This window comes from Paenibacillus alba (assembly GCF_013204855.1).
Classification (GTDB): Bacteria; Bacillota; Bacilli; order Paenibacillales; family NBRC-103111; genus Paenibacillus_E; species Paenibacillus_E alba.
The window spans coordinates 288,356-346,026 of the sequence record NZ_JABMKZ010000005.1; the positions used below are offsets into that span (position 1 = coordinate 288,356).

Below are 57,671 nucleotides of genomic sequence, written 5' to 3' on the forward strand. Positions count from 1 at the left end.
GTATTGTTCTTAACGCTGGAGCAAACACGATCACTGTTTCTGCTACTGATTCCTCAGGGAATACAGATCAGCAATCTTTCACCATCACTTACAAGGCTACTACTGTAAGCAAGCCGAAAGAACTCTTAAATAAGAATCTAGCTTATATGGTTAAAACGATAGATAAACCAGCTTTTGGAACGGGTGGTGGGGAATGGTCAGTCCTATCCTTGGCAAGAGCCAATTATTCCGTACCAGAGGGTTATTACCAGTTTTATTATAATAATGTAGAAAAAGAAGTAAAACAGTTAATGACTGAAAACTCAGGAGTTTTGGATAAATCTAAAGGTACAGAGCATTCAAGAGCCATTCTTGGACTAGCTTCTATTGGAAAAAATCCAAGAAAAGTTGGGGGCTATGATCTTACGCAGGCGCTCGCGGACTATGATTATGTCATCAAACAAGGCATAAATGGCTCTATATTCGCTCTCATTGCGTTTGATACCAAAAACTTCGATATTCCAGTCGTATCGGTAGGCAAAAATCAAGTTACAAAGGAAAAGCTGATAAATCATATTTTAGAAAAAGAAGTAAATAGAGGAACCGATAATGCTGGCGGATGGACTTTAATCCCAAGAAACCCAGCAGATGTTGATATAACATCTATGGCACTGCAGGCTCTTGCACCTTATTATCATACCCGACAAGATGTAAAAAGCGCTGGAGATCGTGCAATTGCTTGGTTGGCAAAAACGCAGGGCAGTGATGGCGGATTTGGTGAAAGCAGTGAAAGTATCGCGCAAGTTATTACCGCGTTAACTGCATTAGGCATTGATCCAAGCACCGATGAGAGATTCATAAAAAATGGCATATCGGCCTTAGATGCCTTCATGTCATTTGCGGCAGCCGATGGCGGTTTTAAGCATGTTAAAACAGGAAAAGTAGACGGTATGGCTACTGATCAAGGCACTTATGCGCTTGTCGCCTATGATCGATTCGTGAATGGGAGCAACCGTCTGTATGACATGACGGATGTCATCGAAGAAGTCACTCCTCCTGTGAAAATAGAAATTCCAGTACCAACTGGGGATAAACCTAGGATTGAAATTCCTTCAGACAATCAAGACTATTTTATTCCTATTGCAAATGGGGATGCGAGTAAAGAGATTTCGATTCGTATTCCTAGTACGATTAATTCTAAGATTCAGTTGAATTTGCCCTCCGGCAGCAGCTTACCCCAAATTGAGGCTGTCAAAGGGAATGTCTCCATGGTCATTCCAAAAGGTGCACAAATTTCTAGTGGGGATGGGTCAGCATTAGACCTAATAACTTCAAATGATACGACTGATTCTGCATTAAGAGATAAATTAAATACAATCATACCGACAGGCAAGAAGCTTGATTCGGTTAATCAGGCAATTACGATTGGCGGCAATGCAAGAGTAGAATTCACCCAATTTATCACCTTAACCTTCACAGGAATGAAAGACAAAGAAGCTGCCTTTATCCAGAATGGATCGCTGAATTCGATTCAGAAGTTCGGGAATGACGAGGCAGGTAAAGCCAGCGGTAAAAATGAGTATGTGTATGACAGCGGGAACAATCTGATTGTCAAAACGAAGCATTTTACCGATTTTATCGCTTTCTCCACAAGTACGGTTGTTGTGACGCCAGGTGGTCCGGGAGGAACGAATCCACCAATAACTCCACAAGTAACCTTATCTGTAGATAAACTTACGATTAATAAAGGTTATGTAATATCTGAATCAAACGTTGAACTAAAGGCTGGGGATTCGGTTTGGAGCGTGTTCCAGAGAGAACTAAACAGCCGTGGAATTAGCTATACATCTAAATGGTTTGACAAATATAATAGTATTTATGTCGAATCCATTGATGGCGATGGTGAGTTCGACCATGGCAGTGGCAGCGGATGGATGTATAGTGTAAATGGTACTTACCCAGGTTTTGGAGCTAGTTCGTATGTCTTAAAACAGGGTGACAGGATCCAATGGCGCTATACAACAAATCTGGGTGTAGATTTAGGAGTTGCTCTTCCTAATACACCGTTACTAGGGGCGTCTGGAGGCATTATTCCGAATGACAAAAAACAAGTCATCGAAATTCCTGCTAATCTGGATAAAGATTACACCTTGAACATTACGAAAGAAATGAAAGACAAAGATCAGATCTTGGTGAACATTCCTAATGTGAAGCCAAAAGTCATTCTAAATTTAGAGGCTGTTCAAGACAACATGCCACAGATCACCGCCACTAAAGGCGATATCACCGTTTCAATTGATAAGGGTACGGCGCTGAAGTCGGGAGATCGTAACGTAGAGTTCCTAACTTCCATAAGTACCGACGATACCAACCTGATTAATCTTGTCCAGAGCAGTCTAAATGATGGAAGCACGAACCCTATTAAGCTGAACCAAGCTTTTGCCATGGGGAATGCTGATCAATCTGTAATATTTGATAAGCCGCTCACTTTTATTATTAAGGGTGCTAAAAATCAGCATGCTGGATTTATCGAAGGGAATACCTTTACACCGATTAAGATCTACGAGTCGGATGCCAAAGGATCAGAGGCGACAAAAGGGAATGAAAAAATTACTTACGCTTTTATTAAAGACAATGATCTGATTATTAAAACGAATCATTTCACGAAATATGTTTCTTATTCAGCAAGTCAGTTGGAGACGGAGAAACCGTTTGATCTGAAAAATCTGTATGCAGACACCCAATCAATTTCAAATTGGGCAATGGAAGCAATCAATGAAGCATCTCAGAAAGCATTCATTGACGGCAGCAATGGTAAATTTAATCCACAAGCAACTATTACAAGGGCAGAGTTTACGAAGATTCTAGTAGGTGTGCTTGGAATAGATGTGAAGACGGACCCTACAATTAACTTCAAGGACGTTTCTCAGAACGAATGGTTCTATCCTTATGTGAATGCAGCGTATAAAGCAGGCTTTATTACAGGCTTCACGGACGATCAATTCAATCCAGACGAGAAGCTGACTCGTGAGCAAATGGCGGTCATCATTGTCAAAGCGCTGGGCATTCAAGCTGCTGGACAGACGTCTGCTCTGGCAGATATGGATCAAGTATCGGATTGGGCTAAAGCGGATGTACAGACGGTTATTGCACGTCAGCTTATGTCCGGTTGGGATAACCGATTCCAGCCTAGTGATGAGGTAACCAGAGAAATGGCAACGGTTGTTGCTATGAGAGCTTATCACGATAAGAAGGATCATCCCAAAGAAACCAATCAGCCTGATCTACTAAAAAAGGCGCTTGTTGAGAAGCAAATTAGCCAGACGGCTGCATTCATGCAGCAAACCGTAACCGATCCAGTGGTAGCATCCATTGGTGGAGATTGGACTGTATTTGGACTGGCACGCTCCGGCGTTCCAGTTCCGGATGCCTACTACGCCAAGTATTACGCCAATGTAGAGAAGATTTTAAAAGAAAAATCAGGCAAGCTGCACGCGGTAAAATACACGGAGTATGACCGGGTTATCCTGGGCCTCACGTCGATCGGCCGCAGCATTGATCAAGTAGCTGGCTACAACTTAAGAGAGTGGTTAGCGGATTATGACACGCTGATCAAGCAAGGCATTAATGGTCCCATCTTTGCGCTTATCGCGCTGGATAGCAAATCTTTTGACATTCCAACAGTCGCTAGTGTGAAAACACAGACTACTAGAGAGCTGTTAATAGATTTTATTTTGAAAAGAGAAATAACAGGCGGAGGATGGGCGCTGGGTGACAAAGCGACGGAAGCAGATCCGGATATAACCGCAATGGCTATCCAGGGCTTGACGCCTTATTACCAAACGAACAAGAACGTGCAAGTTGCTGTAGATCGCGCAGTGGAGTGGTTATCCAAGGCACAGAAAGCAGACGGCGGTTATGCCAGTTGGGAATCCACCAATTCCGAGAGCATTGCTCAGGTTGTTGTAGCTCTGGCTGGTCTTGGCATTAATCCGCACACGGATGCAAGGTTTATCAAAAATGGCAGCTCGGCGCTTGACGCTTTGCTCAGCTTTGCCGCTCTAGATGGCGGGTTTTATCATATCAAATCAGGCGGTATCGATAATGGCGGGGCCAAGCCGGGTGAAGTTGATCTTATGGCAACAGACCAGTCGATGTATGCGCTAGTTGCTTATGACAGACTTCTAAAAGGACAAACCCGTCTATATGATATGACAGATATTAAGTAAGAATCATAAATATGAATTTATAAGCAGGGGCAGAAGCTTGCCCTTGCTTATTCATTAAAGGTGTGAATAAGACATGTCGATGAAGAAGTGGCTCGTTGTGATTGGAATTCTCGGAGCTTTGGCTGTCGCTTTCTTCTGGGGCGGCAACAGTCCGAGAAGTTCGAATAGGACAGCTGTAAGCGGTATGGAATCTCAGATGAGCGATAGACCAACTTCAACTTCAACGCAAGCGCCAGAGAAGCAAATGGAAACCAAAGAGGCTCCGGGTTCTCCTCAACCGGAAGCTGTTATCCAGAAAGATGAACCAAGTAAGACGGAAGGTCCTCAGGAAACAAAGCCAGCACCATTAATTCAAGAAGCAATCCCTACAGATAAACCAACAACACCAGTAGTTAATCCGCCAGCCGTTGAGACCAACAAGCCAGAACCTTCAACGCAGCCCCAAGTGGGCACGAAAGAACCAGAACCCAAGAAGGATAAATATTTAACCGACCCTATCCCTGAAGGAAAACCAAAGCCTGTCGAATGGCAGGATGTCACGATAAATAAGAAAAAAGCATTAACAGCTACGTTATCTGTTACCTGCAAAACCATTTTGGATAATATGAGCAGTTTCAATAAAGATAAGCTTGAGGTATTGCCAAAGGATGGCGTCATCTACAAAGCGCAAACGGTCACCTTTTATGAGGGAGAATCTGTATTTGATGTATTGCTCAGAGAGATGAAGAAAAACAAAATTCATATGGAGTTTTCCATGACGCCTATTTATAACAGTAACTATATTGAGGGTATTCATAATCTCTATGAATTTGATTGTGGAGAGCTGAGCGGATGGATGTATAAGGTAAATGGATGGTTTCCTAATTATGGTGCCAGCCGTTATATGCTCAAAGAAGGCGATGTCATCGATTGGGTGTATACCTGTGATCTAGGACGAGATGTGGGAGGCGGCAAGGCTGCGGTAGGAGGGAAAGAGTAATGAGAGATTCCTTTTCTACCTTTCACCCCTTCGTTAATTTTATTTATTTCGCAGCCGTATTCGTGTGCAGCATGGTGTTCATGCATCCGATCTTTCAAGCTATAGCGCTGATCAGTGCTGCTCTTTACTCTGTCATGCTTAAGGGGAGGAAAGCGGTCAAATTCAACCTGCTTTATATGATTCCACTCCTTGTTATTATGGCGTTCATGAACCCAATCTTTAGTCACGCAGGTGTTACTATTCTGTTTTATCTGCAAAATGGGAATCCGATTACCCTTGAATCCATTTTGTATGGCATAGCCGCCGCGTGTATGTACGTCACGGTTATTGTATGGTTCTCCTGCTACAATGCGGTAATGACAGCGGATAAAATTATTTTTATTTTCGGTAAAATAATGCCCGCTTTGTCGCTGATACTCTCTATGGTGCTTCGTTTTGTACCCCGATATTTAGCTCAGCTAAAAGTGATTTCCAATGCTCAGAAATGCATCGGTAGAGATGCGACGCAAGGCAATATCGTAATCAGGGCTCGCAACGGGATGCGAATTCTCTCCATTATGACGACTTGGGCACTGGAAAATGCCATCGAAACAGCGGATTCCATGAAGTCAAGAGGATACGGGTTGCCAGGCCGTACGAGTTTCTCAACATTCCGATTTGATAGTAGAGACAAAGTTGTGGGTCTGGTTCTGATAGGACTCATGCTTGTTGTAGGCGCGGGCGCGTGGATGGGATACAATACGATCCGCTATTTCCCATCGATTCATGTCAAAGCGATATCGCCCCTTAGTGTAGTCGTATATATCGCCTATACCTTTCTTTGCCTGATGCCGGTGATTATTCAGATTGTGGAGGAAATCAAATGGAGATTTATGACATCAAGGATCTAAGCTTTGCATTTCCGCTAAATGAAACGAACGTGCTGTCATCCATTCATCTTAAGGTACACAGCGGAGAGTTCATCACGATTTGCGGCAAATCAGGCTGTGGCAAAAGTACGCTGCTTAGACAGCTTAAGACGGTTCTGACCCCTCATGGCAAACATAGTGGGGATATTTTTTACCAAGGGAAATTAATCGATGAAGTAGATCAACGTACACAAGCATCTGAGATTGGATTTGTACTGCAAAATCCAGACAATCAAATTGTGACCGATAAAGTTTGGCATGAGCTTGCTTTTGGGCTGGAGAGCTTGGGGTACGATCAGTCGACGATCCGATTGCATGTCGCTGAGATGGCAAGTTTTTTTGGGATTCAGACATGGTTTCACAAAAGTGTGACTGAGCTTTCCGGCGGGCAGAAGCAGCTTCTGAATCTGGCATCCATTATGGCGATGCATCCGGCTGTGCTCATTTTGGATGAGCCTACGTCTCAACTAGATCCTATTGCGGCTGCGGATTTCTTGGAAACGGTAAGCAAGATTAATCGGGAGCTGGGAACGACGATCATCATGACGGAGCATCGCTTGGAAGAGGTTCTGCCTATTACAGATCGCCTCATTGTGCTGGATCAAGGCAAAGTGATCGCAGATGATTCACCAGTCCGTGTTGGTGAGGTATTGCGATCCTTACATCATCCGATGTTTACCGCGATGCCTTCTCCGATGCAGATTTATGCAGGTGTGCCTAGTCATTTGGAATGTCCGGTTACCGTCAAGCAAGGCAGACAATGGCTAAGTGCCTACATGGCTGACAAAACACCCGCACAGAAGTTGGAAATAGGAGCGAGAAGGTCTGGAGTATCCAGCCCTGTTGCCATTTCTTTCAAAGAGGTCTGGTTTAGGCATGAACGCAATGGACCCGATACGATCAAAGACCTTTCTTTCGAGGTCAGAGAAGGACAGTTCTATTGTATGGTCGGAGGCAATGGCACAGGCAAAACGACGACCTTATCCCTAATTAATGGTAATTTTCAACCCTATCGGGGAAAAGTACGGATCCATGGCGATAATCCAGCTAAAATGAAAACAAAAGAACTATTTGTTAACCGATTGGGAGTTCTCCCGCAAAATCCAGCAACCTTATTCGTAAAGAAGACGGTGGAATTGGATCTATACGAAATGCTTTCTGAAGCAAATCTCACGAAGGAAGAAAAGAAACAGAAAGTTGAGGCTGTTATTCAGTTTGCTGAGCTTGAGCCCTTGCTGGGTATGCATCCCTATGACCTCAGCGGCGGTGAGCAGCAGCGAGCGGCGCTAGCCAAAGTACTGTTGATGGAGCCGAGAATACTGCTGCTCGATGAACCAACGAAAGGGTTGGACGGATTTTTCAAAGAAAAGCTAGGCCTTTTCTTAAGGAAGCTGCATAACGAAGGTGTTACCATTGTAATGGTATCGCATGATATTGAGTTTTGTGCGAAGTACGGGGAGGAGTGCGCGATGTTTTTTGATGGAAGCATCATTACTTCCAATGCAGCTCATGCCTTTTTCTCCGGCAACAGCTTCTATACAACAGCAGCGAATCGAATGGCGCGTCATATTTGGAGTAATGCAGTAACGATAGAAGGTGTGATTGACTTATGTCAGAAAAGCTTGCAACTACCAAACGATTGAGCAGACGAACGTTATTCTCAGCACTGCTTATTCTCATTGTCATTCCAGTAACAATAGGAATAGGAATTTTCGTGCTCGACGATCGTAAATATTATTTTATCAGCCTTCTGATCGTCTTATATACAATGGTTCCCTTCGCTATGGTGTTCGAAAACCGTAAACCGCAAGCTAGAGAACTCATCGTTATTGCCGTACTTGCTGCTATTGCCGTAGCGGGACGCGGTGCCTTCTTCATGCTGCCTCAGTTTAAGCCGGTAGTTGCGATTGTCATTATAGCAGGGGTTTGTTTCGGGGCTGAAGCTGGTTTTCTCGTCGGTGCCACGGCTGGATTCGTTTCTAATTTCTTCTTCGGGCAAGGACCTTGGACGCCGTGGCAGATGTTTTGTTTTGGACTTATTGGCTTTGTGGCGGGCATTTTATTCCAAAAAGGATGGCTTAAGAAAAGCAAGCTTTCCTTATGTCTATTCGGTGGTTTATCGACTTTGATCATCTATGGCGGTATTATCAATTTGGGCTCGCTACTGATGGTTTCAACCACTCTCACATGGGAAGGATTGCTCGCTGTCTACATTTCAGGTTTTTGGTTTGATATGGTGCACGCAGTGGCTACCATGTTTTTTCTCTTCTTAATATCAGGTCCAATGATTGAGAAACTGGAGCGAATTAAAGTGAAATATGGACTTGTACATAAATAGTAGCAGAATGAAAGAGTATGTCGTTGATTCGATGTACTCTTTTTATATGTAAATTTCCTCTTTATTCTACGTCATAAATCATGTATGATATACGATATACAAGAAGGGGTGGTAGGAAATCCATACATTTAGAAAATTAAGGAGAAGGATCTAATGAAAATTACAAAAGTCGAGAGCTTTGTTTTGCATGTACCGATTACCCCGCCGATTACGGACGCAATTAATGTGGCTACACATTGGGGATTAGCCGGCGTTCGAATCTATACGGACGAAGGCTTTGTTGGATATGGTTACACAGGTACGTGCGCCCATGGCGATGATATGATCGTCGATACGATTGACAAATATTATGCACCTCTCTTGGTCGGAAAAGATCCGTTTATGGTAAGGGAATTATGGGATCAGATGCGTTTTGGCAAAATGCATTGGATTGGCCGATCGGGAGTCACCCATATGGCGCTTGCAGCTGTGGACATCGCGATTTGGGACATTATGGCAAAGGCTTCGAATAAACCGCTTTGGCAATACCTTGGGGGAGCTAAATCGAAACCGATTAAAGCCTATAATACCAACGGTGGCTGGTTGAATTGGTCCAAAGACCGTTTGCTTCAAGATGTAACGGAGATTGTGGAGTCAGGTTTTACTGGCGTTAAAATTAAAGTGGGCAAGCCCGATCCGCGGGAAGATTATGATCGTTGCAAGGCGGTTCGGAAAGCGATCGGCGATGATGTGATTTTCATGATCGACGTCAATCAGCAATGGAATATCAATACGGCCATGACTTGGGGGAAGAAGCTGGAAGAGTTCGATCTATTTTGGCTAGAGGAGCCGCTCAATCCAGATGACATTATGGGTCATAAAAAGCTAGCTGATGAGCTGAATGTTCCAATCGCATTAGGAGAGCATGTCTATAACAAATATGCCTTCCGAGATTATATTCACCAAGGTGCCATCGAATATTGCCAAGTTGACGTTACACGTGTTGGCGGCATTACAGAATGGCTGCAAGTCGCAGGCCTAGCGGCTGCTTATGATGTGCCGATTTGTCCGCACGTTGGGGATATGGGGCAAATTCATCAGCACCTTGTCGCATCTACGCAAAATGCCATTATGCTTGAATACATACCTTGGATCAGGCATATTTTTGAAGAGCCAGCCACGGTGAAGGAAGGACATTATGTACTGCCGCAAATGCCGGGCGCCTCAACAACGATTTTGCCCAAATATTTTGAAGAATATCGGAGCCGCTAAGAATTCCACGTATTGGTGAATGGTGGGCGTCCGTTTAGTCAGCAATAGGCGTTCACTCCTCCTTGGGGTGATCGCCTGTTATATTTGTAGTCAGACGCGTGTTTCACGAACAAGTTCCCTATACTCAGAGGGGCTTTTTCCTGTTGAATTTTTAAAAATTCTACTAAAGTAATGTTGGTCGGAATAGCCGACGATTTCTCCTATTTTTCCGATATCGTAGTTAGGGTGCTCTTGGATCAATCGCTTGGCTTCTTCTATTCGTAGTTTGATTAAGAATTTAAGGGGAGCTTCCCCATAGTATTTTTTAAATGATTTAGAAAGATAGGCAGGTGTGAAATGGTATCTTTGAGAAATGTCTTCAATATTTATGAATTCGGTAAAGTTCGATTTCATATATTCAGCGATTTGATGCATGAGTTCCTGAGTACGTATGTCTTCATCCTGCTTAACTGTAAGCATACGTTCAATAATTCCCCAAACATCTTCGAAGATACTTGGAAAGTTGGTGGAAATAGCAAGTTTCTCATATAAACGATGTTCGAGTTGATAAAGTTCTTCCTCCGATAACTTGCCTGTTTGTAGATGTATGTTTCTAATTAACTGATTTATAGCTATTTCCAATAATCGTTGTGGGTACTTCATGCGATCCCAGTTATGAAGCAGATGAAATATCTCTTGTTTCAATAGCGCTTTCTCCCCAGATTGCAGAAAAGAAGTTATCTTATTACGAAGCAGCGGATCAATGGAAATTGGCGGTTTTTTGGAGTTGCTTTCATTAGTCAGTGTAATAACACGGGAAATTCCAATCGATAATTCATAATTGAGCGTAAATCGAAGAGCTTGAGCTTTCTCCCAAATGTCACTACGTTGAATAATAGCGCCACCGTGACATAAATTCACTGGATGTAAAGGTGATTTGTCTAATAGTTTCTGTTTAATCTCTTCAGCAAGATGAATGATGTCCCTGGGCTGCCGATTGTTTGCTGAAATGAGGAGGAATTTCTGGTTCGGTGTTTTCTCATCAATGATCCACCACTGATCATTTTCTTGCAAAGAACTTCTGAGAATATCATTCAGTCGTATTTGTGACCAATTGTCATGAAAAATAGTCGTTAGCGATAGGGCTGGGATAGGAGGGCATAGGTTCCCGATACAGATTAGAAATACGATAAATTCCTCATCACGAATAGCGATTGTTTCCGAGGGGTAACCAGAAATATCAGAGGTCAAAATATTTCTGACTGTGATGGAGTCATTCATTTCCAAACTAGTTCTAATATTACTTAAGCAATCAACTAATGTTTCTAATTTCAAGGGTTTAAGTAAGTAATCCCGAACCCCGAGTTTCATCGCAGATTTCGCATAGTCAAATTCACTATATCCACTTAGAATGACGATATGGATTTCCGGGTTATCGTTTCTTAGTTGTTTTATCAAAGCTAAGCCGTCCATTTTGGGCATTCTAATGTCGGTAAATACAACATCAGGTTGAAGTGAATGAATGATAGTGAGGGCTTCTAGTCCGTTAGATGCGGTGCCGACAACTTCGAAGGGGAGCCCAGAATCTTCAATCTTTTGTACGACGTTTCTTCGGATCTTGTGTTCATCCTCCACGACAACTACGCGGTACTTTGTTAATTTCGACATCCCGAACCCCTCCTAGTGTTTGATGCAAATGGTAACAACCGCACCACCCTCTGGGTGATTGCTCAAAGTAAATATTAATGCGTCTCCAAATAATAAGGTTAATCGGGCATAGATATTGAGAAGTCCCATACCGTTAATTTTTAAATTAGGAATTCTGACTAAAGGATCTGTTTTCGCGAATTGCTCCTGCAAGTGCACAATTTCATCCGCATTGAAGCCTTTTCCATTATCCCGAATCGTCAATTCCCATCCGCCTGATACTTGGCGGCCAATGATCGTGATGATCCAAGGCGGATCGATATGAATGCCGTATTTCATGCAATTTTCCACGATGGGTTGTAGCATTAATTTGGGTACATCGAGGTCAAGAAGCGAGTCCGATACATCCATATGAACGATGATATCATCTTCGTATCTTAGCTTCATCAGGTTTAGATAACTATTTGTATGTTCCAGCTCTTCGCATAATTTCACAGGAGCTGCATGTTCAGAAGAGATATATCGCAGCATAACGGAGAGGCTTTCACACACGTCAACAATGGATTGTTGACCACTCTCTTCTGCCATAACACTAACGTTCGTGATGGTGTTGTAGAGGAAATGAGGATTCATTTGGGCTTGCAAGGCGAACATGCGAGCTTCAAGCTCATGGGAACGCGAAGAAATAGCTTCATCTAACGATTCTTGCAACCGTAATCGCATATCTTGAAAAGAGTAATTGAGCTGCTCTAATTCATTTAAGTGACTGTGGCTTTCAATCGGTGTTGAAAGTTTTGGCGATAAAGTAGTCAGACTTAAACTTCGAATGGATCTATGAATTTTTTTGATCGGCGTCGTTAATGTTTGGGAAACAATATAGGAAATAAGCAAGGTAATTAAAATCGCTATTAGGCCAAAAACAAGGATCACATTTCGAAAGGCTGTCACAGGTTTCAATAGCAGGTTTTTCGACTCCGACGCTATTACCGTCCATTCCGAAAAATCGGAATAAGTGTAAGATATCATATCCTCACTTTGGGTGTTTGCGTTCTTAATAATAAAGTTAGAGGTATTTGCATGTGTAAGAACGCTTTCCCAATATAACTGTGCGGTTTGTGTAGTTTCCATGGGGTAAATTAATTCACCATTTTTATTAAAGACGTATACGGTGATCTCTTGGCGTGTTTGCGAATCAGGTTTTACTAAGGCGGATTTAATCATATTTGAAAAAACATGATAATCTTGTTGAATCTCGAGAATGCTTGTTTCGTTCTCACCCCAACTTGGTGAAAAGGCTCTGCTTAATGAGATGACTGTTGGTGTTTTCAAATTCCAAGCATCTTGTTTGTGAAGTGAAATCAGCTTTTTCCCATTCTTCATAAAGGCTGTGTGCACCCATTGAATCTTTGCTATTTGTTCAGGTGAAATGATCGAAAAAACAGAGTTATCGCCAATACTGGCAAATTCGCCACTCGATCGGAACATATTGATTTGAGAAAATTCTTTGTTTAAGCCAATGATCGAGTACAAAATCTCGTTGAATTGGCGTTGTTGATCGATCGTAGATTTGTTTAATTGAAACATATCGGAGAAGAAGAGTCGGTTAAGAGGTTTTGAAAATAAGAGCTTTTCGGATGTGGAGTTCATCAATTGAAGCTGTGAATCAAATTCAGCCGTGATATGACTGGAGACTTGATACAGTGATTCTGAGGCTTTATTTTCTAGAATTTTGGAAATATATACGTAAAAAGAAGTTGCGAAAACAAGAATAACAACAATAATCAGCAAAGAATAACTTAGGAAGAGTTTGGATTGAATGGTTTTAGATTTAAACATATGAAAACCCTTTCAGCCGCTATTATGTGAATAATAGCTAGGAAATGAAATCATTATATATCTTGGCTAGGTTTATTTCAAACATGAAATTGAAATGGTTTAGAACAAAAATGTCCACAAAGAGTAGCTTAATTCATCCATGTATCTATGTCGATTATTGTTTTATGATAGTTACAAGGTAGGCCACCCCAATAAAGAAACATAAAAGGAGGCGTCGATTTAACATGAAACCAAAGAATAAACTTAAAACGATAAGCGGCATGTTTACGATATTCGCTTTAGTAGGGGTTTTAGCAGGATGCGGAACTTCATCCTCCACAACAACGGAGACTGCGAAACCAGTTGAAGCCACGAAAGCGGCAGATCCGACGAAAGCACCAGCGAAAGGTGTAACCATCAAAGTGGCATCATCTGCTGGCTGGACCAAAGACATTGACAAAAAACTAGCTGAACAATTCAAAACGGAAACAGGCAATACGATTGAGTTCGTTATCTCACCGGACGATCAGTATACGAATGTCTTGAAAGCCAAATTCGCAACAGGCGAAGGTCCTGATGTATACCTTACATCAAGCGGAGTAGCGATGAATGAATATTTACCGGATCAGCATGCGCTGGATCTTTCCAATGAACCATGGGTTGCCAGATACACGGATTGGGCCAAAGCGGGAACTACCCGTAATGGCAAAGTTATCGCGTTGAATACCTGGTCAGTAGATGGATGGGGTTTACTCTATAACACAGCATTATTCGAGCAAGCTGGGGTTCAAGTTCCAACGAACTATCAAGAATTCCTAAAGGTTTGTGAGATGCTGACAGCTAAAGGGATCATGCCAATCTATGAGCCAGGAAAGGCAGAGTGGCACCAAGAGATTTGGTTAAATACTTTCGGAGCGATGATTGCCAAGAAAACCCCAGGCATATATGAACAATTCAATACAAACAAAGCCAAATTTGCAGACCAAAAGGAATTAGAAATAGGTCTTACGCAAATGAAGGAAGTAGCGGATAAGGGTTATTTCGGTAAAGACTTCTTGTCGCAAACGTGGGAAAATTCGGTAGATGCAATGGGATCAGGAAAATATGCGATGATGCTTACGTATTCCACCTTTCAGAATGAAGTCATTGCGAAATTCCCTAATAGTAAAGCGGATACATGGAAAATGTTCCCTGTCCCTTTAAGTGACAATAAATCATGGGCTACTTCATCTGGTGGGATTGTTCGCTCCATCAATAAAGATTCCAAAGTCATTGATGCAGCGAAAGCATACTTCAACTTCTTAGCCAAAGCAGACAATCTTAAAGTCTATTATGCGGGAAGACCTGATTTAGGCCCTACTTCTTTCAAAGATGTCGAAGGTAAGACAACATTAGCTTATTCGACTGTCATGGCAAATGCCAAAGATGGAGCAGGTCTGGACTTTGAAGGCGGCGTTCAATTCTTCAATCAATCTACTATTGGTAAAGCTGTTCAAGACTTGTATTTAGGCGGGAAAACGCCGAAACAAGTATTAGAATCCATCGATGCTGATCGTGCAAAAATGTTTAAATAATTAAACAAAGGGAGCTTGACGATTAGTTAATCTGATAATCCATCAAGCTTCCTTTGTTTTTGAATTCAATTTGAAAGTCCGGGTGATGAGAACATGCACATGAATAAATTGTATAGTCGCTTATTTGTAATTCCTGCCATTCTATTATATACCTTTTTCTTTATTGTTCCTGTCGTAGGAGGTTTTTACTATTCGTTCACCGATTGGAATATGATGAGACCCAACATTCAATTCGTCGGATTGGATAATTATAAAGAAATATTTTCGTCCTCAGGGCCATATATGAAAAGCATTATTCATACCTTCTCGTTTACTTTTTTTACCGTTATTTTCAAAGTGCTGATTGGTCTCTTTCTGGCCATTTTATTAAATGAAGGATTGAAGACGAGAAACCTGCTGCGGATGGTATTCTTTGTGCCATACACGCTATCCCCGCTCATTATTGGCATTATATTTGTGTCTATTCTCGGACCTCACGGTCCCATTAATGTGATATTAGAGTTTATAGGTCTTGGTTATTTCACACACAGCTGGCTTACGGATAAGAGTGTTGTACTCGCCTCAACGATGGGGGTGGAAGTCTGGCGAATGGTTGGATGGAATATGGTCATTCTACTCGCTGGGTTACAGACGATCTCCAAATCTTATTATGAAGCGGCTTCTCTGGATGGCGCGAATAAATGGCAGCAATTTATCTCCATTACACTCCCGTTTCTCACACCAGCTTTAACCATTGCGATCATTTTAAATACGATTCATGGACTTCGCGTATTCGAGATTATCTATGCATTAACCAATGGCGGACCTGGCAACTTGACGGAAGTTATCAACACGCAAATATTCAAAGAATTTTCAGCGGGCAGATATGGGATGTCAAACGCACTGGGGATCATTGCTTTTCTAATTACACTAATGATTGCGTTCGTAATGAAGAAGGTAGTTGCGGATGAGGAGGCAGATGCATAATGACTAGAAACGCTATTTATCTAAATGTAAAAGAGATACTTACTTGGCTGTTAAGCCTATCTGTCCTTATCCCTATTTACCTGCTTATTATTAATTCACTCAAAACATCAAGCGAAGCGAATACAATGAATTTCAAGTTTCCACATATCTTTCAATGGTCCAATTATGCGGAAGCCATCGACAAGGGAAACCTGGTTCACTCCTTTTTCAATAGCCTGCTCATGTCCACTGTTTCGGCAGCAATAAGCATTATTGTTACTTCCATGGCAGCGTTCATACTAGTCAGAAATAAAGATAAATGGAATAAATTTATTTATAATTATTTCTTCCTAGGTCTTGTTGCTCCACTCAACTATGTTTCTACGATTAAAGTGCTTCAAATGGTTCATCTGCAGAACACGTTTACAGGAATTATCTTGATATTCGCCACTTTAGGTATCCCCTTTGCGGTGTTTCTCTATTATGGATTCATCGGTAGTGTGCCGAGAGAGCTAGATGAGGCTGCCATTATAGACGGCTGCGGGTTAGGAAGACTGTTCTTTAACGTCGTATTTCCTCTTTTAAAACCGGTAACGATTACTGGCTTTATCCTAAATTTCCTAGGGGCTTGGAATGATTTTGTAACCCCACTGTACCTATTAAATCGACAAGATAAATTGGGAATGATCAATTCGATATATAATTTTTTCGGGGTTCATTTTAATGACTGGAATATGATTTTTACCATCATTATTTTGACTGTATTACCTGTACTTATTTTATACATTCTTGGTCAGAGATATATTATTACCGGCATGACTTCCGGTTCAGTAAAAGGATAGGAAGGTGAACGAGAGATGATAAGGCACGATGCTTTAAGGAAAATTTGGGTGCTTGAGGGAGACCGTATTTCATACGCTTTGGGATTAAGTGAGCAAGGTACCCTCAATCATATTTATTTCGGAGAGAAGCTCCCACACCTTTCGGATTATCCGACAGCAGTGAAGATATCAGAGTACCCTTATACCATGGGAAGTGAACTAAGTGAAGAGGAGTATATGGGCTGGGGGAAGGCTAAATTTACGGAGCCAAGCTTAAAAGTCACGTTTCATGATCATGTAAGAGATCTCAATTTAACAGTTGTCGCCTTCCAAAATTCTGATAACGTACTTCTTTTCATCCTGCAGGATAGTTATTATTCGTTAGAGGTGAGGCTCTATTATAAGGTAATCGCAGACTGCGACCTCATTGAACGGTATTCGGAAATTATTAACCTCGGCGGGACGAATATACGCTTGGAACAAGCATTGACAGGCGCCATGTACTTGCCAAGAGAGCGGGATTATAGACTTACTTATCTGACAGGCAAATGGCCGGCTGAAACGCAATTAGATCGCGTCATGCTGCCAGATACGAAGGTCGTACTTGAAAGTAGACGAGGCACAACCAGTCATTATGCCAATCCCTTCTTCATGCTGGATCAAGGTGGGAAAGCGGATGAACATCAAGGGGAAGTCTTCTTTGGGGCATTGGCTTTTAGCGGAAACTGGAAAATGGTTTTCGAGAAAGACAGATTTAATATGTTGAAAGTAAGCGCAGGGGTTAATGATTTTGATTTCGCTTGGAATTTGAAGCCTCAAGAGAGTTTTCATACGCCGAAATATATCGTTGGTTATGTCAATAGCGGGTTTGGTGAAGCTAGCCGAAACCTCCACAAATATCAACGGAACTATGTGCTGCCAGAAGAGAACAGAGGCAAGCTGCGGAAAGTCCTTTATAATTCTTGGGAAGCAACAAGCTTTGACGTGAACGAAGAACAACAGATCAAGCTGGCAGAGATCGCGTCCAAGATGGGCGTAGAGCTGTTTGTTATGGATGATGGGTGGTTCGGAGCTCGCAACTCGGATCAAGCAGGACTTGGGGATTGGGTTGTTAATTCCGATAAGTTTCCCAACGGACTGCATGATTTAATTCGTAAAGTAAACGATTTAGGCATGGCGTTTGGTTTATGGATAGAGCCGGAAATGGTTAATCCGGACAGTGACTTATATCGTTCGCATCCAGATTGGGTCTACCATTTTCCAACAAGAGAACGAACGCCAATCCGCAATCAGCTCGTATTAAATTTAGCTAGAGCGGATGTAAGGGAGTTTATCTATAACGCGATAGATCGCCTCCTATCCGAGCATCCGATTGCTTTCATTAAGTGGGATATGAATCGAAACTTTAGTGAGCCTGGGTACCCGAGTGCACCATCAGAGGAGCAGAGGGAAATTTGGGTTCGGCATGCTCAGGGCGTTTACGAAATAGCAGAAAAGCTAAAGCGCAAGCACCCCAATGTCATCCTTCAGTCCTGTTCCGGAGGAGGAGGACGTGTCGATATGGGGATCTTGCAATACTTTGACCAAGTATGGACAAGTGATAATACCGATGCGTTTGATCGGTTACGAATTCAAGAAGGATTTTCATATGCCTATTGCGCCAAAATTATGGAGTCATGGGTAACGGATGAAGTGAATTGGGTCAATACTAGAAAGCTTTCCTTAGCTTATCGTTTTCACTGCGCCATGATGGGGAATTTGGGTATCGGGGATAACCTATTGAAATGGAGTGACGATGAGAATCAGGAGGCCAAAGAACTTATTCATGTATATAAGGAAATAAGATCAATCATCCAGCACGGGCACCAATATAGACTTCTCTCGGTGAGAGAAAGTAAATTGGCATCGGTGATGTATGTAGATGAAAGCCGAGACCAAGCAGTCGTGTTTGCGTTCTTACACTCGAACAACTTTGCGGATGAGCTGCCTCGAATTCGCCTGCAGGGACTGAATAAGCAATCCTTGTATCAAGTTGAAGGCATCGAGCGCCCGCTTAGTGGCACGGCATTAATGAAAATGGGAATAAAGGTTGATCTTAAAGGGGACTTTCAAAGTACGATTTTACGAATTAATAAAGTCGTTTAAACGTTCAGTTCTTGTGAAAGCAGACTTAGGTGGCTGCTTTTACGAGAAGAGTATATGCGCTTATAGGTTGTCGCGGCGGTAACTATTTCAACAGTGAATTGTATGAAGGAGGTGATTAGAACATGAGAAAATAAATGATCTCACTGAACACTTGGTGTGGATAGTTGGGATTACCTTAAAAAAGGAGAAGGATAAAGAATGTATAAATCAAATCGAATGGTGAAGAAGGCTTGTAAGAATATGGTTGTCAGTTTGTTAGTAACAAGCTTATTGCTATCTTTTCAAACAAATGTCGTATTTGCATCGCCCAATGAGCAATCTTTGACCAAATTACCGGGTGTTGATGCAACGTCGTCGAGCAATGGAGCGGATGCCAGTAAAACGATAGATGGTAACGTATCGGGAGAAAGCTATAGCTGGATAGCGAATAAGAAATCGGGGCCGGATTGGTTGAAGATTAAGCTTCCTTCCCAGAAAACGATATCGAAATATGTGCTTCATCACTACGGGGTATTTGGAGATAAAAAGTATGACCCAACGAGCTTCAAAGTAAGTATAAGCACCGATGATGTCAACTGGACTCAGGTGGATCAGGTGGATAATAACATCTATGATGTCACTCAGCGTACACTTTCGGCTCCCGTTACGGCTCGTTATTTTAAAATAGAATATATCGATTCGGAGCAAAACTATAACCAGTCTCAAGCTAATAAGCGTGCCCGTCTGGCTGAAATTGAGCTGTTTAGTAGTAACGATGCTGTAAGCACATTATATCAACGGGCTCCAGTAATTACTATGAGTAATAGGACGGTTGGTTATACAGGCGATCCGGTCAATTGGTATGTGGATGGCGCAATTTCTCCAATTGCATACACCGGAGGGGTAACTCAAATCCCTTTTAAGTATAAGTACAAAAGGTATGGAGTTACAGAAAATTTCACGGAAACGGCTCCAACCCAAATAGGTAAGTACGATATGAAGGCTGTATTTGAAGCGAATAATACATATAGTGCGGCTGAGAGTAATGTTGCTCTTCTAACGATAGTCAAAGCAGCCATTACCCTCTCTCTAGAGAGTCAATCCTTCAACTATACAGGAAGCCCAATTGCTATGAAGGGGGCCGTATCGTATCCGATCAAGATACCTTATTCCTACAAATATAAAGCGCTTACACCGGGTGCCGAGTGGAAAACCCAAGCTCCAACAGAAGTTGGGACCTATATGGTTAAAGCTGTATTTGGCGGAAATGATGGTGCCCTGCCTGCTGAGAGCAATGAAACGACGATGAGCATCCTTCAAGCTTCTACAAAAACCAACTGGACGGAATTGAGGGATCTTTTGTCAGGACTTACGGCCAAACAACAAACTGAAGTTAGTGATTTTTACCTTAGAGACAAGTATATGGAATCGGGTATGCTGATGGGCAACGGCACCTTTGGCGTTGTTTCTGATGCCAGAAGAAATGAGCAAAGCTATTTCCTTACTAGTGGCGATGCCTGGAAAAATCCAGCAAAAGATCAGCAGCAAGCGCTTGTCAATGCGCAATTGAAGCTTACAAATGGAGATCCCATTGTTCCAGTGCCTAATGCGGCAAGCAAGTTTTTATATACGTCTAATATAGAAGCTGACCGGGAAAACATTTTTAATGGTGAAGACGTAAATGCATTTGATTCGAATGAGAACACAGAGTGGATATCTACTTCGCAGAAAGTTTCTCAAGAGAATAAACCGCGTGATCTGGAAAAGTGGGTCAGTCTGAAAGGAAAACAGCCATTCACATTCAACAAGATCGAAATCAAGCACCATAGTGTACGTTTTCCAGACGAAGCGAAGTATAATCTCTACAATTACAATATCCAAACTTCAAATGATGGTAATAGTTGGACAACCATAAAAAGTGTAACGGGCAATACGAATTCATCCAACACGTTTAATTTTGATAATCCGATCACCAGCTCCTATTTAAGAGTAACCACAACCAAACCTGTAGACCCTCAGTATGAAACGCTGCATTTTCCTAAAGATATGACCTCAGCACGGATTACGGATATTAATTTGTATAATAATGGTGTGAATGTGATCAATCCTCCCACGACAACTGACGGAAGTTTCCTGCACGAACGCGATATTTTGAATGCAGAAATCCGCAGCAAAATGAAGTATAACAGCAACTTGGTCAGCTACCAGACATGGGTGGCAGACGACCAGAACGCCATGTTTACGAATGTTACATTGGATAGCAGCGCTGCTGGGCCTCAGAAAGTAAATATACAATTGAATGCCCCAGTGATAGACGGAATCACCAACACAACCGGAATAGACGGCAATGTGGTTTGGTTGACCAGAAATGGCGAAACCGGGTTTATTTTCCGGGGAGCAACGGCAACCAAGGTGATCAAGGGCAACTATGTCATGGGAGCGAACATGATTGTATTGACACTGAATCCTGGTGAGACGGCTAAAATCGCTACTGTATTGTATACGCACAGCGGATTGAAATCCAAAGCAGGCGAAGGTTCTATCCTTGTTACAAAAGATATGACGACCGTGAAAAATATCGCTGTACAGCGATTAAATGCGATGACGGAAGCATCGATTCAAACTTCTTATACCCATCACCAGAACTGGTGGAAAAATTATTGGCTGAAATCTTATGTAAATTTTAGCGACCCGGTCATGGAGGACTTCTATTACAATATGCTCTATATTCTGGGTTGCGCCATTCGTCAAACACCCGAATGGGCAGAGCAGCCGAATGTGGTAGGCGGCTTAAACGGCATATTCCATACAAATGATAATACAGCGGCTACGGGCAATGCCATTCTGAACTATAACTATGAAGCACCATTCTATGGTTTGTATTCCAGCAACAGAATGGATATGTCCCAGCCCTATTACGCAGATGCCGTTAATGCTTTGAGCTATTGGCAAAATGAAACAGCGAAGAACGGATATCAGGGCGTACAAATCGATCGAGGTGTTACACCATTAAGGGCATTCTACGGGGTTATGGCTCCTCAAGCGCCTGCGGTCACGAAGAATCCTGGATTGTCATCTGACCAGAAGTCAAATATTGCTTTATTCACCAGACCTTTTATATGGGATTGGCAATACACAAGAAATAAAGAGAATCTGAAAAGGTTTGTTTATCCTTGGATCAAAGAGGTGGCAAGATTCTATTGTGACTTTGTCGTATTAGAGAGTGATGGTAAATACTGGATAAAACATAGTTCAGAGCACGAAGCAGGAGTAGACGAAAATGCTGCAATCGACATGGGATATTTCCGATCAACCCTTAGGGATTATATTGAAATGGCTCAGCATTTAAATGTAGATGCAGATCTAGTTGCCCGTTCCCAGCATGTTCTTAACAATCTGGCTCCTATTCCGACAAGCAAGAACAATCCAACTACGAAGAGCGCGTTAGCCTCCTTGGGCTTTGATAACAATAAGGAGGTCATTGTATCCGGAGTAACGAGCGTAAATCGAAAGCAAATTGAGCAGTTTGATTTACCGTGGGCACAGTATATTTCCAGTACTAACCAACCTACATTGTTGGAAGGCGTCGTTCATCCGGGTGAATTTGTGAGCATGGGTTCGGACCCTGCACTTATCCAAATTGCCAAAAACACCTTCGAGTATCTTGATCCTATGACTCCACATACAGATGGCGGCGCATTAAATGGTTTCCCGAAAACATTTACCATCGCCGCTAGGTTGGGCATTGATCCCGATAAATTAATGGAACGCTTTCGTCTTACGCTAAAAACGATGCACAATAGCAAAATGTTCTATGACACTACAGCCTCTTATGAGAATACAGGCGCGCTTGAAAGTGTGAACAGCATGCTGTTGCAGAACGAGTTGAACAACTTATCTGGCGGAACGTACGAAATGCGCCTTTTCCCTTCGTGGAGCAAAAATTATGATGCCAAATTCGTCACTTTGCGCGCGAAAAACGCATTCCGCGTATCCAGCGAGCTAAAAAATGGAAAAGTATTGTCGACCGAAATTATCAGTGACGCGGGCAACCCTGTGACCTTGGTATCTCCGTGGGCAAATGGCATTGTTGTGACAGACAAAAATGGTAACCAAGTCGCTGTAACCAAAGGTAAAACGAGACATACCAATGAGGTAACCTATACCTTCAGCACAGCTGTTAATGGTGTGTATACTGTCACAGAAGCAACTGCACACTAGTTAATTCATACAAATATGATTGCCGCTGTCCAGCCTTCATGGCGAGATAGCGGCAATTTTTTCTAGAAGACTGCAAAAATATCCACAGATAAAAGGGGGTTATGTGCAAATACAAATAAAATGGAAGCGTCTATACTATAATTGTGCTTACAATTTATGGAAAGAGCGATTATTAATTTAGCTGACTAGGAGAGGGAGTGAACGATGAGGTCAATTCGTAAAGTGATAGCGGAAAGCGCACAAATGTTATGCACACTCCAAAATGAACGAATCTCACAATCTGAAGGAGGAATGAATTGATGGTAATAAGGAAAAATCATGCAGTAATAATTGCCTGCATGCTAGTACTGACGATGTTTGCTTCACTTTTGGCGGCAAAGGATATCAAAGCCCAGACCCCGGAGCAGCGTGTTGAGCAATGGTACACATCAGCCAAAGTAGGTCTTATGATACATTGGGGCATGACCACGGGCCAAACGAACGATGATATTGCAGCCTATTACAATATTACGGATTTCGAAGCGGCAGCAACTGCAGGCGGCTGGAATGCAAATAAGTGGGTAGACGAGGCGCTACGAATAAAAGCGAAATATATCACTCTCTGCTCCTTTCACAGTGTTATGGGATACATCAAACCTTGGAGATCTGCCATCCCAGGGACAATGGTGACACAGCGAGATTATCTGGGAGAGTTAGTCGCTGCAGCCCATGCGAAGGGAATCAAAGTTATTGTGTATATAACCCCTGACCCGAAGTGGCATGATCGATTCGGGTATGAATGGATGGACAATGCAGGCTATCGCAACTACAAAAATGACCAGTCGATTGATATGAATACTAAAAAGGGCTGGGCGCAATATTCGTATGACATTGTAGACGAGCTTCTTACCAACTACCCCAATATCGATGGTCTCTGGTTTGATGGCTGGAATCAATATTGGGACGATCTCGGACTTATCGAGCATATCCGATCCAGGAACGACAACCTCGTAACCATCGGGAATGGAAGAGCGCGTGATTTGCAAATAGCCGATGCAGACTCCTTGGAGAACAGGGCCTCCTCGTATACACCTAGTTACAATATTCCGAGTGGTTTCCAGGCAGTTCCTTCTAGGGCGACTGCAGAAAATTTTAAAATTGGGGGCGGTTGGTGGTACCATGGCGATGAGAATACATTTGTAGACATACCTCAAACGATACGATATATAGCCGTAGCTGCAGGTTCGAACTTCAATGTAGATATTGGCGAAGGGCCCAAAATCGGCGGTGAAATGTCAGTATCATTGACTAACGTCAATACCCAAATCAATGCGTTCCTTAACTGGGCAGGAGAATCCATATTCGGCACAGCAGGAGGAGGATTCCATAAAGGAGGGTTTCAGCCGGGGAATTGGAACCTTGGATCGTTTGGGGTAACCACACTTGTACCTGGGGGCAACACGCATTATATCCATGTACTCACTTCTCCAACAAGCGGTAACCAGATCGTCATACCGGACGTCGGCTACACCGTCTCAAAGGCGGTTTTGCTGAAAACAGGTCAGCCGCTTACTTTTTCACAAAATGGAGGTTATGTGACGATCTCGGTGCCAGCCTGGGATAGCATCGATACGATTATTAAGCTGACCGCAACCAATCCGCTGAATATCCTACCAAGAGCGAGCATTACGGCGACTGCTTCCTCTGAGGATCCAAGTCATCCTGTAGCGAGTGCGGTGGATGACGACTACACGACCTATTACTCGGCGGCCTCCGGTGCTGCACTACCGCAGAGCATAACGCTAAAACTTAATCAGAAAGCAGATATTAGCGGTTTGAGAATACAGCAGACGGAGGATCGGCCTGTCACTACTGGACAAGAAGGAGCACCACCGCCGACAAGATTAAAGGATTATGAGGTCTATGTGAGCAATGACGGGTTGAACTGGGGGACACCTGTCAAAACAGGCACGTTAATGAACCAGAGAGGTGTTCAGCAAATCCTGTTCAATACGCTTCAAACCCAAAAGCGGTATGTGAAATTCAAAGTGCTGAACAATTACAACAACGATGGTGTATTGAAGATTGCCCAGATGGATGTATTCGGCATGTCCGGTTGGAATCAAACAGATTTAGGTACCGTAACTGTGCCGGGCAGCTACAAGTCGAATTCTGACACGAATACCGTATACGGATCTGGAGCAGATGTTTATGGCACTTCCGATAATGCCCACTTTGTCTACAAAGAGCTATCCGGCGACTTTAGTATACAGACAAGGATCACAAATCCAAGCTACAGCAGTAATACTGCACAGTTCGGAATAATGGCAAGAAACAGCCTGGATAGCAACTCGAAAATGATCAACGCATATTGGACGCCAGCCAACAACTACTTTAAGTCCTTAGCAAGGCTTACAACAGGAGCAAGCACAGGGCGTGCCGTTGAGTCTACAAATAATGCCTTGCCTGTCTATGCGAAGATCACGAGGTCTGGCCATACATTTACAACCTATAAATCGACCGATGGTATCAATTTCACACAGGTGAGGCAGGAGACTGTAGCCATGAACAATACGATTTACGTAGGTATGTATGTTTGCTCTCATGCAACAACGACAGCCCTTGCCTATGCTACTTTTGATAACTTAACCATCACCCAGCCCTGATACGGTAAAGAAGGGTCCACTTAGCGGAAAGACGTTAATGAAAATAGGATTAATTACGGTTGATCTTAAAGGGGACTTTCAAAGTACGATCTTACGAATTCGTAAAGTTGATTGATAGAGACGGCAGTACGAAGTGAATTTACTGAGAGTAAAGGAGCTGATTGCTTTCACACTACCAGATGGTTAAATAGGTAGAATGGTATTCATTTCTCTATTAAAAATGAAAGCGTGTTATATTTGCGTAAAATGTGACTTTTGTCATGTTCAGTTTCGAAAGGGGGAAGGCGATGTAAATGTACTTGCCAATTTCTTCTCCATCATGATTATTCATCTTCTCAGTAATCAGGCTGGAGGCAGGCGACAGACTCGCGCAGCATCTGAAGTATTTGCTTGGTCAGATCAATCTTCGACAATCCGGGGTTGCGGTGAATAACCATGGGAGTTTTATTAAACGAGAGTTGAACATTTTTGTGTGGTCCCAGGAAAGGGGCCGGCAATCACTTAGTAGTGAGTAGGAAAAAAAATCCACACAAGAAAGGTGAATTTGTGCAAATACACTGGACTTGCAATCGCTTACAATAAAATTGCGACATGAATGACTGTTGAATGCCTTTGAAATAACGTCAAAGTAATGTTGTGTCGTGCTTAATGTATGTGACAGGGAGGAGTGAGCGAATATTTGATGCCGGAGAAGAGGTTTGCTGGGGCTAGACGCCTACACTAATTAAAGAAAAAGGAGGAATTAAATTGAAATTGAAAATGAAAAGTTTTAAAAAGTTTTTTTCAGTGTTATTAGTAGTTATTATGATAGCTTCTGTACCTGTCAGTGCAATGGCGGAAGTATTACCTAACAATACGAATTTCAATAATAGTAATGCACAGGTAACCAATCCTGCACCTATCATTGATTTGGATATGGAATCACTGACGAATGGAAAGGTTATTAATAAGGCGGACAATAAGTCTTTTGATGTAAAAGGTACTACAACAGCCCTAGAGAGTGGACCTGAAAAATTCGGGAAAGCTTTAAGGTTGGATGGAACAACGAACTATATAAACATGGGCAAAGAATATCAAGTAACAAACGAAGCCACTATAGCCGCATGGGTAAAAATGGATACAAATCCAAACGGTCTTTCAAAAATAGTATCCAGGGCTAGAACAACGGTTCAGGCGGATAGTGAAATCGCATTATATATCAGAAAACCTGGAGGTATGTTGGAAAGCGGCATAGCAACCTTGCTAAAAGCTGATGCAACAGATACCATTGCAACAGGAGTATGGAGACATGTAGCAGTAACTGCGAATAAAGATTACCAAATTATGTATATTGATGGTGTAGAGGTCAAGAGGGCAGCCGTAAGTAGTTTTGATAAAACATGGACGACCACCGATTTGTTAATTGGGACAGGCTGGAATAAAACGGCAACGGCTCCGTTTGCTGATCATTTTTTAAAAGGGCTATTAGATGAAGTAAAGGTTTATAACGTTGCACTATCAGATAAACAAATAGCAGCTCTTGCAGGCAAACCGCAAAGCAGTGATATGGGTTACTGGGTAATAAATCCTGTAACCATTCCTTCAGAAATTAAAGCAGTAGGTAACAATGTCGTTATGACAAATGGATTAGTAGAAAGAGTGTTTTCATTAAACAATAACTTTATGACAAGTCAGTATCTGAATAAGTTTACGGGTATAAGTCTGCTTGATCAACAGAAATTGCAGGCTGATGCATGGGTTACTCTTGATGGTAAGAAATTTAATATTGGTGGGATAGGTGAAACAGCTTCCACTTTTAAATATGACAGTCATATGGTTGAAAACAGTACCGAAAAGATTTTTGATTGGACATATAATCCTAAAATATCAGACCCTAGTATGAAGGATTTGCCATGGCCGGCAAAGGGAAAGGCACTCATCATTAAGTACGTTGCCAATGCCAATTTTGAAAATAAATACAAAGGCATGTCTGTCCAGGTCAGATATGAAATATATGATGGTATCCCTGTTATAAGTAAAAAAGTAACAGTAACAAATAACGGTGAAGAAGATGTTGAAGTCACTCAAATAACTGTAGAAGCATTACCGATGCTGAAGCAAAATAAAGAAATGCTCTATGTAGAATCAGAGTTTAATGCTGGGAATGAAAATCATTCAAGAAATAACGGAAGGCAGAATACGATTCAATATACCAATTTGAACGATACATCTGTTTTGATGACCAGTCAATATGGAACATCTAAATATCCTGCCTTCCAAACAAAGTATAGCTTAGCTAAAGGAAAAACTTTTAATGGGTATAAAATGTATGAGTTATTCCATAGTGTTGATTACTACGAATGGAAGACAATGGAAGTTAAAAAGATGTACAGAATTTTATTTCCGCAAATAGGGGATAACCCGACTATTTTCCACTTGATTTCAAATAAAGCAGAGGTAATAAAAAAGGAGATTGATAAAGCTTCCGCTGTAGGTTTTGATATGATATTGTCATCATTTGGTTCAGGAGTAAATATTGAGAATGTTAGTGAAACAAATATCAAATATTATAAAGATATCTATGATTATGCAAAACAAAAAGATATTATGATGGGCGCCTATGTTGTGATGTCTCCAAGAAAAGATCAACCGGAAAACGAGCAATATCAAGGTGCTTGGGGTACGATGAGAGATATGACATCACCAACGGCTGAGAGATGGTATGCTAATGTCCTAAAGTTTATTGATCAAACTGGATTAAAGGCCATCGAAATTGATGGCGTATATCCCAATGATAGTAATGGAGAGCGAACAGGTTCAATTGTAAAACAGTGGGAAAGGGCGATTAAGAAATTCAATCAAGATCTTAGGGCAAGAAACATGTATATCAATGAACCTGATTGGGGTTTCTTAACCGGCGCAAGTAAAGCAGTAATGGGATATGAAGAAATTGCCTTTAGCCAGCCAAGATTAGAGCAACTAATATATGGTAGAATGGTTGCATATAATGGAACATTTCAGAAAACACCATCGATGGGATGGACGCTTGTACCATTCTCTCAATATCATGCTGGTGGCGATGATGCTATATTTATGCCTTCTGATAAAAAGATTAAAGACTATGACTACAGTATTGCACTTAACTTCATGAGCGGTATTGCAGGATCATTTAGAGGTCTATCACTGTATGATAGTGATACGTCAAAAAATGTAATGTCCTATTGGGCAAGTTTCTTCAACAAATATAAAGAAATATTAAATGGAGACGTCGTTCATATCGCACCTCCTAGATTTAAAGAGGGAAGCAATAATCAACTGACAGAGGATATTGATGGTATTATCCATACGAGTGCACAATCGGAGCAAAAAGGTATGGTTGTGCTTTACAATCAAACAGGGAAAAAGGTAACCAAGAAGGTTAAAGTCCCATTGTATTATACAGGTCTGACTGATAGAAAAATGCCGCCAGCACCTGTGAAAGGTTCGCACGTTCAAGTGATGCCTAAATATGGAGCTTATCCGCCTGTGGATTACTACCATCCAGCAGAACCTAACATTATTTATACAGAAGGAGTACCTACTAATAGAACAGCAGTAGTAAGTCAAGGTGATATCAATGGTAAGGAATATAAGATTGACTCAAATGGAGATATAGAGATTGAAGTTGTAATGGAGCCAAATAGCTATGCATGGTACACCGTATACGATCCAAATCAAGTGCCCCAAAATATGGCTGTTGAGATTCAAGCTCCTAAAAATGTAAAGGTTGATTCTAGAGGTGAAAACCAAATTACGATTTCTTGGGATGCGGTAAGTGTTAATGGCACTAAGGTCAAAGACTACAATGTATATAAAAATGGCGTATACGTTGACAAAGTATTTGAAACCAAATTTTTAGACACAAATGTAGCTGAAGGCAGTGAATACTCATATGAAATTGTACCCGTGTACAACACTGTGTATGGGAAAAAGAGTTTACCGCTATTTGTATCAACAGAAAAAGATAGTTTTTCTCCAGAAATAGAAGCTGTTAAGGCAAATTCAGACTATACGCTGGATGTTGTTTTCAATGAAAAAGTTTTAAGAAGTACCGCGGAAATGATATCAAATTATACTATTCAGAATAATAGTATATCAGCCGCTAAGCTAAGTATTGATGGAAAATCAGTTGCTTTAACAGTATCAAACAAGATTGTACCGTTTATTGAGCATGAAATAGTAGTAAATAATATTAAGGATATTTCGGCTAACGCGAATATGATAGCAGCCAATAGTAAGAAAGTGTTTAAGTATGGATATTTGAGAAACTTTGCTTTTGACGAACAATCAGGTAAGATTGCGATCGATAATATCCATCGCACAGATGAAACAAACGGAACAATTTCGGGGGATTTCCCGGCAAGACTTAATGGCGTTAAAGATAAAGCTCTAGTCTTTGATGGCACGCAAACTTATGTAGATATTGCAAGTGTTGTTGACAAAAGGGAGACATTCTCCATTGATGGTTGGTTTAATCCGGATGATATTACAAAGGAGCAAACCATTATAGGTCAGCAGCAAGATTCTTACTCTACGTATCGTTGGAATCTATATATTGACGTAGATGGCAAGTTGAAATATTTAATAAGCGATGACTCAGGAGAAAATACTTTAGTGTTGGAAAGCGGTAGTCACAAGGTGAAATCTGACAAATGGAATCACTTTGCGCTAGTTCGGGAAGCAAACGTATTTAAGCTCTACTTGAATGGTGTACTGGTTGATAATGAAAGTAAGCCAGGCATTGTTCAAACAGATAATTACAATGCTATGTTTGTAGGAGCTTATAAAAATGCCGCGGGTGGAGAACCAACCAGACTGTTCAAAGGACTGATGGATGAGGTAACCTTTTATAATGTACCTGTTTCAAATGAATTTGTAGTTGAAAGATTTAATAGGTATTCAGGGCTACAATAAACTGTACTTGAGTCAATAAAATAATAGGCTTCTCACGAGTTCAAATCGAACTTTGTGAGAAGCCTATTTTATTAACGGATAGCTATTATTTAATGAAAGCGCTTACTAATATGGTTGACAATAGTAACGAAGCATACGGATGTATCGTTGTAATTCCTGGCAAATCATTGGCAGGGCTTGCTATGGCGAGGAACTACTTCGCAGCATGGTATGCGAGCATAAACCGCATGTGGCCATTATTGATATCGATACGCCAGGTATGAATGGCTTGCAAGATTATCAAGTTTGCAAGGATATTTCTCTGGATACACAATGGATCATATTAACCGAATTCACGGATTTTCATGAACCGACAAAGCGGCAAGGCGTTGGAGTTGCCAGGGTCCAATACAGCGGCGGGTTCGCAAATCGATCAATGGACTTATAACGACATCAACAATCATCAATTATTTAAATTGACAGTGGTTGCACCGTAAGCGAGACAGCTTCCATAATTCCGAGTACTGGATGGTGATTACCCCTTTGGAACGTTCCTATAAGCACTAGGTGAAGAACCGGTTATTTTCTTAAACAATCTAGAGAAATAATAGGGGTCAGAGATACCTAATCTCGCGGCAATTTCCTTGATCGATAAACCGGTCAGACTGAGCATTTGGGATGCCCTTTGAATTTTTAATCGCAAAAAATAGTCAATTGGCGGGAAGCCTGTTTCTTCCTTAAATAACAAAATTAAATGCTGTTTAGACAAGCCGGTGTGCTTGGCCAATTCAGGGAGCTTCATAGAATCCTCCAAACGATCATTCATGTATCGGATGGCGAGTTCTAGATATTGCTCCCTTTTTTTGTCCTTAGCTGTGCCTCCAGCACTGATGCCGATACTGCTGATCAGCTGGCGCATGGACTGAGATACGTGCGTATGGATAGGCAGCGAATAGGTTTTGTCGGATAGAAGGACAAAGCATTTATCAAAAACATCCTTGAACTCGGACATCGCACCGATGGGGAGATGAACGGGTCCTGTATCCATTCCATACATCTGTATAAAGGCATCTGCATGGTCACCCTGCAGATGAAACCAGTAAATACTCCATGGTGCATGGGCAGATGCGCCATAGCGATGCGGCGTTCTGGCAGGAATGACAGCAAGATGATTTTGGGTTAAAACGATGGATTTGTTCGGATTGATTTCGATCCAGCCTTCCCCGTCCGAGCAAAAGATGAAGATATAGGAGCTGCTGCCTTCGCTGCGTTCTCGATAATGGTGACGTGCATGTGGGAAAAATCCAATATCACTGACGAATAAATCTCGCGTCAGCTCTGAGCGGGAGAGTTCCGCCTGCATATACTCAGGAACAATAAACAATTTCTCAGCTTCAAAGCCTTCCGGCTTACTCGTTATGTCCAATTTGCATACCTCCAGTATAAATAAGAATATAATCCATTAGATTAAGCATTTTGTCAATTGGCGATCGCTATCCTCTCGAGGTAAAGTAGAGATAATCAAACAAGGGAGTGATGGTAGTGAGTCAGAAAGTTCGTATATGGGAGGAATCAGCATCAATTCCGACTTATGCAGTTGGGGAGCCGGATCGCAATCCAATGTTCCTAGAGAAGCGTGTTTATCAAGGAAGCTCAGGCAAGGTGTATCCACATCCGGTCGTAGATAAAATTGAAGATGAGAAGAAACTTCAGTCCTATCAAATGGTCATATTGGAAAACGACTATATTCGCATCGAGATCATGCCCGAGCTTGGCGGACGGATTTACCGAGCGTTGGACAAAACGAATGACTATGACTTCGTTTATTACAATCGAGTTATTAAACCAGCACTGGTTGGCTTAGCGGGTCCATGGATTTCCGGCGGCATCGAATTCAACTGGCCGCAGCATCACCGTCCGAATACGTATGGTCAAGTGGAATACAAACTAACCGAAAACGAAGATGGAAGCGCCACGGTATGGGTGAGTGAGATCGATCGCATGTATGGGACGAAAGTAACTGCAGGCTTCACCCTATATCCAGGCAAAGCCTATCTGGAAATTTCTGCACAGTTGTATAACCGGACACCGGAACCGCAAACCTTCCTATGGTGGGCGAACCCTGCTGTTGCAGTTAACGATCATACGCAATCCGTATTTCCGCCAGATGTAACGGCGGTCTTCGACCATGGGAAACGCGACGTCTCCAGATTTCCAATCGCGACAGGAACGTATTACAAGATGGATTATTCGGCTGGCGTTGATATCTCACGGTACAAAAATATTCCCGTTCCTACTTCGTATATGGCCTATAAATCCGATTATAACTTCGTAGGAGGCTATGATCACGGCGTTCAGGCAGGTTTGCTGCACGTGGCGAATCATCATGTATCGCCAGGCAAGAAACAGTGGACTTGGGGGAATGGCGAATTCGGTCAGGCATGGGATCGCAATTTGACAGATGAAGATGGACCTTACATTGAGCTCATGACCGGTGTGTACACGGACAATCAACCGGATTTCACGTGGCTGCAGCCGTATGAGGAGAAATCGTTCAAACAGTATTTCATGCCATACAAAAATATCGGCGTTGTGAAAAATGCTTCCATTGATGCTGCCGTCAACTTAGAAGTGGATGAGAAGACGCGCGAAGCGGTTGTGTTAGCGTATGCAACCTCTGTATTCGAGAACGCTGTTGTGGAGCTAACAGGCCGAAGCCGCACGTATGTGAAGGAAGTCGCTCTATTGTCGCCTACACAAACGTTCAAGTCTGTCATCACGCTTGATGATAACGATCAGCCACATGACCTGAAGCTGACTGTTCGGGATGAGAGTGGTACCTTACTCATTGCCTATCAACCTGCGAAGCCGTCCATCGAGCAAGTACCAGATGCAGCTAAGCCGCTGCTTGCCCCGACAGAGCTGAAAACGAATGAGCAGCTGTATCTGGCCGGTCTGCATTTAGAGCAGTACCGTCATGCTACGTTCGAACCTGAAGATTACTACTTAGAAGGCTTGCAACGCGACCCAAGCGATAGCCGCATGAACGTGGCATACGGTACGCTCCTGCTGCGTCGTGGGTTGTATACCCAAGCGGAAAGCCACTTCCGGACTGCTGTGAAATCACTAACATGGCGTAATCCGAACCCTTATGACAGTGAAGCGTTCTATCAATTAGGGGTTGCGCTTAAAGCTCAAGGACGTTTGGAAGAAGCGTTTGCAGCGCTCTACAAATCTACATGGTCCGCGGCTTGGCAAGATGCTGGCTTCTTCACACTGGCACAAATCGCTTGCGATAAGGAGGCTTTCCGAGAAGCATTTGAACTCGTCGAGCGCTCGCTTATTCGCAATGCTCGCAACTACAAAGCACGTCACCTGAAAGCCACGCTGCTTCGCAAGTTAGGACGTTTAGAAGAAGCATTCGTCTATTCGCAGGAGACATTGGCACTTGATATCGCTGATTTCGGTTCAGCCAACGAACGCTACCTTACATTATCACGTCAAGATGAGCAAGCGATTGCCAACGAAGTGAAAGCTGAACTGCTGCGGCTTATGCGTGGGGATGCTCATAATTATCTCCATCTAGCTTCTGATTATGCGAATTGCGGCTTGTACGAGGAAGCGATCGACGTGCTTGATCGCATCATCCAAGGTCATGACTCTACTAAAGTGTACCCGATGATTCATTACACGCTCAGCTACCTGCATGAGAGATTAGGTCAGTTGGAACTGGCTCGACTTCATCGCAAGTCAGGAAACGTGGCAGCACCCGATTACTGTTTCCCGAATAGTCTATTCGATTTACACGTATTGTCGAGTATCATTGCGGCCGACGCGAAAGATGATAAAGCACAGTATTATTTGGGTAATTGGTATTACGATAAAAGAAGACACGAAGACGCTATCACGCATTGGGAAGCTTCACGCTCTATTCGGGAAGATTTCCCGACTGTACATCGGAATCTGTCACTCGCTTATTATAATAAGCGCGGGGACGCAGCATCGGCGCTGATTGCCATGGAACAGGCTTTTGCTTATGGGCCGGATGATGCACGCATTTTCTACGAACTGGATCAATTGTATAAAAAGCTCGGTTACACGGCAGAGACACGCTGCGGCAAGCTGGGGGAACATCTAGCTTTGGTAAACAAACGCGATGATCTCTACGTGGAGTACATTACCCTATTGAATGCGCAAGGTTATCATGAGAAAGCCGTTCAAGCCCTGCACGCACGCAACTTCCACCCATGGGAGGGTGGCGAAGGCAAAGTAACGGGCCAGCATGTTTTTGCCCATGTCGAATTGGCCAAGCGAGCTTTGGCTGAAGAACACTTTGAAGAAGCCGTTAGCTTATTGCGACAAGCGCTTATCTATCCGGATAATCTAGGTGAAGGCAAGTTGTCTGGCGCGCAAGAAAACAATATCTATTACTATCTCGGACTTGCTCATGCAGGTTTACATGAGTCTGAGCTTGCACAGGAATGTTTCCTGATTGCTTCTCAGGGATTGGAGGAGCCGGCTAGCGCAATGTATTACAATGACCAACCGCCAGATATGATATTTTATCAAGGGATGGCTTGGCTTGCTCTAGGCAATGAGAAGGAAGCTAAGCGCCGCTTTAATAAGCTGATTGATTATGCGGAGAAGCATCTCTTCGATGTAGTGAAATTTGACTATTTCGCTGTTTCCTTGCCGGATTTCCTAGTGTTCGAAGATGATTTGAACGTACGTAATGAAGTTCACTGCCGCTACATGATGGGACTCGGGCATCTCGGTTTGGGGAATATGCAGCTGGCGCAAGAGCAGTTTGATGCAGCACTTCGTCAGGAAGCCAATCATACGGGTGCGCGCATTCATCGAGGCATGAGCTTGTGAAGAACGCTCCGATGGTTCGTATAACCACGGGAACCTACAAAGGTTTTGATTCTATAACCATGGAAAGCGAACATATCAGCCTAACAACGGTACCTGGTATTGGAGGGAAATTGGTTTCTATCCTTTACAAGCCTACAGGGAGGGAATGGATGCTGGACTCCGGGCATCGCGCTTTGCGACAGCCGGAATATGGCTCCAGCTTCTCAGATTGGGATATGAGCGGATGGGATGAATGTTTTCCGACAATAAATGCTTGTCCGTCTATGATAGATAAAGATATGAGTCTGCCAGATCATGGAGAAGTATGGGCGATTCCTTGGGATTATACGATGGATCAAAACACGATTTTTTGCTCTGCTCGCAGTCCGCGGCTCCCTTATCAGTTCACGAGACGCGTCTCTTTTCCTTCATCAGATCGGATAAGAATAGATTATCGTGCTGACAATTTGAGCGACCAGCCTATGCCCTTTTTGTGGGTGCCGCATCCCCAATTCGCAATCACGGAGCCAACGCGTATTCTTCTTCCAGAAAAAATGGAGAAAATGATGTGTGTGTACGAAGGTCTTACTCTTAAGCGGGAAGAATCGTATACCTGGGATGATGTATCACGGCTTGCTCCTGTAGTTACTGGAGATGGCAGAAAGTTCTATTACGAAGGCCAAGTACCTGCGGGTTGGTCTGGTTTATACGGGGAAGAGAGCGGCAACTACTTGATCGTGTCTGTTCCTCGTGATAAGGTTCCGTACCTAGGGGTCTGGATGGACGAAGGCAAGTTCAATGATCGGGTTACTTGTGCGTTGGAGCCTAGTATCGGCTATTATGACTCGCTTGACATGGCAGTGGGGAATGGGACTGCGCGGCGAATACCGGCAAACGCATTCTTTGAATGGTATCTGGAGCTTTCTATCGGTGCAGGAGATTGGTGTCATAGAATTAACAAGTTCTCGGAGTGAGTTGTATTCCTTGTGGGAGGCTGTGCGCTAGCACAGCCTTTTAATGCATCATGTACTGAAAAGAGGGAGTGCAACGATCATGTCGAATTATCTTTTACTAAGAAATTCACAATTTGCTTTAACGTACCGTTCTCCATTGGTGCCACATACAAATTCGGCATCATGAGACTGAATGATTACATGTTCGCCTATCATTTCACCTTGCATAAAGACAGAGATGGGTTGTTGAAATACTCTCATTCGTTCGAAGTCAGAAGGTTCTATGAGTTGACGTTGTTTGGGCATGGGTTATCTCCTTTATTGGGCTGAAAATAAGCAGAAAATTTCCTGGAATTGAAATGGGGTAGAATGAATTGATCTTTGTGAAATTTCAAGTTATTACGGATACGCACGTTCAAGGTTCTCCAACCGAAACCTATTCCAGAAATTTCAATTCCGCCTTACAAGATATTAGCGCAACTGTATCGGATAGCGATGGTATTATGCACATTGGCGATATCACCGACAGCGGCACACTTGCCGAGTATAACACATTTTCGTCCATATGGAATTTATACAAAGGCAGTTTACCGCCCATGCATGTTACTTTAGGCAATCATGACGTCAGGTGGGCAGATTTTAATCAGCGTCTAAGCAGTTTTACGGCTATTACAGGTATGCGTAAGCAGTATTATGATTTATGGATTAAAGGGTATCATTTTATTTTCCTGGGAACAGAAAAGGGCTTGAAGGATTCCTCTTATTTATCAGAAACACAACTTAAATGGCTGGATGAAAAGCTTTCAGAGAAGGAAGCTCGTGATAAGCCAATATTTATTTTCCATCACCAGCCTTTGAAGAATACAGTAGCCGGTGCTAATGTTGCTAATAATAAAGATTTTAACTGGTATGGGGTTAGGCAAGATAGGGAATTGAAAACCATACTCTCTAAACACCCGCAGTCCATCTTATTTAGCGGGCATACGCATTGGGAGCTAGGGTCCAAAGATACGATGTACAGTGCCAAGTATGCGACGATGTTCAACTGTGCTTCTGCAGGATACTTATGGACGGATAACGATATAGGCAAAGCCGGTTCGCAAGGCTTCTTTGTTGAAGTATACAAGGATAAGGTGCTTGTAAAAGGAAGAGATTTTCTGGCTAAATCATGGATTCCTGATGCCCAGTATGTCGTATCGCTCCCTGCGCAAATTCCAGTTGTCGATAAGGCTGTTGATCCGGATCTTGATCTAGGCAATCCGACCATGCAACTCGATAAGAATGTCTATCAAGTAGAGGAAACCATTCAGGTCACATATACAGGTTCAGTGGGCGCTGATGCTTTTGGGATATTTGCAAGCGGAACGATGCCTAGTGAGACAAGTCCCAAAACGCCGATAGCGAGTATAAATACTAATGCTGTCTGCCAGCCAGATGGCGTAATTAGGTTCAATGTACAATTAGCTCCTGGAAGTTATGAAATGATTTATTTGGGAGAAACGATGGATACGGAGCTTACGCGCGCGGCTTTTGACGTTGTTAGCACCTAATTTTTGATCATAAAACCGGAACCACGCTAATTTGCGGGTTGCGGTTTTTGTGTAATGTGATATATTTCACATGAAAATCGAAAGCGATCCCCTACACTAAGGGAAAAGAGTTTGCTGGAGGTGTAGATATGGGGATCGCCAAGCCGGAACAGATTTGGGAACGAGCGATGGAAGCGGGAGAGAAAAAGGTGCATTTACCTTTATATGCACAACTTGTATTAGGTTTTGTGGGTGGGGCTTATATCTCTCTTGGATTTCTGCTGTACATTAGAGTTAGTGCTGCGGTTCCTGCTCCGTGGAGTGATTTTGGCAATTTTATAGGGGCATGCGTATTTCCACTTGGTCTTATATTAACATTGCTCGCAGGAGGGGAACTGCTGACTGGGAATATGATGGCTGTGCCTGTGGCGTTCATTTCAAGGCGAGTCAAGTTGGTTGACATCTTTCGCAACTGGGCAGTTATCACGGTTGGCAATATGCTTGGGGCGATGTTCATTGCTTATGCGTTTGGACATCTAGCAGGGTTAACTGAGCATGGTGTTTATGTAGCTAAATTAGTGAAAATCGCCCATGCCAAGATGGATGAGCCTTTTATTATAGCACTGCTATCGGGCATAGGCTGCAACTGGTTAGTTGGACTTGCCGTGTGGTTATCATACGGGGCAGAGGATAGTGGAGGAAAGATCTGGGGGATATGGTTTCCCACCATGGCTTTTGTAGCGATTGGATTTCAGCATGTAGTGGCGAATATGTTCGTCATTCCAGCAGCTATTTTTGCAGGTCAAGCTACGTGGATGGCATATCTGTACAATTTTGTCCCCGTATATATAGGAAATTCAATCGGGGGTGCTGTGTTCGTAGCGGGAATGTATGGTTTGGTTTATCGGAATCGCTTGAACCAGTGAAGGAGTAAAATACTATAAAATAACCAGCAGCGCAGGAGGGATTTCCAGCACTACTGGTTATTTTGGCATACAGGAGTTCCGTTGTACGATCTTTTATACATGGTGCTTATCGATTATCCAACGTTTCCAGAAAGTTAGGTTAGGTTCAATAAGTGGTTTGCATAGACGGCGTACCCATCCTTGCAACAGCAGCCAAGTCATTGCGGGGGCAAGCAGTAAGACCAGAGCTGTCTGTACGGCAGTATGAACATAGGTGAAGAGCCCCATAGAAATGGCTGTTTTCGTTATGAGTGCGTGCAGCAAAAACACATATACCGTATATTTACCCCATTCAGTCAGCAGGGATGGTGTCCGTGGCACGAAACGCAAGAAGCAGCAAGAGGCGACTATTTCCAACATATAGATACCTAAACGATACCCACCGGTATACCAATGAATGGAAGCTAGCTCCATATAAGTAAAACTGCTGTATAACCATTTGGGATCAAGCAGCATGACGTTCAAAAAGCACAGAATACTCAACAGAAGAATGGCACTAACGTATTTATTCATTCGAAAGATCGTTTTAAGGATTCTGTCCCATTGAAGATAGTAACCAGCTAAGAAGAAAGGGAAGAAAACGATTGTTCTAGAGAAGCTAAGCATTGTTCCGCTAAAAGGAGCATACCCGACGAGCAGGCCAAGAATAATAGAAATCCCAAGTGGATGCTTCATTTTGTTGAAGAGCAGAAGGAGCAGTCGCCAACAAAAATGGCTGAATAAAAACCATAACAAGGAATAGGGAATAAAAAAGGAATAGCGGACACCCGGCGCATGGAAAGCCAGAGCATCCAGCAGGGAGTAGAGGCTTTGAAAGATAAGGTAATGATAGAAAATTAATTGCAAGCTCTGGATACCAGAGACGTCAAGCTTGAAATTTCGAGAGAAATATCCGGTAACCATGACAAACATAGGGATATGAAAGGTGTAAATCCCCAGATACAAGGCATGTAAAGCTGCATTTTGTTGAATAAGAGGCTCTATGCAATTGGCAATGACCACAAACAAAATGAGGAGAAACTTAGTGTTTAACATGAACGTATTCGTAGCTGTTTGGTCTTCTTTATCCACAATCATTACCTCCATGAGGGTAGTAATTCTTACTTCTTTAATGTAAACCTGGCATAATGAAGTTGCTGTGATGTAAGTCACGAAACAGAAAAGACGCAGGTTCCATGGCGCTTTTCGTATATGCTGTGATATATCTCACAGAAGTTGAATGATTTAAGTACTATAGTAGAAGCAGCTTATTAGAAAGAGAGCTGAGGATAATGATCACATGCGAGCAATGCGGCACAACAAATGGCTTTAAGAAATTAGGCAATAGTTGGATCTGTGAGGATTGCAAAATCGGTGAGGTGAAGACGACATTGAAGAGCAAAGATGGCGTAGTCACTTTGGTTAGAGAGAAGATAACGGGTTATGAAGTCCAGAACGAGGGATCGTCAAGGAAGAATGAGGGTTAATTTCTGAATACGAAAGAGATCCCGTTTCAGCAAAAAGAAGCTGCAATTATGTTCGCTATAATTGAGGCTTCTTTTTGCTGTATTCCTTCCAGTATAATAGATACAGAGGGATCGAAAATAAAGAAAGCGTGCAAACACTATATTCGTGTGATGAAGGCTGAAGGAGAGATATCACCATGGAGACACAAGTATCTGAAATGGGAAGACCCGTGACATTTAGTATAATTGGAGGGGCTGGCTTTCGGGCGCAATATTTTTTGCGCATTGCTCAGGCGTTGCCGGAACGATTCCGAATTAGCGGGATGGTTGTAAGAGACGAGTCCAAAGGCAATGAGATGGAAGCGAATTGGGGGACGGCAACATACCGTAATCTGGATCAGCTGCTAGTTCATGAAAAACCAGATTTTATCGTCCTTTGTGTAAGCGCATCCGCAAGTCTGGAGTATTTGTTGCAATTAGCCAAATTAGATATCCCGGTTCTGTTGGAAACACCGCCTGCTCCTGATCTGCAAGGGCTTGAACGGCTTCATAAGGAATTAACTTTGCAGGGTGCTCGTATTCAAGTAGCTGAGCAGTACCATCTGCATCCTGTTCAACAAGCACGTTTGGCACTTATTCAATCAGGTCGATTGGGGAGAATTACCGAAACGAGTGTGTCGATTTCTCAGTTCTACCATGGCGTTAGTTTAATTCGGAAGATGCTGGGAGTTGCCTATGAAGAAGTTAAAATCAAAGCGATGCGATTCGAATCGAATTGGGTTCAAGGCCCCACACGCAGCGGTCCGCCGACCGTAGATACAATGATTCCGCTCTCCAGAGATCTGGCTTGGTTGGATTTCGGTGATCGTTTGGGTATTTACGATTTTACGAAGGATCAGCATCGTTCATGGGTTCGCTCGAATCATTTGTCCGTCAGAGGCGAACGAGGAGAAATCTTCGATCAGAGAGTGCTTATTCAACAAGAAACATGCATACCGCTTCAACTGGAGCTAAAGCGCATCAACAAAGGTGAGCTTGAGAATGCAGAAGGATATTTTCTGCAAGGGATCATTTGCGGAGAACAATGGATCTACGAGAATCCGTTTGCTCCGGCTAGATTGTACGATGATGAAATAGCGATTGCCAGCTGCCTGCAGAAAATGGCTGATTACACGTTTGGCGGAGCTAGCTTTTATAGTCTCAATGAAGCTTCACAGGATCATTATTTGGGCATGATGATGGAGCAAGCGATTCAAACTGGCGAAACCATAACAGCGACGCCTAGATGTTGGGCGCTGGATAAGTAAGGCAATAAGAAGCCTCCAGCCCCACGTTTAACTTGGGACTGGAGGCTAAGCATCTGATGGGATTAGTTGGATCCGTAGACCTCAAATGCACCGATTTTAAAAGATTTGGCTGCAGGGACAGCATTCAATCCGGTGAATCCTTGTCCTGAGCCGCCGCTGCCTACTTGCGGAGCACTAGGCCGCTTACCGGACATGACAATTTTCACATAACGTTTCGTGACGGTATTAAAAGCGATATCGCTCACTGTAGAGCCGTATGGGTTTGTTGCCGTAGCGACAGTTTGCCATGTATTGTTGTCATCGGATACTTGGATTTTGATTTCACGCGCATAGTTTGCAAAGCCCCATCGGGTGATGGTTCGATTGATTTTTTTGGACGCTCCGAGATCGACCGAAAGCCACTGATCGTTGCCCGATGCGTCTTTCGAATTGCTTTGCCATTCGGTGAACACACTGTCATCCACCGCATTCTTTGCCGGGAAAGATGCGGACTCTGTAGACGATACAGCAGTCTTTTTCCCTTTGGCCAGATCAAGCGTTGTTGGCGTTGGAGTTTTCTTCGTAATAATGTTATTGTAGCAATCCAGCGAGATGACCGGTACAGCTCCGTTTAAATCGGAGAGCGCATACTCGGCCGTAAGGGTCCTTTGTTCGCCCGGAAGCAAGACGAAATAGTTGTCTTCCATTTTCACAGGTGCTACAAGATCGCCTCCCGTACCTTTCTTGATCTTGGCGAAAACCGCGAAAGCAATGGAATTGCCGTTATTTTTGACCGTATATGTGAGCGTTTGTTGAGAACCTGTTGTTACAGCATTGCTGCTGACGAGTTGCAAGTCAACTGGGTTCAAGCTTTGTAACTCTGTGAAGTCGGCGTATTGATCTTGAGGCGTGTAGTTCCAATCATGATTCTGATATCTGACCAGATCTTTTTTCTTCGTTTGGGCGTAGGTGTTCACACTGATCAGCTGGTTGCCCGCATCGCGCAATTCCAAACGAATGAAATAGGTAGGCGATAGATTAAGCGAATCTTCATTCAGTTTGTTCACAATCGTAATGCCGCTCGCTGTCTTGATTTTGCCGCCGAAATTGATGGTTTCATAACCGACCTTTTTAGGTGTTCCGCCCACAGCCGGGCTTGCTCCGTCGGGAGAAACGTTCAGGTTATTGAACGCTTTGTCATACACTTTGGTGCTGTCGATATTGTAGACTTTGACATTGGCTTTCAAGCCTGAGTAAGCGTCTTTCGTGCTGTTGAGAATCTTAACTTCCTTGGAAGCGTAATCGAACATGATGTGCACCGGCTCATTCGCTTTCTTGACGCCGAAGTAAGATCCGTTTGGATTCAAATAAAAGTCGAATAGATTCCAGTACAAGCTTGGGAATGAATTGTTGAGCATCCATTGAATCCAGCCTGACGCTTTGGTGTATTTGTTGGCGTTCACGGCTTCGAATTGTGCGCGCTGTGCGTCATATTGCTGAACTTGCGCTTTAATATTGAATTCTTCCAAGTTATTGGATGATCCGTAGTGGCTGTCCAGCGCCTTCTGGAACACTTCTAACGTCCCGAAAGCTTCTCTGGATGCATGGTAATTCCACTGTTGATAGTTATCTCCACCTGCGTTGTAAGGCCAGAGTGCGCTTGCCGGTAAAATTTTCTTTAAGGTTTCCGTGACAGGCAAGCTTGGTCCAGGTCCTGCCTCCGATGTAAATCCGAATGCCCCGCCTAGCTTCATATCTTCGAAATACATCGCCGGCGGCGCGTAATCATAGGTAGCATCCATGTGCATACCGCCCACCGTACCGGTTAATTCCGCAACTTTGGCGGAAGCGCTTGAGATGATAGCGCTGAAATCCTCCCAATGCATCTGATGTTCCAAATCCAGATACATCTGCTCGATAAATTTACCGCGCGCTACCGTTGAGCCTGACGGCTGGTCTTCCATATTGCCATACGAAGGCGGATTGTCGCTGCCGTTCAACCAAGCAATCATGCTCGGATGTACTCTTAATTCGCGAAGCTGCGAGTATAGCGATGCTCCGGCGATTTTCGCTTCGTTATCCGTGAAGGAAGCAGGCTGCTGCCATCTGTCGCAGCATACCCAGCCCGCCATGAACAGGATACCGTTCTCGTCCAATAGCTGGAGCAGATGATCATCATTGAATTTGCCTTCGTCGCGAATGGTGTTCAGGCCCATATCTTTCACGTATTGAACGACCGCGTTGTTCGCATTCTGATCACGGCGCAGAAGAAGATCTGTAGGCGAATATCCCCCCGCCTTGATGAGAACAGGCTTGTGGTTTACATAGAATTGCACCATATCTTTGAGCGGCGGATCAACCGAATTGGAAGGGGATACATTCATTTCCGTTGAAATTTCGCGGATTCCGAATTTTTGTACCACACGATCGGAGACTTTGCCGTTTGCATTAAAACTAAAGTCGACTGTATACAACGGGTGATCGCCCATATTGATCGGCCACCAGAGCTGAGGACTGGCGACATTGATCCCTAGGAAGGAGACTTCCTGATCCTTGGCTGCAGCTTTTACAGTGACAGTCTTCGAAATACTCGCAACGGCAGCGCCTGAAGGGTCTTTAATGGTGGCGTAAACGGATCCTGTTACGTCCGTTTTGCTCGTATTGCTTAATTCCACATAGGCATTGAGATGAGCGGCAGCAAGATTGGCATCCACAGTTGAGGTAACAAACGGGTTGCGCGTTTTTATGGTGTCACTGGTTTTAATAAGGACATCGCGCCATAGTCCCATGTTATTATCCGCCGGTCTTGGGACCCAGTCCACCCAATAGATCGTCAAGTCTTTCACATAATCAGGCCGTGTGACTTGAACGGCGAGCGTGTTTTTGGTTGTGCCGTCAGCGGTTACATTATCGGTAATATCCAATTCATAGCTACGGAAGGAACCGATGGTATCCGAGCTGTTGGCGATTTGCTTGCCATTGATCCAAATGTCTGCTTTATAGTTGATGCCTTGGAAATTGACGGCGATTTTCTTGCCGGCCTCTGACGCTGGCAGTGTAAATTCCGTGCGATACCACCATGGCACTGTGAATCTGCTCTCGTCGATATGAGCCATATTTTGGCCAATGTAGGGATCTTTGATATTGCCGGCATTGACTAACGCTCCCAGAACGGTATTAGGAACCGTCGTGCCGAACCAACCGGATGTTGCGAAGCCGGACGTTGAAATTTTCGATCCGTTTGCGGTTGCAATGGCTGATGACTGAATGTTCCAGTTCTGGCTTAACGGAAAAACATTGGATGCAGCGCTTAAAGAGTTTGCTGTGACATCCGCTTCTATGCCCACCTCGGCGGCTTTTGCTGTTCCAACCTGAGCCATTGGCGTACCTGCTGCAACGAATAAAAGCGCTAACATAAAACATAGTGATTTCCTGAACGCTTTGCCTACATGCATACATTTACCCTCCTATTTACTGAATGTAAAATCTTAAAACGCTTTAACTTTTAAACGTGAAAGAAATATAAACTGCGCTGGGCATTCCCCCTCTCATGAAAACAAGTAGCATTTCCTTGTTAAACAACGAGCTTACTACCATAATATTGGAAATGGGCAGGGGATAAAATTTATTATCTTGACCTAATTATGGACAATCCCGACTATTTAACAGGTTTCTCGATGTTTGGACAGAAAACCGGCATATCCATCAGCTAGACAACAGACAAAACAGCCCGCAATACCTACTTTCTTCAAGGAGGTACCGGGGCTGCTCTATTTAGAAATATTTTGGGTTTCGGCGTCGTATTTAGACGGCCGACTCTGCCGTTTCTTGAGTTCGTGAACGGTAATGATAATAAATGAAATCAGACTGAACCCTCCGCAAGCCTGCATAAATAGAGAAAAAGGTGCGGTTTGGACAGTTTTGAAGAAGAGGGCAAACAAAGCTGCGTTCACGGCCACCCCAAGGAAGGTACAGGACATAAACAACCCGGATGTTCGACCTGCCTGTTCCGGGCGATGGGAAGTAAGCAGGAACGAATGAGCTACCACGCCAAAAATCTGGCCGAACAAGAGCATGGAAGAGCTGGCGACAATAGAGAATGACAAGGAGGGAAACCAGCTCATGGCAAACAACGAAACTGCAATCAGCAGGCTGGAGGCGGCAAGAAGCTGGAAATCCGCGATTTTCTTGCGCAATCGGCCGATGAGCATGGTTCCCGCGAAAGCGCTGATGCCATTGACTAGGTAAAACAGGCTGAGTCCAGCCTGATCCATATGGTATATGCTCCGGGCTGCAGCCGCCGGGAATAGGTTAATGACTCCGGCACCTAGATTGAGGAAGAACACAGAGACGAGCAGAATCCACTTCACCTTTACCGTGCTTAAGGAAGGAGGAGAGCTTTCGGGTTCCTTAAGAGTGTCTCCCGCAATTGATGGAACTTGAGGCCGCAACCAAAGGGCCAATATCCCAAAGGATAGGACAAAGCTAAAGATATCAATCAGAACGATGATTCGAAATGAGAGCAAGATTAACAGCAGCGAACCGAACATGGTTCCAACAATGTGGGTTGCCCAAGTTATGTTAGAAAGAAGCGACATCGCCGGTACCACTTGCTGCGTCTTTAATCGGCGAAACATACTCGATTGGGCCGCCGTAAACAAGGGGTTCAAGAAGCTTAATCCTATGATAACGCCAAGGGCTATAATGACTTGGGAGCTATCGCCCATATCCGCCCATATCAGTAACGGAATTAATAATAGTGAGCAAATTATATCCAATACAATCAGGAGGGGGACACTTCGGAATCGGTCCGACAAGGGAGCGAGCCATTTCCCCCCAATCATAATGGGCACATACACGCACATGATGGTCCAGCCCAACAATGATCCGGCCCCGCCTTGCTTGTCGAAGATCTCATATACCGCGCCTGCGCGGAACATCCAGTTCCCCAGTTGACTTAACGCATAGGCCAAATAAAGAGGCCATAAAGATCTGAGCACTTCCAGCGTGCTGGAGGATGGTGCCGATGCCTTGGTCGTCATTAGGAAACGAGCTCATCTTCTATTTCTAAAAGTAAATGATTCAGGGCTTCTGAAAAGCCGAAATTTTCTCTAGCCGTGCGGAGCTGTTCGAGCGCCTCTTTCAACTGACCCTGCTTCCGATAAAGCATACTCAGATTCATATAAATATCAGGATCCTTCTGGAGTTCAAGCGAACATTCCAGATCCTTCCGGCATTCTTCGTACCTCTCATCGTTGAAATACAAAATGGCTCTGTTGTTATAGGCTTCACTTAACTTCGGATTTAAGAGAATCGCATGATCTAAATCTTGGGCTGCTTCTTGCAGGCGTTCGAGCTCCTGGTAAACAAGCGCACGGTTATTATAGGCTTGTGCTTCCTTAGGCTGGTGATAAAGGGTGTGATTGAGCATTTCCAGGGATTCGTCATAGCGCCCCTCATGGTAGTACATGACGCCGAGACCCAAAGAAGCGATGGCGGCATCAGGCTTTAGGACGAGAGCGCGTTGATAGTCGGCCTCGGCTTCCGCGATCCTCCCCAACTTCTCATATAGATCCGCGCGATTGATGTGCGCTTCATAATAGGGCGGGCATAGCTCGATGGCTTTCACGTAATAGGCCTCGGCTTCCTCGAATTTTCCGGCTTTTTTAAGCAGATTGGCCATATCATTATAGTATTCTCCGTAATTAGGATCCAGAGCAATGGCATGTTTATAAGTTTCATAGGCTTTATCAAAATCACCCACCAATTCATAGACTTGTCCTGTGTTGTAAACCAAGATTGGATTGGTGAAGTGCATATTTCTCATTTCCGTAGATCTCATCCATGCGCTCCAAGCCTTTTGTACATAGCTCAATGGCTTCTTCAAACCGGCCTTGGCGGGCACGGATATAAGCAAGCGCATTCTCAGCAAAAACCATAATGTAATCATATTTAGGATGGTTAAGGAACAGTTGATCAATCTTCTCTAAGTTCAAAAGGGCATAATATTCGGCTTTCGGTAGATCGACCGGAATTTGATAACGTCCGTAAGTCATACTCTGCGAGTACAGGATCATTGGGACCGCGTGGCTCTCTGGGAATTGATGATAAAACAGTTCCAAATAGGGGATGGATAAACGCGACAATCCGAGTGAGTACAAAATGAACGACATTCGTATAAACACCGAATTATGGGGCTGCTCCCCATCCGGAAGTACGCGAAGGTGACTGGACGTATAGTAGGGAGAAAACATATCAAACCAGGTATCGTAGAGGCCAATTTCTTGCAACTGGATGGAGAGGGGAGCCAAAGCTTCCAATTGTTCCGCTTGCGTAAGCAATGACAAGGCATGGATCGGGTGAAGCAAATTACCCCAACAGCTTTCGTCGCGAAGTTTCTCGATTTGCTCCCGATGCAGTCGTGCCCTTGTTTCGGGATGATAGGTCGCATAATTACGCAAAGTTATAGGGTCATCGGAAGCACAATTTGCTTCAATAAATGCTTTTAGCAGAGAATAGCGCGATTTCTCGCCTTTCAGTTGCAGACAAAAATCAAGATAGGTATGAAATGGCAAGTATGGATTCACTTCCAAGCCGGTCGCCATTCCGTCCAGAAGGGCATGAAGCTTGGCTATGTTCCCACCGGACGCTTCATAAAGAAGATCCATTTGCTTGGACGACATGGCGATTCCTTGAGGCAAGCGGCCTATCCAAGATCTGAACTCATCGCGGGTCATACGGTGAAAGGAAAGAATTACCGATGCATCTTCCGTATCAGGGTCGAGCGGTTGATCGCAAAGCAGTACAATCCGCACGGACTTTGACAGCTGATTACGACGGTGAAAGATGCGCAAAAATGTCTTGACAGTTTGGGACAACTCATTTGCATGATTAATGACAATCTTGAACTTACGGTCCGTTATAGATACAGCGTCCAGCAAGCATTCATAAACGCCATGCAGCAGCTTCTCCTGATATTCATGATGGTAGAAGCGGGTACGTTCGTCTGGAGAGGCTAAATTGGTCAAATCCTTATCTAATGCAAAATAGTTGGCAGGCAGGTAAGGGAAGAGGCGCTTTAGGGACTGTTCATGCTTGTGAATGAACTCGGGACGGGTCTCGTGCATGTCTTTCAAAATGGTAGGAATAAAAGCATCCAAACCAGCAAAATATCCATGGGAGGAGCACCTGCCGTCAGAGTGGATGAGCGTATCTTGTGTGAACTTCTCTTCCATCCATTGCTTTAAAGTATCTTTCTTTCCGACCCCTGATTCTCCATAAATACATAGAAAGGTTTTATCTTGCTCCTCTACTAATTCCCACGCAGAATCCATCGTAGAATATAAAGTCTCACGCGTTCGCGATAAGTGGTTGATCATCATTTATTCCTCCAAATTGAATAGAAATGAGTAAATTCAATTAGTGTTGATGGAAAGAAAAGACCTAAAGATTAGCCTTTAGGTCTCTTCTCGTCGTAAGTATTAGTTCGCGATGTAAGGAGTTGTCGTGCGGATTGTAGTAGACTTCTTGGAAGTTTTTTTAATCATTTTCATTCACCTCACTTCCCAATTTATTCGTAGACAGATATAATGGAAAATATAGTATTTCCCTTTTTTATCCATTTATCTACTAAAGTTAGATTACAATATTTGGAACTATTTTACAAGGTATTATTTTTATGGTTGTCATTAAATGTAACATTAAAATCACTTGGGAGGTCTTGCTATGCATGTCAATGAGTCGATTCATAAGGGAAACCTGACATCCTTACACCAAAATGTATTATCAGACTATGAGAATTTCGTTATTGGAACAGTCAATGAAAGTTGTCTAAGGCTGGCCGTGTTTACCGGGACTTATCCATGGCATTTCCATCCCGATTCTGATGAGCTGTTCCTCGTTCTGGAAGGAGAGCTGATCATTGAGCTGGATGACAAGAAATCCATTGTGTTGGCTCCCAATGAGTATGTAACCATCCCCGCAGGCGTTCTGCATCGAACGCGTTCTGCGGTGCGAACAGTGAATTTATGCTTTGAGCATACGGATGCGAATACGGTGTTTGTTGAGAAATCGAAAGAATGAGAAGACGAAGGATGGCGTTTAGTGACCTGGAGGAAATTGCCGATTACAAAGAAACAGCTGTCACCGCCGACGGAAGATATTCAGCTTTCCTTTCGTCGATGTGGAACTTGGAAAAGGATGAATTTGAACATACACTTCATATGTGCTCTTTCGTTGAAAAAGAGGCCATAAACCTGATTTGGAAGGCCAGTCCCGCGGCAGGGGCAAGAGATCTCCAGTTTTCCCCGAGTGGCAATGAACTCGCTATCCTTCAGAGAACGGAAGAAGGGGATCGCGTAGTTATCTATTCTGTTGCTGACGGAACGACAAGATGGATCCCTCAGCTGTTCCAGAATGCCTCATCGCTTCTGTGGGATGAGGTGGGGAAGGGCTTCTATCTGGTGTGCGATGCGGCTGCTGCGGCAGAATCACCCCCGTATAGCGATTATTGGCATATCACTAAGATTCCGGAGCGATGGGAATGGTGGCGCAAGAAGAGAATTGTTATGCATGTGCCTGCCAGTTTTACCGAGAACGATTCACCCGACCTTGTACGGTTTGCTGGTCCCGGTTATGAATATCATCATAGCTTTCTTTCGCCTCATGGGAATACCCTTTACTTTGTCGATCAAGTCAACATGATCGGTACTCTTCCACAATTGCGGTTAAGACGTATTCATTTGGAAACCAAGGTCGAAGGAGAACCTATACCGCTGCCTCACAGTTTCATGAGTACTCCGGTTCCATCCCCGTCGGGGCGTTATCTGGCCTATATCGCTTCAAGATCGTTGGAAACGGAAGTTTCGCCTTTACTCATTCGCTCATTTCATCATGAAGCGATGAACCCGGCTGGTTTTCAACTCAACGCTTATGACACGCGGTTGTATGTGCTTGATCTGGAGGATGGGGTTCTTGGTGAATACGGCTCGCAAGAGGAGATCAGTGCGGGGACTCCGGTGGGCATGAGCGCAGCGAAACAAGAAGTGTATTGGATGAATGAGGATTCTCTTGCGTACCTTGCAACAAAGGGGCATCAGACCATATTAGCGCGAGTACATAGAGATGAATTATTCAAACTAGATATAGAAGTTTTGGGGCATGGGGCTTCCCGCTGCCACAGTATGACTTCAGAAGGAAAAGTTATTTGTGTGCATTCGGAAAACGGCATGCCTTTCGTTCCTGCTGTTTTTAGTATCCATCGGCCGGTTGTGGTACTCCATCCTGATCTCCTAGCGGGCTCGGGATCCTTAGAGATTGTATGGGCTACTCCCCAGGTGATGGACGAAATACCTGCTCCCGGAGCATGGCTCTATGAGCCTGATGGGATGGCGGAGGCAATGCCAGGGACCGTCCCGTTAATTGTATACTTGTACGGAGGGGCGGCCCAACTCTGCATGGCCTACGAAGATACTCACCAACTTCTTGCTGGCAAAGGCTATGCGGTATTGGTCATCAACACGACGGGTACCGCTGGCTATGGACGGGAGCTGTCCGATCTGCATGTAGATGATTGGGGGACTTTGGCGATTCCTGAGGTATTGGATACGGTAGCGTGTGTACGGCAGCGGTATAAGGCTCTGCACCCGACCCAGGTTGCCGTTTACGGGGGAAGTTATGGAGGTTTCCTCGCCATGCGGTGCCTGACCGATTCCAAGCTGTTTCAAACTGCCTGTTCCATGGCAGGGATCAGCAATCTGTCATCCTATTGGGGTGCTGGCGTATACGGGTATCAGTATGGGCTTAGTTCCCTTCGTGACAGAACAAGACCCTGGAGTGATCCGCAACGTTTCATCCGTTCATCGCCACTCTTTCTTGCGGATAAAGTGAATTCTCCGTTGCTGCTCATGCATGGTGAACTTGATGGCATAGTACCTGTGGCAGAGTCTGAGCAAATGTTCACAGCACTTACCTCAATGGGTAAAGAGGTTTCGCTCCTTCTTTTTCATGGGGAAGATCATGGCATCAGAAGTCGCCCAAAGGTGAAATTGCAGGTTAGGCGAATGCTCTTGGCCTGGTTTGACAAACATTTGCGCGGGAATGAACAGGATTGGAAGGGGTATACGTCTGGTGATGTGGACGAGGCGATCATTGTTGAGTAGACGGGGGGCTGTAAAAGGGAGTAATTCCTGCGATCATGCATCTTTTTCGTCTTGGAAATAAGCAAAATCGAGAAAAGCCTGCGATTATGCATCCTTTTGAGAGTTTTCATCGACGCTAGGGGGAAAAGTGTGAAAAAGCCTGCACAATCGCAGGCTTTCACTGTATTCCACGCGATATGAACCCAAAAGCCTGCATTTTCGGTTACTACTCAGCACCTGATTCAAATTCTAAAATTTGGTTTAATAGATAGTACCAATACTTAGAGTGAACGAGGTGAGAGGCATAATGAATATAGAAGAAATTGATCGGATTATGCTCAGTGACTTGGCATCCATTAAGTCACTCATTCTGTCTCTGGTTGCCAAGGTTGAGCACCTCGAAAACGAAAATAAGGAGCTTAAGCGGCAACTTGGCCAAAACTCGCAAAACAGTAGCTGGCCGCCGTCTAGTGACCTGAAACGTGAACCTAAGAATCACCGGAAGTCCGGCGGAAAAAAGGGCGGACCTGTCGGCCATAAAGGGAATACCCTTTCTTGCATCACGGTCAGCGGTTCACTGCTGTAGCCGCTTATTTGCATTCGCACCAAATGCTCCCGCTCGCTCGCACAACCGATCTTCTTCATGTGTTGACGGGGTGTCGGCCTAGTCAGGCAACACTTCTTTCAAGTATCCGTAAAATGGCTGAAAGCTTACTTCCTTACGAAGAGATCATTCGTCAAAATCTCCTTGCCAGTCCCGTAATTCATGCCGATGAAACGGGCGTGCATGTAGACAAAGAGGGACACTGGGTTCATGTGAACAGTACACAAAACTGGACCTTGCTTGGTGTCCATTCTAGCCGTGGAACCGCGGGGATGAAGTCGCTAAACGTGCTGCCTTCCTATACCGGTATTGTGGTCCACGACTTTTATGGGCCGTATTTAAATAGGATAAAGACTTTACCTTCAAACATGCCTTATGTAATGCCCATTTATCTCGGGAGTGCAAAGGGATTGAGGAATATGACGGATATCGATGGGCCAGCGCGATGCTCACACTGCTGCATACAAGCTGGTCCGTCACCCGCAAGGCCAGAAAATTAGGTAGGCCACTTACCGAAACGGCCATCGGCAACTACGAACGACGGTATGAGATGATTCTAGAGATGGGAAAAGTCGAGCTCGAAAAGGAGCCCCTCCTCAAATCAGGGCGCAGGGGAAAACCACGTAAGAGCAAGGCTGCAAATCTTTGGACACGATTCCGTGACCACAAGACACGTATCTTGGGGTATCTTCGAGATGCTGATATTCCCTTTGATAATAACCAATCCGAACGTGATCTACGTATGATTGCCGTTAAGCGGAAAATATCTGGCTGTTTTCGTTCGGAAATAACCCCGGGCTTCTTTGCGACCATCCGAAGTTTTATCTCCACGTTGATCAAACAAAATCATCCTATTCTTACATCACTGCAATTAGCTTACGTTGGTAATTTCAGCTTTTTTACTTCAGGATCGATGGCTCGATCTGGATTGCATCTACTACTCCACTTTCTTAATTACAGCATAACCGGCTGCAGGAATATTCAACGGATGGATACCGGATCGCAAAGTTTCCGTTCTGGTGTCCACCGTACTGCCGCAGCAGTCATAGATTTCAATACGGACACTGCCTAAGCTGTCTTTTGTTTCTAAATAAAGTCCTTCTTTCATCTTGCTGTTTACTACGATAATTTGTGATACATGAAGGACTTCGTCAAGGGTAACCATTGCGTCATGGTAAGACACAATAATGGTCTTGTCATTGGCTTCAGCTCGTACTGTAGGATATAACAACTCCGGATTGAGCGGATAAAGCTTTCCATCCAGCAGCACATCCCGATGTTCTCTCCAGAATCCAAGCCAGTGCTGCAACATTTGATAATGGTCGGATGGAAGGCGATCCAAAAGAACAGATACTTGAGGGACAGAAAACAAAATGTTGAGCATCTGCAGCGCAGCGCTTTCCACAGGTTCCCCCTCATGCCACATAATCATATCAGCATGAGCGGCCGTATCGCCGCAAATAAGCCGTATGTCGAGCGTGCGCACCCGATTGCTGATAGCCCCGTAAGGACAATCCGAAGCCCGGAACATATTGCCGTATTTCCTCATAGCCGGGCCAATATAGGATTGGCGGAATTCGATCATGATGTCCGGTTTAATGGCACGCAATCTGTTGATAGTATCAGTGAGCAGTCTGTCCACGGCGGCCGGAACGGAGGTATAGTCGTGACCATCCTTTGTGAGGGCAGCGGATTCCTCTTGCACATAGAAGCTGTCAATGAAATCAAGCTTGAACCCATCCAGATCCCATTCCTTTACCGCGTCTTCATATTTCTCAATGATATAGTCCCTTACATCGGGATACCGCGGGTCCAGGACTCCGGCTCCAAGCCTTTCATTGAACGTAAGGATTTTGTTTTGGAATCGCTGCCAAACCTGGCTGAACTTGCCGACAAACGGGACGGAATACCAAAGTACAAATTTCATGCCTAGACGGTGAACGGCATCAACATGCGCTCGCATATTCGGCACTTTATCGGTATACACTTCCCAATCTCCGCAATACGCATACCCGCGGTTATTGTCTCCTGTCTGCCATCCATCGTCTACGATAACGGCATCCATGCCCATCGTTTTGGCGATTGCGCATTGTGCTTCGATGTCCGCAGCCGTTATCTGCTGATGCATGCTGTACCAAGTCGAATACATCGGGTTTCGTGCAGCTTCCGGAACAGGAGCAGGCAGGTATTCCGGCATGCCGCTCCACCAGACTTGTACGTTATTCAAGCTTTCGTAATAGGGTAAGTTTCTTGTATCTACCAAGAGCGTACCTTCATAGGTGTCCAGTGGTGCCGTTACTTCCGTGAACATTTCAATGGAGCAGTGGAATGTCGCATCTTCCTCACTGATCCCTGCCCGGTAGCGAATCGTGTTCAATGCATCGGAGAATGCGAAGGTCAAACGATTTTCGCCATTTGTATTGAATAAAGAGACGACAGGGGCAGAGGTAGCTGCATTGGAGCGGAATCCTTGCCCATAATCCACTTTAAAGCTTTTGCTGCGTTCCGATACAGGGTTCCAGCAAGCGTGAATGTCGTGGACCGGATGGTTCCAGCGAAGGTAGAAGATCGGCGGACGCTCTGCTTGCGGGGCAGTTAATTTCAAATGAATGAGATCTACCCCTGGTTCGAGGGTTTTTACATGCAGTGTAGAGGAAAATACATCAGAGTCGCTTGATAAGGTGAACGTATGCGTCTTCGTAGCTACTGTTTTCATTAGGGCTCCTTTCAAATACATATCTTTATTTATCATACTTAGAAAATGCACGGTTTGGTATTGAAGAATTTAAGGTAAGGATGGATTCTTTTACGTTTTCAACTAGACGGCGTCATGATGAAGGTAAAATAAAACGAACGATGCACCGCATCGCTCGTTATAAGGTTTTACGAAGTGTTCGCTCCAAAGAGTGAACGCTTATATGTGCTCCGCTCTGCCCGCAAGCCAATCCTCCAAGGTAGCAACCTTTGCGGGGTTCTTGCGGCTCCGTGCCAGAAACCCTGCGCCATGGCTGGTCATAGGATCTTGATCGGTGGGCTGATAACGAAGATCTACGCTCCAGCGAACTTCATTGGACAAGTTAGGCGTTGACATGTGAAGGCAGCGATCATTGAATAAAATGGCGCTTCCGGCAGTCACTGGCAGTACAACCGTTTCCGTTTTGCCAAGCTGACTTTCTTTGAGTGCTGTGTAGCCAGTTCCCGTATGGGTCTCCTTATGCCATTTGAGTACACGTTTGCGGTGTGTTTTCGGTTTAATATGAAGGCAACCGTTCACTTCATTCGCATCAACAAGAGGGATCCAGACGGTAATGACGGGATTGGAATTCGCATCAGGCCAATACGATTTGTCTTGGTGCCACGGTACGGCGCCGGCTGCTACTTTCGGCACTTTGGGCCGCACATTGTAAACCGGATTCGAAAATAATTCTCCCCCAATTAAGGATTCGACAGCATCCAAAATTTTCGGATTACTCATGAGTGTGAAATATCCGGGAATTCGGTCACGCCAGCTTCGGCCATACTTCAGAAAATTCTCAGCTGACAAGTCTTGAAAAAGCTCGGCTAAACGGTATTGAAAAGGGCGATCTTCCAGCGTGTTAGGGATTAGCCCATCCTGAAACAGTTCATCGGCAATCATCGACACTTTGCGGGTCATCGCTTCGCGTGCAGGAGCCAATTCCTCGTCAGACAATAAATCGGGAATAACGAGGTAGCCCTCTTCTTCGTAAAACTGAGCTTGCTCTTTAGTTAAACTTCCGCTGTTTATTTTTGCGCTCATGTTACTCACCCTCCAAATGTTCTATAATATAAATAAATAGTAGCATTTCGTTAGAGGATTGTATTTGCTTGTGAGTTCATGAATTGATCAATTCTTCCGGTAAAATATCTAGAATGCGAGGTTCCCTATGACTCTTCTATCCGCAGCTAACGCTTTTGTACGAATGGCGCACTTTTATCGGTTTCCTGTAGAAAGGAATAGAGCAGAGTCAGGAAGGATCGGGTATTGCTATGCCTTCCATTTCGTTGCCGGAGGCAAAGGAACAGTCACAATCGATGGGAACACATATCCAGTCAAGAAGGGAGACTTGATCTATTTCCCGCCTAAAGTCAAACACTCCTTTTATGCCAATCCCGACAACCCCTTATCGACATACAACGTGTATTGCGACATCTGGAGTGAGAAGTCAATGAGCAGCTTGCATCTCGTTTGGGATGAATCTGATTTCGATTCTGCGTTATTGACGCTTGTTTTACCATGTGCGGAGCTTGCGTCGCTGCCCGTCGTTACTCCGATTCAGCATCATTCGTGGCTAGGGCAGCTTTTCATATCAGCAGTGGCGCAGTTCGGGCAAAAAGAGCCTTATACGGATTTAATCGTCAGCAATCTAGTTAAGGCATTCCTTTTAGCCTTGGTCCAAACCGTTTCTAAAATTCAGCTTACCGATTACCGAATCCAACCGATCATCGAACGAATGGATAAAGAAGCCAATGCGAGTCGAGGCTATGACGAATGGATGACCGCATGCGGACTCCGAAAAACCCAATTTCACGAGTTGTTCAAACAAGCAACCGGCATGTCTCCCAAGGCGTATTGGACCAAATCGATCATGCGGCACGTGGAGGCAGCACTTTGGGAAAGCGAGCGATCCATTACGGCTATAGCCGAAGATTTCGGCTATTCTTCCGTTCATCATTTCACCAAACAATTTACCCAATTTCATGGTGTATCGCCTACTGAGTTTCGCAAGAGGAAGAATTCGTCAAGTTAAATGACTTTAGAATCCTTCACCGAAGCCTGCTTATAGTGCAGATAAAAGCCAGCCACTATACAAATCACAATCATACTGACGGAGGTCCATTGTGCGGTAGTCCAGCCCAGCATATATTTGGGCGTATCGCCTCTGAGCATTTCCAGCAGAAATCGTCCGATATTGTATAAAACATTTGTGATTAGAAATAAATAGCCTCTGTTTAATTTTTTCTGTAAAAGCATCATGACAATTGCAAAAATAATAACATCCATTTGTCCTTCCCAGACTTCGGCAGGGTATAACGGCTGGTCTCCAAATGTATCTCTGGCATTAGTGCCATCTGGGTATAGAATTCCCCAATTTCCTCCGGTAGGGTCACCAAAGGCATCGCCATTCATCAAATTTGCATCGCGGCCAATGCTTTGTCCCAGAATCAGTCCTGGCGCACATAGATCAGCAAGCTCCCAGAAAGAGATTTTATGTTTCCTAACATACCAAATGCTAACGAGCACAGCGCCGACAATTCCACCTTGAATGGATAACCCTCCGTGCCAAATAGCAATGATTTCACCTGGATTCTTGGAGTAGTAACCCCAATCAAACAGAAAAACTTGCCAAAAACGAGACCCTACAATAGCACCGATAAACATAGGCACAGCTAGATTTAATAAATGTTCAGCCAGCTCGTGCTTCTTCTGAAGTTTCGCCAGCGTTATAGTAACGCCAATGCCGAGAATACAAGCTAAGACGAACAGAATACTATAAGAACGAATAGGGAA

General features: G+C 43.9%; 36 protein-coding genes and 1 pseudogene (2 of these 37 running past the window's edge). 26 read left to right on the plus strand and 11 right to left on the minus strand.

Annotation, left to right across the window (positions count from 1 at the left end; translation table 11 throughout):
* From HQN90_RS10035 to HQN90_RS10060, 6 genes are all read left to right on the plus strand, one after another.
* On the plus strand, nucleotides 1–4,208 hold the 3' portion of the coding sequence (locus tag HQN90_RS10035; RefSeq protein ID WP_246362192.1) for an S-layer homology domain-containing protein. The gene continues 3,250 nt to the left of window position 1, outside the view; 4,208 of the gene's 7,458 nt are visible here — the last part of the coding sequence; its start codon lies beyond the left edge, outside the window; the stop codon is at nucleotides 4,206–4,208.
* Between the two features lie 73 nt (nucleotides 4,209–4,281).
* Complete coding sequence (locus HQN90_RS10040) at nucleotides 4,282–5,187, plus strand: DUF4430 domain-containing protein (RefSeq protein ID WP_173217765.1); 906 nt, start codon at nucleotides 4,282–4,284, stop codon at nucleotides 5,185–5,187.
* Nucleotides 5,187–6,077 carry an energy-coupling factor transporter transmembrane component T gene (locus HQN90_RS10045; protein ID WP_173217767.1) on the plus strand — a complete coding sequence of 297 codons (891 nt, stop codon included), beginning with the start codon at nucleotides 5,187–5,189 and terminating at the stop codon, nucleotides 6,075–6,077. The genes HQN90_RS10040 and HQN90_RS10045 overlap by 1 nt, the downstream gene beginning before the upstream one ends.
* Nucleotides 6,050–7,738: an ABC transporter ATP-binding protein gene (locus tag HQN90_RS10050; RefSeq protein WP_173217769.1), complete on the plus strand. Its 1,689-nt coding sequence runs from the start codon at nucleotides 6,050–6,052 to the stop codon at nucleotides 7,736–7,738. The genes HQN90_RS10045 and HQN90_RS10050 overlap by 28 nt, the downstream gene beginning before the upstream one ends.
* Nucleotides 7,705–8,433: an ECF transporter S component gene (locus HQN90_RS10055; RefSeq protein WP_173217771.1), complete on the plus strand. Its 729-nt coding sequence runs from the start codon at nucleotides 7,705–7,707 to the stop codon at nucleotides 8,431–8,433. Before HQN90_RS10050 ends, HQN90_RS10055 begins: the two co-directional genes overlap by 34 nt.
* Before the next feature lie 153 nt (nucleotides 8,434–8,586).
* A complete protein-coding gene (locus HQN90_RS10060) occupies nucleotides 8,587–9,684 on the plus strand; it encodes a mandelate racemase/muconate lactonizing enzyme family protein (protein WP_173217773.1) in 1,098 nt (365 codons plus the stop codon).
* Between the two features lie 90 nt (nucleotides 9,685–9,774).
* Here HQN90_RS10060 and HQN90_RS10065 read toward each other — a convergent pair whose 3' ends face one another.
* The gene (locus HQN90_RS10065) at nucleotides 9,775–11,331 is read right to left on the minus strand and encodes a response regulator (protein WP_173217775.1); all 1,557 of its coding nucleotides are present in this window, start codon (nucleotides 11,329–11,331) and stop codon (nucleotides 9,775–9,777) included.
* Nucleotides 11,332–11,343: 12 nt separating this feature from the next.
* Nucleotides 11,344–13,146 carry a sensor histidine kinase gene (locus tag HQN90_RS10070; RefSeq protein WP_173217777.1) on the minus strand — a complete coding sequence of 601 codons (1,803 nt, stop codon included), beginning with the start codon at nucleotides 13,144–13,146 and terminating at the stop codon, nucleotides 11,344–11,346.
* A 224-nt stretch (nucleotides 13,147–13,370) separates the two neighbouring features.
* Between HQN90_RS10070 and HQN90_RS10075 the strand changes: the two genes are divergently transcribed.
* The 8 genes from HQN90_RS10075 (at nucleotide 13,371) to HQN90_RS39905 (ending at nucleotide 30,863) form a co-directional block, all read left to right on the plus strand.
* Nucleotides 13,371–14,699, plus strand: a complete 1,329-nt coding sequence (locus tag HQN90_RS10075) for an ABC transporter substrate-binding protein (protein ID WP_173217779.1) — start codon at nucleotides 13,371–13,373, stop codon at nucleotides 14,697–14,699.
* Between the two features lie 99 nt (nucleotides 14,700–14,798).
* Nucleotides 14,799–15,665: a carbohydrate ABC transporter permease gene (locus HQN90_RS10080; RefSeq protein ID WP_246362193.1), complete on the plus strand. Its 867-nt coding sequence runs from the start codon at nucleotides 14,799–14,801 to the stop codon at nucleotides 15,663–15,665.
* Nucleotides 15,665–16,486, plus strand: a complete 822-nt coding sequence (locus tag HQN90_RS10085) for a carbohydrate ABC transporter permease (RefSeq protein ID WP_173217783.1) — start codon at nucleotides 15,665–15,667, stop codon at nucleotides 16,484–16,486. Before HQN90_RS10080 ends, HQN90_RS10085 begins: the two co-directional genes overlap by 1 nt.
* Nucleotides 16,487–16,501: 15 nt before the next feature.
* On the plus strand, nucleotides 16,502–18,610 hold the full coding sequence (locus HQN90_RS10090) for an alpha-galactosidase (protein WP_173217785.1): 2,109 nt from the start codon (nucleotides 16,502–16,504) through the stop codon (nucleotides 18,608–18,610).
* Between the two features lie 198 nt (nucleotides 18,611–18,808).
* Complete coding sequence (locus tag HQN90_RS10095) at nucleotides 18,809–22,810, plus strand: discoidin domain-containing protein (RefSeq protein ID WP_173217787.1); 4,002 nt, start codon at nucleotides 18,809–18,811, stop codon at nucleotides 22,808–22,810.
* A gap of 299 nt (nucleotides 22,811–23,109) precedes the next feature.
* Nucleotides 23,110–25,455: an alpha-L-fucosidase gene (locus HQN90_RS10100; RefSeq protein WP_173217789.1), complete on the plus strand. Its 2,346-nt coding sequence runs from the start codon at nucleotides 23,110–23,112 to the stop codon at nucleotides 25,453–25,455.
* A gap of 747 nt (nucleotides 25,456–26,202) precedes the next feature.
* Nucleotides 26,203–30,387, plus strand: coding sequence for a LamG-like jellyroll fold domain-containing protein (locus HQN90_RS10105; protein ID WP_173217791.1), 4,185 nt, complete (start codon nucleotides 26,203–26,205; stop codon nucleotides 30,385–30,387).
* A 344-nt stretch (nucleotides 30,388–30,731) separates the two neighbouring features.
* Complete coding sequence (locus tag HQN90_RS39905) at nucleotides 30,732–30,863, plus strand: RICIN domain-containing protein (protein WP_173217793.1); 132 nt, start codon at nucleotides 30,732–30,734, stop codon at nucleotides 30,861–30,863.
* 38 nt (nucleotides 30,864–30,901) lie between these two features.
* Here the strand turns inward: HQN90_RS39905 and HQN90_RS10115 are convergent, their stop codons facing one another.
* The gene (locus HQN90_RS10115) at nucleotides 30,902–31,792 is read right to left on the minus strand and encodes an AraC family transcriptional regulator (protein WP_246362195.1); all 891 of its coding nucleotides are present in this window, start codon (nucleotides 31,790–31,792) and stop codon (nucleotides 30,902–30,904) included.
* Between the two features lie 110 nt (nucleotides 31,793–31,902).
* On the opposite strand from HQN90_RS10115, the gene HQN90_RS10120 reads away from it, so the two are divergent.
* The 4 genes from HQN90_RS10120 to HQN90_RS10135 all read left to right on the plus strand — a co-directional run bounded on the left by HQN90_RS10120 (nucleotide 31,903) and on the right by HQN90_RS10135 (nucleotide 38,628).
* On the plus strand, nucleotides 31,903–35,241 hold the full coding sequence (locus HQN90_RS10120) for a DUF5107 domain-containing protein (RefSeq protein ID WP_173217795.1): 3,339 nt from the start codon (nucleotides 31,903–31,905) through the stop codon (nucleotides 35,239–35,241).
* An 11-nt stretch (nucleotides 35,242–35,252) separates the two neighbouring features.
* The gene (locus HQN90_RS10125) at nucleotides 35,253–36,194 is read left to right on the plus strand and encodes an aldose epimerase family protein (protein WP_173217797.1); all 942 of its coding nucleotides are present in this window, start codon (nucleotides 35,253–35,255) and stop codon (nucleotides 36,192–36,194) included.
* A gap of 362 nt (nucleotides 36,195–36,556) precedes the next feature.
* The gene (locus HQN90_RS10130) at nucleotides 36,557–37,723 is read left to right on the plus strand and encodes a metallophosphoesterase family protein (protein ID WP_338042302.1); all 1,167 of its coding nucleotides are present in this window, start codon (nucleotides 36,557–36,559) and stop codon (nucleotides 37,721–37,723) included.
* A 128-nt stretch (nucleotides 37,724–37,851) separates the two neighbouring features.
* Entirely contained in the window at nucleotides 37,852–38,628 is a 777-nt protein-coding gene (locus HQN90_RS10135) for a formate/nitrite transporter family protein (RefSeq protein WP_173217801.1), read from the plus strand.
* A gap of 93 nt (nucleotides 38,629–38,721) precedes the next feature.
* Here the strand turns inward: HQN90_RS10135 and HQN90_RS10140 are convergent, their stop codons facing one another.
* Nucleotides 38,722–39,738 (minus strand): acyltransferase family protein, encoded by a 1,017-nt coding sequence (locus tag HQN90_RS10140; protein ID WP_173217803.1) that lies wholly within the window; start codon nucleotides 39,736–39,738, stop codon nucleotides 38,722–38,724.
* 200 nt (nucleotides 39,739–39,938) lie between these two features.
* Here HQN90_RS10140 and HQN90_RS10145 point away from each other — a divergent pair, with 200 nt between their 5' ends.
* Both HQN90_RS10145 and HQN90_RS10150 read left to right on the plus strand, forming a co-directional pair.
* On the plus strand, nucleotides 39,939–40,133 hold the full coding sequence (locus tag HQN90_RS10145) for a hypothetical protein (protein ID WP_173217805.1): 195 nt from the start codon (nucleotides 39,939–39,941) through the stop codon (nucleotides 40,131–40,133).
* A 197-nt stretch (nucleotides 40,134–40,330) separates the two neighbouring features.
* Complete coding sequence (locus tag HQN90_RS10150; protein WP_173217893.1) at nucleotides 40,331–41,419, plus strand: Gfo/Idh/MocA family protein; 1,089 nt, start codon at nucleotides 40,331–40,333, stop codon at nucleotides 41,417–41,419.
* Between the two features lie 62 nt (nucleotides 41,420–41,481).
* Here the strand turns inward: HQN90_RS10150 and HQN90_RS10155 are convergent, their stop codons facing one another.
* From HQN90_RS10155 to HQN90_RS10170, 4 genes are all read right to left on the minus strand, one after another.
* The gene (locus HQN90_RS10155) at nucleotides 41,482–44,853 is read right to left on the minus strand and encodes a glycosyl hydrolase 2 galactose-binding domain-containing protein (RefSeq protein WP_173217807.1); all 3,372 of its coding nucleotides are present in this window, start codon (nucleotides 44,851–44,853) and stop codon (nucleotides 41,482–41,484) included.
* Nucleotides 44,854–45,168: 315 nt separating this feature from the next.
* Nucleotides 45,169–46,440, minus strand: a complete 1,272-nt coding sequence (locus HQN90_RS10160; RefSeq protein ID WP_173217809.1) for an MFS transporter — start codon at nucleotides 46,438–46,440, stop codon at nucleotides 45,169–45,171.
* On the minus strand, nucleotides 46,440–47,216 hold the full coding sequence (locus HQN90_RS10165; protein WP_173217811.1) for a tetratricopeptide repeat protein: 777 nt from the start codon (nucleotides 47,214–47,216) through the stop codon (nucleotides 46,440–46,442). The genes HQN90_RS10160 and HQN90_RS10165 overlap by 1 nt, the downstream gene beginning before the upstream one ends.
* Nucleotides 47,167–48,780, minus strand: a complete 1,614-nt coding sequence (locus tag HQN90_RS10170; RefSeq protein ID WP_173217813.1) for a tetratricopeptide repeat protein — start codon at nucleotides 48,778–48,780, stop codon at nucleotides 47,167–47,169. Before HQN90_RS10170 ends, HQN90_RS10165 begins: the two co-directional genes overlap by 50 nt.
* A 343-nt stretch (nucleotides 48,781–49,123) precedes the next feature.
* Here HQN90_RS10170 and HQN90_RS10175 point away from each other — a divergent pair, with 343 nt between their 5' ends.
* The 5 genes and pseudogenes from HQN90_RS10175 to HQN90_RS39910 all read left to right on the plus strand — a co-directional run.
* Nucleotides 49,124–49,480 carry a cupin domain-containing protein gene (locus HQN90_RS10175; protein ID WP_216855271.1) on the plus strand — a complete coding sequence of 119 codons (357 nt, stop codon included), beginning with the start codon at nucleotides 49,124–49,126 and terminating at the stop codon, nucleotides 49,478–49,480.
* 11 nt (nucleotides 49,481–49,491) lie between these two features.
* A complete protein-coding gene (locus tag HQN90_RS10180; protein ID WP_173217815.1) occupies nucleotides 49,492–51,558 on the plus strand; it encodes a S9 family peptidase in 2,067 nt (688 codons plus the stop codon).
* A 286-nt stretch (nucleotides 51,559–51,844) separates the two neighbouring features.
* Complete coding sequence (locus HQN90_RS10185) at nucleotides 51,845–52,123, plus strand: DUF6444 domain-containing protein (protein WP_173217817.1); 279 nt, start codon at nucleotides 51,845–51,847, stop codon at nucleotides 52,121–52,123.
* Nucleotides 52,093–52,641, plus strand: a complete 549-nt coding sequence (locus HQN90_RS10190) for an IS66 family transposase (protein ID WP_173217819.1) — start codon at nucleotides 52,093–52,095, stop codon at nucleotides 52,639–52,641. The genes HQN90_RS10185 and HQN90_RS10190 overlap by 31 nt, the downstream gene beginning before the upstream one ends.
* Nucleotides 52,551–52,868 (plus strand): annotated as a pseudogene (locus tag HQN90_RS39910) (IS66 family transposase); the annotation flags it as partial. The gene HQN90_RS10190 and the pseudogene HQN90_RS39910, both read left to right, overlap by 91 nt.
* Before the next feature lie 210 nt (nucleotides 52,869–53,078).
* Here HQN90_RS39910 and HQN90_RS10195 read toward each other — a convergent pair.
* Together HQN90_RS10195 and HQN90_RS10200 are read right to left on the minus strand one after the other, a co-directional pair.
* Nucleotides 53,079–54,857, minus strand: coding sequence for a glycoside hydrolase family 36 protein (locus tag HQN90_RS10195; RefSeq protein WP_173217821.1), 1,779 nt, complete (start codon nucleotides 54,855–54,857; stop codon nucleotides 53,079–53,081).
* 198 nt (nucleotides 54,858–55,055) lie between these two features.
* A complete protein-coding gene (locus HQN90_RS10200; protein ID WP_173217823.1) occupies nucleotides 55,056–55,919 on the minus strand; it encodes a phytanoyl-CoA dioxygenase family protein in 864 nt (287 codons plus the stop codon).
* Nucleotides 55,920–56,046: 127 nt separating this feature from the next.
* On the opposite strand from HQN90_RS10200, the gene HQN90_RS10205 reads away from it, so the two are divergent.
* Nucleotides 56,047–56,910 carry an AraC family transcriptional regulator gene (locus HQN90_RS10205; protein WP_173217825.1) on the plus strand — a complete coding sequence of 288 codons (864 nt, stop codon included), beginning with the start codon at nucleotides 56,047–56,049 and terminating at the stop codon, nucleotides 56,908–56,910.
* Here the strand turns inward: HQN90_RS10205 and lgt are convergent.
* Nucleotides 56,907–57,671, minus strand: partial view of a prolipoprotein diacylglyceryl transferase gene (lgt, locus tag HQN90_RS10210; RefSeq protein WP_173217827.1) — the 3' portion only. The gene runs 30 nt beyond the window's last position; only the last 765 of its 795 coding nucleotides appear in the window; the start codon falls outside the window, past its right edge; its stop codon occupies nucleotides 56,907–56,909. The genes HQN90_RS10205 and lgt overlap by 4 nt on opposite strands.

Excerpts from the sequence above, each read along its gene's own strand:
- HQN90_RS10185 (WP_173217817.1), top strand. The coding sequence starts at position 51,845 with ATGAATATAGAAGAAATTGATCGGATTATGCTCAGTGACTTGGCATCC.
- HQN90_RS10085 (WP_173217783.1), top strand. The coding sequence starts at position 15,665 with ATGACTAGAAACGCTATTTATCTAAATGTAAAAGAGATACTTACTTGG.
- HQN90_RS10040 (WP_173217765.1), top strand. The coding sequence starts at position 4,282 with ATGTCGATGAAGAAGTGGCTCGTTGTGATTGGAATTCTCGGAGCTTTG.
- HQN90_RS10180 (WP_173217815.1), top strand. The coding sequence starts at position 49,492 with ATGGCGTTTAGTGACCTGGAGGAAATTGCCGATTACAAAGAAACAGCT.
- HQN90_RS10120 (WP_173217795.1), top strand. The coding sequence starts at position 31,903 with ATGGTAGTGAGTCAGAAAGTTCGTATATGGGAGGAATCAGCATCAATT.
- HQN90_RS10205 (WP_173217825.1), top strand. The coding sequence starts at position 56,047 with ATGACTCTTCTATCCGCAGCTAACGCTTTTGTACGAATGGCGCACTTT.
- HQN90_RS10175 (WP_216855271.1), top strand. The coding sequence starts at position 49,124 with ATGCATGTCAATGAGTCGATTCATAAGGGAAACCTGACATCCTTACAC.
- HQN90_RS10070 (WP_173217777.1), bottom strand. The coding sequence starts at position 13,146 with ATGTTTAAATCTAAAACCATTCAATCCAAACTCTTCCTAAGTTATTCT.
- HQN90_RS10165 (WP_173217811.1), bottom strand. The coding sequence starts at position 47,216 with ATGCACTTCACCAATCCAATCTTGGTTTACAACACAGGACAAGTCTAT.
- HQN90_RS10045 (WP_173217767.1), top strand. The coding sequence starts at position 5,187 with ATGAGAGATTCCTTTTCTACCTTTCACCCCTTCGTTAATTTTATTTAT.
- HQN90_RS10160 (WP_173217809.1), bottom strand. The coding sequence starts at position 46,440 with ATGACGACCAAGGCATCGGCACCATCCTCCAGCACGCTGGAAGTGCTC.
- HQN90_RS10145 (WP_173217805.1), top strand. The coding sequence starts at position 39,939 with ATGATCACATGCGAGCAATGCGGCACAACAAATGGCTTTAAGAAATTA.
- HQN90_RS39905 (WP_173217793.1), top strand. The coding sequence starts at position 30,732 with ATGAACCGACAAAGCGGCAAGGCGTTGGAGTTGCCAGGGTCCAATACA.
- HQN90_RS10075 (WP_173217779.1), top strand. The coding sequence starts at position 13,371 with ATGAAACCAAAGAATAAACTTAAAACGATAAGCGGCATGTTTACGATA.
- HQN90_RS10135 (WP_173217801.1), top strand. The coding sequence starts at position 37,852 with ATGGGGATCGCCAAGCCGGAACAGATTTGGGAACGAGCGATGGAAGCG.
- HQN90_RS10195 (WP_173217821.1), bottom strand. The coding sequence starts at position 54,857 with ATGAAAACAGTAGCTACGAAGACGCATACGTTCACCTTATCAAGCGAC.
- HQN90_RS10095 (WP_173217787.1), top strand. The coding sequence starts at position 18,809 with ATGTATAAATCAAATCGAATGGTGAAGAAGGCTTGTAAGAATATGGTT.
- HQN90_RS10090 (WP_173217785.1), top strand. The coding sequence starts at position 16,502 with ATGATAAGGCACGATGCTTTAAGGAAAATTTGGGTGCTTGAGGGAGAC.
- HQN90_RS10170 (WP_173217813.1), bottom strand. The coding sequence starts at position 48,780 with ATGATGATCAACCACTTATCGCGAACGCGTGAGACTTTATATTCTACG.
- HQN90_RS10200 (WP_173217823.1), bottom strand. The coding sequence starts at position 55,919 with ATGAGCGCAAAAATAAACAGCGGAAGTTTAACTAAAGAGCAAGCTCAG.
- HQN90_RS10100 (WP_173217789.1), top strand. The coding sequence starts at position 23,110 with ATGGTAATAAGGAAAAATCATGCAGTAATAATTGCCTGCATGCTAGTA.
- HQN90_RS10080 (WP_246362193.1), top strand. The coding sequence starts at position 14,799 with ATGAATAAATTGTATAGTCGCTTATTTGTAATTCCTGCCATTCTATTA.
- HQN90_RS10065 (WP_173217775.1), bottom strand. The coding sequence starts at position 11,331 with ATGTCGAAATTAACAAAGTACCGCGTAGTTGTCGTGGAGGATGAACAC.
- HQN90_RS10125 (WP_173217797.1), top strand. The coding sequence starts at position 35,253 with ATGGTTCGTATAACCACGGGAACCTACAAAGGTTTTGATTCTATAACC.
- HQN90_RS10060 (WP_173217773.1), top strand. The coding sequence starts at position 8,587 with ATGAAAATTACAAAAGTCGAGAGCTTTGTTTTGCATGTACCGATTACC.
- HQN90_RS10150 (WP_173217893.1), top strand. The coding sequence starts at position 40,331 with ATGGGAAGACCCGTGACATTTAGTATAATTGGAGGGGCTGGCTTTCGG.
- HQN90_RS10050 (WP_173217769.1), top strand. The coding sequence starts at position 6,050 with ATGGAGATTTATGACATCAAGGATCTAAGCTTTGCATTTCCGCTAAAT.
- HQN90_RS10055 (WP_173217771.1), top strand. The coding sequence starts at position 7,705 with ATGTCAGAAAAGCTTGCAACTACCAAACGATTGAGCAGACGAACGTTA.
- HQN90_RS10155 (WP_173217807.1), bottom strand. The coding sequence starts at position 44,853 with ATGCATGTAGGCAAAGCGTTCAGGAAATCACTATGTTTTATGTTAGCG.